65 protein-coding genes and 1 riboswitch (1 of these 66 running past the window's edge) are annotated in these 57,671 nt (G+C 36.8%); of the genes, 11 read left to right on the forward strand and 54 right to left on the reverse strand.

All coding sequences use genetic code 11. The annotated features are described in order from the left end of the window. Window positions 1-199: 199 nt before the first annotated feature. The 6 genes from FS486_RS09155 to FS486_RS09180 all read right to left on the reverse strand — a co-directional run bounded on the left by FS486_RS09155 (window position 200) and on the right by FS486_RS09180 (window position 8,395). A complete protein-coding gene (locus FS486_RS09155; RefSeq protein ID WP_144511036.1) occupies window positions 200-1,507 on the reverse strand; it encodes a dihydrolipoamide acetyltransferase family protein in 1,308 nt (435 codons plus the stop codon). A 141-nt stretch (window positions 1,508-1,648) separates the two neighbouring features. Further along, entirely contained in the window at window positions 1,649-2,632 is a 984-nt protein-coding gene (locus tag FS486_RS09160) for an alpha-ketoacid dehydrogenase subunit beta (protein ID WP_144511037.1), read from the reverse strand. Further along, the gene (locus FS486_RS09165; protein ID WP_144511038.1) at window positions 2,632-3,642 is read right to left on the reverse strand and encodes a thiamine pyrophosphate-dependent dehydrogenase E1 component subunit alpha; all 1,011 of its coding nucleotides are present in this window, start codon (window positions 3,640-3,642) and stop codon (window positions 2,632-2,634) included. The genes FS486_RS09160 and FS486_RS09165 overlap by 1 nt, the downstream gene beginning before the upstream one ends. A 16-nt stretch (window positions 3,643-3,658) precedes the next feature. Then, window positions 3,659-5,089 carry a dihydrolipoyl dehydrogenase gene (gene lpdA, locus FS486_RS09170; protein WP_144511039.1) on the reverse strand — a complete coding sequence of 477 codons (1,431 nt, stop codon included), beginning with the start codon at window positions 5,087-5,089 and terminating at the stop codon, window positions 3,659-3,661. Between the two features lie 103 nt (window positions 5,090-5,192). Beyond that, window positions 5,193-6,287 (reverse strand): branched-chain amino acid dehydrogenase, encoded by a 1,095-nt coding sequence (bcd, locus tag FS486_RS09175; protein WP_144511040.1) that lies wholly within the window; start codon window positions 6,285-6,287, stop codon window positions 5,193-5,195. An 86-nt stretch (window positions 6,288-6,373) separates the two neighbouring features. Further along, a complete protein-coding gene (locus FS486_RS09180) occupies window positions 6,374-8,395 on the reverse strand; it encodes a sigma 54-interacting transcriptional regulator (RefSeq protein WP_144511041.1) in 2,022 nt (673 codons plus the stop codon). 129 nt (window positions 8,396-8,524) lie between these two features. Here FS486_RS09180 and FS486_RS09185 point away from each other — a divergent pair, with 129 nt between their 5' ends. Next, entirely contained in the window at window positions 8,525-8,770 is a 246-nt protein-coding gene (locus tag FS486_RS09185; protein ID WP_144511042.1) for a DUF2627 domain-containing protein, read from the forward strand. 4 nt (window positions 8,771-8,774) lie between these two features. Here the strand turns inward: FS486_RS09185 and FS486_RS09190 are convergent, their stop codons facing one another. The 27 genes from FS486_RS09190 to FS486_RS09320 form a co-directional block, all read right to left on the reverse strand. Beyond that, window positions 8,775-9,500 carry a glycerophosphodiester phosphodiesterase gene (locus FS486_RS09190; RefSeq protein ID WP_144511043.1) on the reverse strand — a complete coding sequence of 242 codons (726 nt, stop codon included), beginning with the start codon at window positions 9,498-9,500 and terminating at the stop codon, window positions 8,775-8,777. Continuing rightward, complete coding sequence (locus FS486_RS09195) at window positions 9,493-11,064, reverse strand: flagellar assembly protein A (protein ID WP_144511044.1); 1,572 nt, start codon at window positions 11,062-11,064, stop codon at window positions 9,493-9,495. Before FS486_RS09195 ends, FS486_RS09190 begins: the two co-directional genes overlap by 8 nt. 268 nt (window positions 11,065-11,332) lie before the next feature. Continuing rightward, window positions 11,333-12,124, reverse strand: a complete 792-nt coding sequence (spo0A, locus tag FS486_RS09200) for a sporulation transcription factor Spo0A (RefSeq protein ID WP_144511045.1) — start codon at window positions 12,122-12,124, stop codon at window positions 11,333-11,335. Between the two features lie 224 nt (window positions 12,125-12,348). After that, window positions 12,349-13,305, reverse strand: coding sequence for a SpoIVB peptidase S55 domain-containing protein (locus tag FS486_RS09205; protein WP_144511046.1), 957 nt, complete (start codon window positions 13,303-13,305; stop codon window positions 12,349-12,351). Window positions 13,306-13,430: 125 nt separating this feature from the next. Further along, window positions 13,431-15,134, reverse strand: a complete 1,704-nt coding sequence (gene recN / locus FS486_RS09210; RefSeq protein WP_144511047.1) for a DNA repair protein RecN — start codon at window positions 15,132-15,134, stop codon at window positions 13,431-13,433. A 38-nt stretch (window positions 15,135-15,172) separates the two neighbouring features. Then, on the reverse strand, window positions 15,173-15,622 hold the full coding sequence (gene ahrC, locus FS486_RS09215) for a transcriptional regulator AhrC/ArgR (protein WP_144511048.1): 450 nt from the start codon (window positions 15,620-15,622) through the stop codon (window positions 15,173-15,175). Between the two features lie 123 nt (window positions 15,623-15,745). Beyond that, window positions 15,746-16,564, reverse strand: coding sequence for a TlyA family RNA methyltransferase (locus FS486_RS09220; RefSeq protein ID WP_144511049.1), 819 nt, complete (start codon window positions 16,562-16,564; stop codon window positions 15,746-15,748). Beyond that, complete coding sequence (gene dxs / locus FS486_RS09225) at window positions 16,561-18,456, reverse strand: 1-deoxy-D-xylulose-5-phosphate synthase (RefSeq protein ID WP_144511208.1); 1,896 nt, start codon at window positions 18,454-18,456, stop codon at window positions 16,561-16,563. The genes FS486_RS09220 and dxs overlap by 4 nt, the downstream gene beginning before the upstream one ends. A gap of 89 nt (window positions 18,457-18,545) precedes the next feature. After that, window positions 18,546-19,430, reverse strand: a complete 885-nt coding sequence (locus tag FS486_RS09230) for a polyprenyl synthetase family protein (RefSeq protein WP_144511209.1) — start codon at window positions 19,428-19,430, stop codon at window positions 18,546-18,548. Continuing rightward, entirely contained in the window at window positions 19,423-19,644 is a 222-nt protein-coding gene (locus FS486_RS09235) for an exodeoxyribonuclease VII small subunit (protein ID WP_144511050.1), read from the reverse strand. The genes FS486_RS09230 and FS486_RS09235 overlap by 8 nt, the downstream gene beginning before the upstream one ends. Then, a complete protein-coding gene (gene xseA / locus FS486_RS09240; protein ID WP_144511051.1) occupies window positions 19,637-21,001 on the reverse strand; it encodes an exodeoxyribonuclease VII large subunit in 1,365 nt (454 codons plus the stop codon). Before xseA ends, FS486_RS09235 begins: the two co-directional genes overlap by 8 nt. Window positions 21,002-21,188: 187 nt before the next feature. Then, window positions 21,189-22,046, reverse strand: coding sequence for a bifunctional methylenetetrahydrofolate dehydrogenase/methenyltetrahydrofolate cyclohydrolase FolD (gene folD / locus FS486_RS09245; protein ID WP_144511052.1), 858 nt, complete (start codon window positions 22,044-22,046; stop codon window positions 21,189-21,191). Between the two features lie 27 nt (window positions 22,047-22,073). Beyond that, entirely contained in the window at window positions 22,074-22,451 is a 378-nt protein-coding gene (gene nusB / locus FS486_RS09250; RefSeq protein ID WP_144511053.1) for a transcription antitermination factor NusB, read from the reverse strand. A gap of 131 nt (window positions 22,452-22,582) precedes the next feature. Continuing rightward, window positions 22,583-22,948 (reverse strand): VOC family protein, encoded by a 366-nt coding sequence (locus tag FS486_RS09255; protein WP_186321407.1) that lies wholly within the window; start codon window positions 22,946-22,948, stop codon window positions 22,583-22,585. A 341-nt stretch (window positions 22,949-23,289) separates the two neighbouring features. Continuing rightward, window positions 23,290-23,682: an Asp23/Gls24 family envelope stress response protein gene (locus tag FS486_RS09260; RefSeq protein WP_144511055.1), complete on the reverse strand. Its 393-nt coding sequence runs from the start codon at window positions 23,680-23,682 to the stop codon at window positions 23,290-23,292. Between the two features lie 14 nt (window positions 23,683-23,696). Beyond that, complete coding sequence (gene accC, locus FS486_RS09265) at window positions 23,697-25,046, reverse strand: acetyl-CoA carboxylase biotin carboxylase subunit (protein WP_144511056.1); 1,350 nt, start codon at window positions 25,044-25,046, stop codon at window positions 23,697-23,699. A gap of 39 nt (window positions 25,047-25,085) precedes the next feature. Beyond that, window positions 25,086-25,583: an acetyl-CoA carboxylase biotin carboxyl carrier protein gene (gene accB / locus FS486_RS09270; RefSeq protein WP_144511057.1), complete on the reverse strand. Its 498-nt coding sequence runs from the start codon at window positions 25,581-25,583 to the stop codon at window positions 25,086-25,088. Window positions 25,584-25,719: 136 nt separating this feature from the next. Next, entirely contained in the window at window positions 25,720-26,253 is a 534-nt protein-coding gene (locus tag FS486_RS09275; RefSeq protein WP_144511058.1) for a SpoIIIAH-like family protein, read from the reverse strand. 2 nt (window positions 26,254-26,255) lie between these two features. Further along, window positions 26,256-26,600, reverse strand: coding sequence for a hypothetical protein (locus FS486_RS09280; protein WP_144511059.1), 345 nt, complete (start codon window positions 26,598-26,600; stop codon window positions 26,256-26,258). Between the two features lie 291 nt (window positions 26,601-26,891). Then, window positions 26,892-27,806 (reverse strand): stage III sporulation protein AE, encoded by a 915-nt coding sequence (locus tag FS486_RS09285; protein ID WP_144511060.1) that lies wholly within the window; start codon window positions 27,804-27,806, stop codon window positions 26,892-26,894. Between the two features lie 15 nt (window positions 27,807-27,821). Further along, entirely contained in the window at window positions 27,822-28,205 is a 384-nt protein-coding gene (locus FS486_RS09290; RefSeq protein ID WP_144511061.1) for a hypothetical protein, read from the reverse strand. A gap of 3 nt (window positions 28,206-28,208) precedes the next feature. Further along, window positions 28,209-28,415, reverse strand: coding sequence for a SpoIIIAC/SpoIIIAD family protein (locus tag FS486_RS09295; protein ID WP_144511062.1), 207 nt, complete (start codon window positions 28,413-28,415; stop codon window positions 28,209-28,211). Between the two features lie 1,152 nt (window positions 28,416-29,567). Then, window positions 29,568-30,125, reverse strand: a complete 558-nt coding sequence (efp, locus tag FS486_RS09300; protein WP_144511063.1) for an elongation factor P — start codon at window positions 30,123-30,125, stop codon at window positions 29,568-29,570. Window positions 30,126-30,143: 18 nt separating this feature from the next. Further along, window positions 30,144-31,205 (reverse strand): M24 family metallopeptidase, encoded by a 1,062-nt coding sequence (locus FS486_RS09305; RefSeq protein WP_144511064.1) that lies wholly within the window; start codon window positions 31,203-31,205, stop codon window positions 30,144-30,146. Between the two features lie 73 nt (window positions 31,206-31,278). Then, window positions 31,279-31,701 carry a hypothetical protein gene (locus FS486_RS09310; RefSeq protein WP_144511065.1) on the reverse strand — a complete coding sequence of 141 codons (423 nt, stop codon included), beginning with the start codon at window positions 31,699-31,701 and terminating at the stop codon, window positions 31,279-31,281. A 120-nt stretch (window positions 31,702-31,821) separates the two neighbouring features. After that, complete coding sequence (locus FS486_RS09315; protein WP_144511210.1) at window positions 31,822-34,386, reverse strand: vitamin B12-dependent ribonucleotide reductase; 2,565 nt, start codon at window positions 34,384-34,386, stop codon at window positions 31,822-31,824. Window positions 34,387-34,545: 159 nt separating this feature from the next. Next, complete coding sequence (locus FS486_RS09320; RefSeq protein ID WP_144511066.1) at window positions 34,546-35,382, reverse strand: lipoate--protein ligase family protein; 837 nt, start codon at window positions 35,380-35,382, stop codon at window positions 34,546-34,548. A gap of 139 nt (window positions 35,383-35,521) precedes the next feature. On the opposite strand from FS486_RS09320, the gene FS486_RS09325 reads away from it, so the two are divergent. Further along, complete coding sequence (locus tag FS486_RS09325) at window positions 35,522-35,869, forward strand: rhodanese-like domain-containing protein (RefSeq protein WP_395940846.1); 348 nt, start codon at window positions 35,522-35,524, stop codon at window positions 35,867-35,869. A 101-nt stretch (window positions 35,870-35,970) separates the two neighbouring features. Beyond that, window positions 35,971-37,239: an AAA family ATPase gene (locus FS486_RS09330; protein ID WP_144511068.1), complete on the forward strand. Its 1,269-nt coding sequence runs from the start codon at window positions 35,971-35,973 to the stop codon at window positions 37,237-37,239. A 388-nt stretch (window positions 37,240-37,627) separates the two neighbouring features. Here the strand turns inward: FS486_RS09330 and gcvPB are convergent, their stop codons facing one another. The 11 genes from gcvPB to comGA all read right to left on the reverse strand — a co-directional run bounded on the left by gcvPB (window position 37,628) and on the right by comGA (window position 46,302). Then, window positions 37,628-39,088, reverse strand: a complete 1,461-nt coding sequence (gene gcvPB / locus FS486_RS09335; protein ID WP_144511069.1) for an aminomethyl-transferring glycine dehydrogenase subunit GcvPB — start codon at window positions 39,086-39,088, stop codon at window positions 37,628-37,630. Next, on the reverse strand, window positions 39,081-40,427 hold the full coding sequence (gene gcvPA / locus FS486_RS09340; RefSeq protein ID WP_144511211.1) for an aminomethyl-transferring glycine dehydrogenase subunit GcvPA: 1,347 nt from the start codon (window positions 40,425-40,427) through the stop codon (window positions 39,081-39,083). Before gcvPA ends, gcvPB begins: the two co-directional genes overlap by 8 nt. 24 nt (window positions 40,428-40,451) lie before the next feature. Further along, window positions 40,452-41,555: a glycine cleavage system aminomethyltransferase GcvT gene (gcvT, locus tag FS486_RS09345; protein WP_144511070.1), complete on the reverse strand. Its 1,104-nt coding sequence runs from the start codon at window positions 41,553-41,555 to the stop codon at window positions 40,452-40,454. A 156-nt stretch (window positions 41,556-41,711) separates the two neighbouring features. Then, window positions 41,712-41,807, reverse strand: a riboswitch (glycine riboswitch). A gap of 113 nt (window positions 41,808-41,920) precedes the next feature. After that, on the reverse strand, window positions 41,921-42,433 hold the full coding sequence (locus FS486_RS09350) for a shikimate kinase (protein WP_144511212.1): 513 nt from the start codon (window positions 42,431-42,433) through the stop codon (window positions 41,921-41,923). Window positions 42,434-42,490: 57 nt separating this feature from the next. Next, window positions 42,491-42,760 carry a hypothetical protein gene (locus FS486_RS09355; protein ID WP_144511071.1) on the reverse strand — a complete coding sequence of 90 codons (270 nt, stop codon included), beginning with the start codon at window positions 42,758-42,760 and terminating at the stop codon, window positions 42,491-42,493. Continuing rightward, a complete protein-coding gene (gene comGF / locus FS486_RS09360) occupies window positions 42,738-43,193 on the reverse strand; it encodes a competence type IV pilus minor pilin ComGF (protein WP_144511072.1) in 456 nt (151 codons plus the stop codon). Before comGF ends, FS486_RS09355 begins: the two co-directional genes overlap by 23 nt. Then, window positions 43,142-43,480, reverse strand: a complete 339-nt coding sequence (locus FS486_RS09365) for a hypothetical protein (protein ID WP_144511073.1) — start codon at window positions 43,478-43,480, stop codon at window positions 43,142-43,144. Before FS486_RS09365 ends, comGF begins: the two co-directional genes overlap by 52 nt. Continuing rightward, window positions 43,470-43,910: a competence type IV pilus minor pilin ComGD gene (comGD, locus tag FS486_RS09370; protein ID WP_144511074.1), complete on the reverse strand. Its 441-nt coding sequence runs from the start codon at window positions 43,908-43,910 to the stop codon at window positions 43,470-43,472. The genes FS486_RS09365 and comGD overlap by 11 nt, the downstream gene beginning before the upstream one ends. Beyond that, on the reverse strand, window positions 43,897-44,229 hold the full coding sequence (gene comGC / locus FS486_RS09375) for a competence type IV pilus major pilin ComGC (RefSeq protein WP_144511075.1): 333 nt from the start codon (window positions 44,227-44,229) through the stop codon (window positions 43,897-43,899). Before comGC ends, comGD begins: the two co-directional genes overlap by 14 nt. Before the next feature lie 11 nt (window positions 44,230-44,240). Then, window positions 44,241-45,305, reverse strand: a complete 1,065-nt coding sequence (gene comGB, locus FS486_RS09380) for a competence type IV pilus assembly protein ComGB (protein ID WP_144511076.1) — start codon at window positions 45,303-45,305, stop codon at window positions 44,241-44,243. Further along, window positions 45,286-46,302 carry a competence type IV pilus ATPase ComGA gene (gene comGA / locus FS486_RS09385; RefSeq protein ID WP_144511077.1) on the reverse strand — a complete coding sequence of 339 codons (1,017 nt, stop codon included), beginning with the start codon at window positions 46,300-46,302 and terminating at the stop codon, window positions 45,286-45,288. The genes comGB and comGA overlap by 20 nt, the downstream gene beginning before the upstream one ends. A 185-nt stretch (window positions 46,303-46,487) precedes the next feature. Here comGA and FS486_RS09390 point away from each other — a divergent pair, with 185 nt between their 5' ends. Together FS486_RS09390 and FS486_RS09395 are read left to right on the forward strand one after the other, a co-directional pair. After that, a complete protein-coding gene (locus FS486_RS09390) occupies window positions 46,488-47,168 on the forward strand; it encodes a helix-turn-helix transcriptional regulator (RefSeq protein ID WP_144511078.1) in 681 nt (226 codons plus the stop codon). 140 nt (window positions 47,169-47,308) lie between these two features. Next, on the forward strand, window positions 47,309-47,551 hold the full coding sequence (locus FS486_RS09395; protein ID WP_144511079.1) for a DUF2626 family protein: 243 nt from the start codon (window positions 47,309-47,311) through the stop codon (window positions 47,549-47,551). 77 nt (window positions 47,552-47,628) lie between these two features. Here the strand turns inward: FS486_RS09395 and FS486_RS09400 are convergent, their stop codons facing one another. Further along, window positions 47,629-48,273, reverse strand: coding sequence for an MBL fold metallo-hydrolase (locus FS486_RS09400; protein ID WP_144511080.1), 645 nt, complete (start codon window positions 48,271-48,273; stop codon window positions 47,629-47,631). Between the two features lie 106 nt (window positions 48,274-48,379). Here FS486_RS09400 and FS486_RS20425 point away from each other — a divergent pair, with 106 nt between their 5' ends. The 4 genes from FS486_RS20425 (at window position 48,380) to FS486_RS09415 (ending at window position 50,420) form a co-directional block, all read left to right on the forward strand. Continuing rightward, complete coding sequence (locus FS486_RS20425; RefSeq protein WP_260858068.1) at window positions 48,380-48,514, forward strand: hypothetical protein; 135 nt, start codon at window positions 48,380-48,382, stop codon at window positions 48,512-48,514. A gap of 430 nt (window positions 48,515-48,944) precedes the next feature. After that, entirely contained in the window at window positions 48,945-49,370 is a 426-nt protein-coding gene (locus tag FS486_RS09405) for a hypothetical protein (protein WP_144511081.1), read from the forward strand. Window positions 49,371-49,379: 9 nt separating this feature from the next. Further along, window positions 49,380-49,907, forward strand: coding sequence for a hypothetical protein (locus FS486_RS09410; protein WP_144511082.1), 528 nt, complete (start codon window positions 49,380-49,382; stop codon window positions 49,905-49,907). A gap of 333 nt (window positions 49,908-50,240) precedes the next feature. Beyond that, a complete protein-coding gene (locus FS486_RS09415; RefSeq protein ID WP_093265849.1) occupies window positions 50,241-50,420 on the forward strand; it encodes a DUF2759 domain-containing protein in 180 nt (59 codons plus the stop codon). 45 nt (window positions 50,421-50,465) lie between these two features. Here FS486_RS09415 and FS486_RS09420 read toward each other — a convergent pair whose 3' ends face one another. From FS486_RS09420 to rpmG, 5 genes are all read right to left on the reverse strand, one after another. Beyond that, the gene (locus FS486_RS09420) at window positions 50,466-51,578 is read right to left on the reverse strand and encodes a YqgU-like beta propeller domain-containing protein (RefSeq protein WP_144511083.1); all 1,113 of its coding nucleotides are present in this window, start codon (window positions 51,576-51,578) and stop codon (window positions 50,466-50,468) included. Window positions 51,579-51,690: 112 nt separating this feature from the next. Continuing rightward, on the reverse strand, window positions 51,691-53,595 hold the full coding sequence (locus tag FS486_RS09425; protein ID WP_144511084.1) for an LTA synthase family protein: 1,905 nt from the start codon (window positions 53,593-53,595) through the stop codon (window positions 51,691-51,693). A 222-nt stretch (window positions 53,596-53,817) separates the two neighbouring features. Next, window positions 53,818-54,012, reverse strand: coding sequence for a YqgQ family protein (locus tag FS486_RS09430; protein ID WP_144511085.1), 195 nt, complete (start codon window positions 54,010-54,012; stop codon window positions 53,818-53,820). 1 nt (window position 54,013) lies between these two features. Continuing rightward, window positions 54,014-54,598, reverse strand: coding sequence for a 5-formyltetrahydrofolate cyclo-ligase (locus tag FS486_RS09435; protein ID WP_144511086.1), 585 nt, complete (start codon window positions 54,596-54,598; stop codon window positions 54,014-54,016). Between the two features lie 58 nt (window positions 54,599-54,656). Next, the gene (gene rpmG, locus FS486_RS09440) at window positions 54,657-54,806 is read right to left on the reverse strand and encodes a 50S ribosomal protein L33 (RefSeq protein ID WP_093265860.1); all 150 of its coding nucleotides are present in this window, start codon (window positions 54,804-54,806) and stop codon (window positions 54,657-54,659) included. 175 nt (window positions 54,807-54,981) lie between these two features. On the opposite strand from rpmG, the gene FS486_RS09445 reads away from it, so the two are divergent. Both FS486_RS09445 and FS486_RS09450 read left to right on the forward strand, forming a co-directional pair. After that, window positions 54,982-55,335 (forward strand): hypothetical protein, encoded by a 354-nt coding sequence (locus tag FS486_RS09445; RefSeq protein WP_144511087.1) that lies wholly within the window; start codon window positions 54,982-54,984, stop codon window positions 55,333-55,335. Beyond that, window positions 55,332-55,817, forward strand: coding sequence for an endolytic transglycosylase MltG (locus tag FS486_RS09450; protein WP_144511088.1), 486 nt, complete (start codon window positions 55,332-55,334; stop codon window positions 55,815-55,817). The genes FS486_RS09445 and FS486_RS09450 overlap by 4 nt, the downstream gene beginning before the upstream one ends. Before the next feature lie 479 nt (window positions 55,818-56,296). On the opposite strand, the gene FS486_RS09455 is transcribed toward FS486_RS09450, so the two are convergent. The 4 genes from FS486_RS09455 to FS486_RS09460 form a co-directional block, all read right to left on the reverse strand. Beyond that, the gene (locus FS486_RS09455) at window positions 56,297-56,785 is read right to left on the reverse strand and encodes a DUF2247 family protein (protein WP_144511089.1); all 489 of its coding nucleotides are present in this window, start codon (window positions 56,783-56,785) and stop codon (window positions 56,297-56,299) included. A 10-nt stretch (window positions 56,786-56,795) separates the two neighbouring features. Further along, a complete protein-coding gene (locus FS486_RS20120) occupies window positions 56,796-56,945 on the reverse strand; it encodes a hypothetical protein (protein ID WP_186321408.1) in 150 nt (49 codons plus the stop codon). 202 nt (window positions 56,946-57,147) lie between these two features. Further along, window positions 57,148-57,648, reverse strand: coding sequence for an RHS repeat-associated core domain-containing protein (locus FS486_RS20430; protein WP_260858069.1), 501 nt, complete (start codon window positions 57,646-57,648; stop codon window positions 57,148-57,150). Next, window positions 57,645-57,671: the end of an RHS repeat domain-containing protein gene (locus FS486_RS09460; protein WP_260858070.1), read on the reverse strand. The gene runs 1,032 nt beyond the window's last position; only the last 27 of its 1,059 coding nucleotides appear in the window; the start codon falls outside the window, past its right edge; the stop codon is at window positions 57,645-57,647. The genes FS486_RS20430 and FS486_RS09460 overlap by 4 nt, the downstream gene beginning before the upstream one ends.

The following is a 57,671-nucleotide window of genomic DNA, read 5'->3' on the forward strand; positions in this document are numbered from 1 at the left end:
TATGGTTAAATGTAGATAGAACCATTGTTTTCAGCTCCTTTTGGTGTGAGTGGGTATTTTGGATGTTCTGTGATTGGTACTTCTTATTTACCCTGAAAACAATGGTTTTTAACTTTGTTGTCTATCTATTTAACATAGTAGGGACGTTACAAATAAAAAACTCAAAACCGTTTCGAAAACGATTTTGAGTCTCTCTTGTTTAGTATACGGATGTATTCTCTTTTGTAATATTTTCTAATATTTCTTTTACACGTGCTAGGAAGCGGCCCGCAACTAAACCATCTAGTACACGATGGTCAAGTGATAGACATAGGTTTACCATATCACGAGCTGCAATCATTCCACCGTCCATAATAACTGGACGCTTCACGATGGATTCAACTTGTAAAATCGCAGCTTGTGGGTAGTTGATAATTCCCATAGACTGAACAGAACCGAATGATCCTGTGTTATTTACGGTGAAAGTGCCACCTTGCATTTCGTCTGATTTTAATTTACCAGAACGAACTTTTCCTGCAAGTTCGTTTACCTCACGTGCGATGCCTTTAATTGTTTTATCATCCGCATTTTTGATAACTGGAACGAAAAGCGCATCTTCCGTTGCTACAGCGATGGAAATATTGATGTCTTTTTTCTGTACGATTTTGTCTCCAGCCCACATCGAATTCATCATAGGGAATTCTTTTAGTGCTTGGGAAACAGCTTTTACGAAGAAAGCAAAGTATGTAACATTGAAGCCTTCTTTTTGTTTGAACTCATTTTTAATGGAGTCGCGATATTGTACTAAACTTGTTACATCCACTTCAATCATTGTCCACGCATGAGGTGCTTCGTGTTTGCTGCGAAGCATATTCGCTGCGATCGCTTTACGAATACCTGTTACTGGAATTTCTATATCTCCAACTGCCACCGGAACATTCACTAGCGCTGTTTTTGGAGCAGCAGAAGGTTGTGCTTGCGGTGTAGCTTGAGTTTGCTCCACTTTCGGCTCTTCTTGTTTAGCTACTGGGATTTCTCCGCTTTCAATAATCTTCAGTAGATCTTTACGTGTAATTCGTCCTTCATTACCAGTACCATCAACTAATGTAAGGTCGATCCCATGTTCTTGAGAAAGTTTTAATACAGCAGGTGAATACCGAGCTTTTGCACCTTTTTCACGGTTTATTGGAGCAGCATTTTTTTGCACTTCAGCAGGTTTCACTGTTTCTGCTGTTGGTTGTTCTGGTGCCGCTTCTACAACTTCTACAATCTCTTCTGTCGACCCACCTTCTGTTTCAATCGTACAAACGATTTCTCCAACGGCAAGTGTGTCTCCTTCATTTGCAATCAGTTCTTTGATCACACCAGTGAAAGAAGAAGGAACTTCAGCTGTTACTTTGTCTGTGTTTACTTCTGCTAATGCATCATATTTATTGACATGATCGCCTGGTTTCACTAACCATTTTTCAATTGTGCCTTCTGTAACACTCTCCCCGAGTTGGGGCATTTTGATTTGTTCTAGTGTCATTTGAATTCCTCCTTATCAAATTCGCCTTGGCGTATTTGCGTCCAGATTTTATCGAGCTTGCTCGATAAATTCCTTTAAAAATCTGTGACATCCGCCGGAGGCTTTAACTTCATACAGCAAAATCTTTTTTGCTGTATGAGGTTAATATGCCGCTAGCTCGCGCATTGCTTTTTCGACTTTGTCGGGATTAATCATAAAGAACTTTTCCATTGTTGGTGCATACGGCATAGCAGGAACGTCGGGTCCAGCAAGACGCATAATTGGCGCATCCAGATCAAATAGACAGTTCTCTGCAATGATTGCTGCTACTTCACCGATGATGCTGCCTTCCTTGTTGTCTTCTGTAACAAGTAATACTTTTCCTGTTTTGGACGCAGCTTCAATGATTCCTTCTTTATCTAATGGATAGATTGTTCGCAAATCAAGGACATGTGCAGAAATTCCGTCTTTTTCAAGGCGTTCTGCTGCTTGTAATGCAAAGTGGACAGCCAATCCGTACGTTATAACGGTAATGTCTTCCCCTTCACGTTTTACGTCAGCTTTTCCGATTTCGATTGTGTAATCGTCTTCTGGAACTTCTCCTTTAATAAGTCGATAAGCACGTTTATGCTCAAAGAACATGACAGGGTCCTCGTCACGGATTGCCGCTTTTAATAATCCTTTTGCGTCGTATGGAGTAGAAGGAATGACAATTTTTAATCCAGGTTGGTTTGCAAAAACTGCTTCTACTGATTGAGAGTGATAAAGTGCACCATGGATACCACCGCCGAATGGAGCACGGATAACAATCGGACAAGTCCAGTCATTGTTTGAACGGTAGCGGATACGTGACGCTTCCGAAATTATTTGGTTGACAGCAGGCATAATGAAATCTGCAAACTGCATTTCTGCAATAGGACGAAGCCCGTACATTGCAGCACCAATTCCTACACCAGCGATTGCAGATTCTGCAAGAGGTGTATCCAAAACGCGATATTCCCCAAATTCATCATATAGACCATTCGTCGCTTTAAATACACCGCCTTTACGGCCCACATCTTCTCCGAGAACGAACACGCGCTCATCACGAGTCATCTCTTCTTTCATTGCAAGCGTAATTGCGTCGATATAAGACATGATTGCCATTATGCGTTCCCCCCATCTTTTTCAGCGTAAACATATTTCAAAGCATCTTCTGGAGCAGCATACGGTGCAGCTTCTGCATAATCTGTTGCCTCGTTTACTTCCTTCATAATACGATCATTTATTTCTTTTTCTAAATCTGTTGGTAAAATATCCAGATCTCGTAAGTATTTTGCGAATGTGATAAGTGGATCCAAAGCTTTTCCTTCCGCGATGTCCTCAGCTGTACGATATTGACGATCGTCATCATCAGATGAGTGGGCCGTTAAACGGTAAGTCACTGCTTCGATTAGACTTGGGCCTTCGCCATTACGTGCACGGTCTGCCGCTTCTTTTACAACTTTGTATACTTCAATCGGGTCTTTCCCATCTACAGTGACACCAGGCATACCGTAACTAGATGCACGATCTGCAACTGTTTTACTCGCTACTTGGCGTTCAAATGGAACTGAGATTGCGTAGTTATTATTTTCAACCATTGTAATACATGGTAATTGGTGAACTCCCGCAAAGTTTAGTCCTTCGTGGAAATCCCCTTGGTTAGAAGAACCTTCTCCTAATGTTACAAACGTAATAAAATCTTTTTTCTCAATTTTTGCAGCTAAAGCTACTCCCACAGCATGTGGCAATTGAGTTGTAACTGGTGAAGAACCAGTCAAAATTCTATTTTTCTTTTGTCCGAAATGACCTGGCATTTGACGGCCTCCAGAGTTTGGATCTTCCGCTTTTGCAAAAGCAGAAAGCATTAAATCTCTTGCGGTCATACCGAAATGTAAAACGACTCCCATATCACGGTAATACGGTGCTATATAATCTTTTGTATTATCTAGTGCAAATGCTGCTCCGACTTGCGCTGCTTCTTGACCTTGACAAGAAATAACGAAAGGAATTTTACCAGCACGGTTTAATAACCACATACGCTCGTCAATTCGACGTGCCATAAGCATTGTTTCGAACATTTTCAACACATCTTCATTTGTTAAACCTAACTCTTCGTGACGATTTGTTGTCATTTAGTATTCCTCCTCTTTACATATGAATAGCTTTACCATCTACAGCGAGTGCAGCTTCACCCATTACTTCGCTAAGCGTTGGATGAGGATGGATCGTATGCGCAATTTCCCAAGGAGTTGCGTCCAGAACCATAGCAAGACCTGCTTCTGAAATCATATCTGTTACATGTGGTCCGATCATATGGACACCTAAAATATCATTAGTTGCTTTGTCTGCAACGATTTTCACAAAACCATCTGATTCACCGTAAACTAGCGCTTTTCCAATTGCTTTAAATGAGAATTTACCAACCTTTACATCAAAGCCTTGCTCTTTTGCTTGTTGTTCCGTAATACCAACGCTTGAGCTTTCTGGATTTGAATAGATGCAACGTGAAACTAATGCATAGTCAATTGGTGATATTTCGTTACCAGCAATATGCTCGATAGCGGTGATTCCTTCATGACTTGCTACATGAGCGAGTTGAAGTCCTCCAATCACATCACCAATAGCATATATATGAGATTCTTTTGTTTGGAATGTTTCTGATACTTGGATAAAACCTTTTTCCACAGCGATATCGGTATTTTCAATGCCAATACCTTCTACATTTGCTTGACGTCCAACAGATACAAGCATTTTTTCAGCAGTGAATGATTTGTTTTCCCCATTTAGTTCTGCAGAGATTGTTACTCGTCCTTCTCCTGTTTCCAACGTTTCAGGAAGAACTTTGGCGCTAGTTACAAATGTAACTCCCTTTTTAGCAAGTAATTTTTGCATTTCTTTTGAGATATCTTTATCCTCTGTAGGGATGATACGATCAGCATATTCAATGACCGTCACTTCAACACCGAAATCATTTAACATGGAAGCCCATTCGATTCCAATAACACCGCCACCAACAATCAGAATCGATTTTGGTAACTCCTTCATTGCTAAGGCATCGTCCGAACTCATAACAAATGTTCCGTCAATAGTTAAGCCAGGCAATGAGCGAGGTCTTGAACCTGTAGCTATCACTACATTTTTAGGGATGAGCATTTCGTTTTCATCCCCATTATTCATCTCAACTGAGATTGTTCCGCCTGGTGAAGGGGAAAAGATAGATGGTCCAAGCATTCTCCCTGTACCTTCAAATATATCAATTTTACCTTTTTTCATAAGCCCCTGTACACCTTGATGCAATTGGCTAACGATCGATTCTTTACGAGCTTGCACACGACTAAAGTCAAGCGTTACTTCAGATGTATTTACCCCGAAGTCTGCAGCATGGTTTTTTGTAGTAGCATATACTTCTGCGCTACGAAGTAAAGCTTTACTAGGAATACATCCTTTATGTAAGCAAGTCCCACCTAGATTTCCTTTTTCAACGATAGCAGTTTTCAAACCAAGTTGAGCAGATCGGATAGCTGCGACGTAACCGCCGGTACCTCCGCCAATTATGACTACATCATATTCTTTTGCCAAAGCGTAATCCCCCTATTCTATAAACAAGTTAAAATTTGAACGAAGAAGGCCGCCTTTTCCAAAGTCGGCCTATCATTCGTTTCTATTATTTGCTTGTGTTGTATTATCGTCCAGTAATAATATGTTTGCCGTTTTGTAAGAATTGGCTACGAGACTTGCTGACGCGAGCGATACGCTCTTCCGCTAAACGATCAGCAGCCACATAAGTTGGAACACCGTCACGCTTAGAGATTTCAAAAATACGTTCGATTTTATCATAAATTCCAGCTACACGTTTCATCGCACGATCATGGTTATAGCCGTACAATTCATCAGCTACATTAATTACTCCACCTGAGTTAATCACGTAATCTGGTGCATAGGCAATACCCATTTCATGGATTAAATCGCCATGTTTCGTGTCTTTTAATTGGTTATTAGCTGAACCTGCAATTACTTTTGCTTTTAATTGTGGAATTGTATTATCGTTTATAATAGCCCCTAATGCACATGGTGCGAAAATGTCTGCATCTTGTGAATAGATTTCATCTACACTTACTTGAACTGCATCGAATGCATTTACAGCACGGTCAACTGAAGCTTGGTTAATATCTGCTACAATCAGTTTTGCACCTTCTTTGTGTAAATACTCGCATAATGTATAGGCTACGTTCCCTACTCCTTGTACTGCTACGGTTTTTCCTTCAAGTGAGTCAGAACCAAATGCTTCTTTTGCTGCAGCTTTCATCCCCACATATACACCGTAAGCTGTTACTGGAGACGGATTTCCCGAAGAACCAAATGCTTCTGAAATACCTGTTACATAGTTTGTTTCTTCATGGATAAGATCCATATCTGCAACTGTCGTACCAACGTCCTCTGCTGTGATATAACGACCATTTAACCCTTGGATGAAACGACCAAACGCACGGAACATTTCTTCGTTTTTATCTTTTAATGGGTCTCCGATAATTACCGTTTTTCCGCCTCCAAGATTAAGACCAGCAGCTGCATTTTTGTATGTCATACCTTTTGCTAAACGTAAAGCGTCTTCGATTGCTTCTTCTTCTGAAGCATAATTCCACATACGTGTTCCACCAAGTGCTGGACCTAGTGTTGTATCATGAATAGCAATGATTGCTTTTAGTCCTGAAGTTTTGTCTTGGCAAAATACCAATTGCTCATAATCGTAAGTCTCCATATATTTGAAAATTTCCATGTGTAGTTCCTCCTAGTAGTCAAATGATTTGATTATATATAATAAATACCCCTTGTTGCTTGAACATAACTCCCATTATTACGTATTTAGATCAAATTATATTTTTCTAATTTGTAGTACAAAGTACGAAGCGAAATTTGTAGCTTTTTTGCCGTTTGTGACTTATTGCCATTATAAACTTTTAGCGTTCGGGCTAACACTTTCTTTTCCATTTCATCCATTTGCTCTGCAAGTGTTCCATCTGCAGTCTCTTCCTTGTCCTCATTTGCTAGGACAAGCATTGATTTGGGAAGATGATGTTCTTCGACAAACCGATCATTCGGCTGCAAGAAAATCATGGAACGGCTTATAATGTTTTCGAGCTCACGAACATTTCCCGGCCAATCATATTGCAGTAAACTGTCGATTGCTTCTTCCGAAAATCCTTCAACATTTCGACCAAACTCTTGGTTTAGCTTCACTAGCAAATGTTCCGCTATTATTGGGATATCTTCTTTTCGCTCTCGCAAAGATGGAATATAAATTGGCATTCGATTTAATTGGAAGTAAAAATCTTCCCTGAATGTTCCTTCTCGCATTGCTTTTTCTAAATTTAAACTACTTGCTGCAATAACTCGAACATCTACAGGAATCGAGGATGTACCCCCCACTCGAATGATAGCGTTTTCACGAAGAAAGCGTAACAATTTTGCTTGCGTCTTTTTCGTAAGTTCCCCAACTTCGTCCAAGAAAATCGTACCACCCGCAGCATCCTCCAACAATCCTGTGTGATTTAATCCGTCTTCTTCAAAGCCGAATAATTCCTTTTCCAATAGATGCTCTTCTAATGAACTACAGTTTACGCGAATAAAAGGATGATTCGATCGATTACTTTCGCTATGAATTGCATGAGCAAATAAATCTTTCCCTGCACCAACCTCTCCCCTTAAGAGTACAGTAACAGGTACGCTTGCCGCTAATCTTGCTTGGTCAATTGCAAAGTCAATCTCCTTGGAATTCCCTGATATATCCTCTAGGGAATACGATGATTCCAATGTACGAATTAGCGTTTTAGCACGGTCTAATTCTTTCATTAGTCCTCGCATCTCCGTCATATCATGGATTACTCCGACGCTTCCTTTTAATTCGTTATTCACAAGAATAGGAGCTACATTAACAATTACATCTTTTTTCTGCTTTCCTACACGAAGATTTACGCCACGAATCGGTTTTTTAGTTTGTAATACTTTTAAATGAATACTTTCCCCTTCAGAAATATCCGCTGTTGCAGGTTGGCCGATTACCTCTTCTTCAGTGAAGCCAGTAATTCTAGTATAGGCAGGATTGATAAGTATTCCTTTTCCTTCCTCATCTACTACTGAAATGGCATCATCACTCGAATAGATGATCGCTTCTAACATTTTTTGGATTTCTGTTAGATTTGTAATTTCCTCTGCAAGGCGAAGAACTTCTGTAATATCCTTAAAAACTGCAAATGCCCCAACTCGTGTTCCCTCTTCATTGATCATTGGATACCTGGACGTCACTATTTTGGTACCGCTTTCAAGAGTGAGTTCTTTGTTCAGTTCGACACGACCAGTCTCGAATATCCTTGGTAATTCACTTAAGCTGATAACTTCATGCACTGGTTTACCAATTGCTTGGTCGATAGAAATTTGCGTCATTTTTGCCGCACTTTTGTTAAAAAAGTTTACGATTCCTTTATCATTGACACCAACCATGCCCTCTTCGATGGAATTAAAAATCAATTCTTGCATCATTTTTTTACGATCAATGATTTGGATATAGTTATTTTTTTCTTCTAATAATGTAACGATTAAGTTGGCAATTTCACCCGGTATAAGCACCGCTGTAGCAGGTCGATTCGCAAGAAGTTCCTGAAATACTTCTTTTTGACCTGTTACATCAATGATGATTTGAATATCTCTACTCAAAAGTGGCTTCCAATCTAAATAGGTTGGAATATGATGCTCTTTTGCGTAGATTACCCCGGGGGCTTTTTTGTTGATGTCGACTATTGCTGCTACTTGTAGATACTCAGCCTGTTCAATCAACTTCAAAAGTGCATATCCACCGTTACCTGCACCTACAATGAGTATGTTTTGCAAAAATATGCACACCCCCGTTTTCACTTTCGCAACTTATTGCACTTCTCATTTATCATAACGCAAGTTTCTTCCGTTGACAATCATATTCTTGCATGTAAAATTAAATTGGTAGGAACAGGAGTGAAGAAATTGGGACGTTTAGCGGCTTTAATCGTGTTATTAATTCCTGGAATTTTAGCAGCGTTTGGAATTAAATTAATAAGAGATACGTTTTTCGGATTACAAATTCTCCCTATCGGAGGCTTGGCTGTACAATTTATAAGTGGGATTATTTTCACTGTTTTAGGACTAGGCTTTTTTGCCGGTTTTTTACTGAATCGGGATCGTAAGAACGGAAAAGTAGCTCCACGATTTCAAAAGAAAAAGGAATCATGACTTTTTAAGTCAGATTCCTTTTCTGTCGTTGTATGATTTTTTCTGGATAATCTGTAATCCATCCAATAACCGATTCATGTGGATTAGTGATAAATTTTTCGTTTCCTTTTACATTATAATAACGAATAGGAAAACCCGCACCCCATATTTTGTACATTAGTTCCGAATTGTAAAATCTTTTGTTCAAATGGATTGCTTCAAACTCCTTAATGGATAAAACATAATCCCAGTCGGAGTTTTTTTTGCCAATAAAAGCTGTTTTTGCTTTCAGTCCCATCGCGTGAATTGTTTGCAATATACTAAATTCAAAAGAAGAAAAATGAACATCCGGTATCCCTTTTGTTTTTTCAACCACTTCTATAATTTTTTCAATTTTACCTAGAAAAGATTCTTTCAGCTCAATATTAAGCTTAATACCAATTGGTACAGCAAATTGTAGAAAATCGTCAAATGTCAAAACTCTACTATAAAAAAATTTACGATTAAATGCCTTACCCAACTTTAATTGTAATATTTCCTCAGCGGTCATATCCGTAATTCGTCGATTTTTTCCAGCCAAACGAAAAAAATCAATATCATGGGTGACAAAAGCAACGCCATCTGCAGAAAGTTGTAAATCTAGCTCAATGCCATCCGCTCCAATTTTGACCGCGCGCTTAAAAGCCTTCAAAGAATTTTCAACTGATCCACTCGGTGCACCACGATGTGCATATACAGGTATATTAGACATTTAACTCCCCGTTTTCTATTTTAAATTTCCCTTTTGTAGGACTGGATATGACAGAGGACTTATGGCCAATTTGTATTATCGTCCCAGCATTCGCTTCTTTTGTAATTGTAATATAATAATCTGCGGTATGTCGAAGCATTTTTAATATTCGTTGGATTTCTGTGTCCAATTCTTTTGCATCATGTTGTAATTTATTATACTTTTGTTTTGTTTGTTCAAATATAGCAATTTGTTGAACAGTCATTTTATTTTTTAGTTGGTTAAATTGACTAATTTGATAGTTCAACTTTGTCATTTGTTCCTGTAAGCCCATCATTTCTTTCGCTTTTATCTTGGCATTCTCCGTTAATATTTTTCGATCGACGCCTTGCACGATAAGTTCCGTTTTTCTTTCTAAGCTATTACCAGAGTATGCTGCTGTAATAGAATTGGTTGCTATCACTTTTCCCCCAATAATTTTTCCTTTCTGTTTATCCAAGAAAAGTTCGTTAGCAACAATAATCGAACCGAGAGCATAATATCCTATATGGATATTCCCTTTCGCTTCTAAGGTACATTCATTGGCATGCTTTACGTAAATATTTTTAAGCGCTTCTACCGTTGTAACATTCCGACCGAAAATGCCACCTTTTATAAATACATCTCCTTCTGTCGATTTAATAAGTTCTGCTGAATTTACACCTTCTTTAGCTTCTATGGAAACATCCCCTGAAGCAATAACCGAGTACCCAGGCATAACAGTCCCTTTTACTTGAATAGATCCATCAAACGTCAGATTCCCTGTTTCTAAACCGACGTCACCTTCTATTATGAGATGCTTTTGTACAGACAGTATTCCATTAACTTCTCCTATCACGCCTTTTGTTTTTGAACGTAAAACCGTTTTACCATCTTCCTCAACCTCATATGCGCTATTCATGTCGTATTTCAACGGCACATCTTCCCCTGGCTCAGCGGGAACAGGTTCACCTAATATATTTTTTCCTTCTATGCCGCTTTGGGGTGGAACTTTTTCACCTAACCAGGATCCTTCTTTAATTTCGACGATGAAATTCATGTCAAAGTAGTCTGCTTTTCCGTCCTCATTCACGACTGGCTTCTTTTCGGCCTGACTTAAATAGGTTACTACCGCATCTTTTCCCTTTTGAGGAGGTAATCCTTTTGCCACTATGTATGTCTTTCCTGTCTTTACTGTCAATAAATCAATTGGCTCCTGACCATAAGTAATATGATGGTCAGCTAGCAAAATTTGAATACTTTTTTGAATGTCGGCTAAATTTTCCTGAATATATGTTTGTGATTCATAAATGGTTAAAAGCGCTTCCATTTTATCTTCACTTATAATTAACTCCATGCTTTCAATCCAACTACCTATTTCTATGGGCTCCTGAGATTTATTTTCTACTGCTTTTTTCAAAGCCATAAAATCAGATACTTTCAATCGTGTGTACTTGCGAGTTATTTCATCGAACTTTTTCAAATTATATCCATTATTACTAATCGCAATGAATACACGACCATTCTCTTCTGATAATGTTATTTCATCATTTTTCTCAATAATCATGCAACGCACACTTCCTCTCAAGCATTATTATACCCTCAATTTAGAATTGCGCGAAAAAAATTGGTCAAATATAGTGAAAATCTGCATTAATACCTAGTATGGTTATTGAAAAAAGAGTACTCCAAATTAAAGATTAGTCTTTTGGTCACACTTATAATCTTTTCTCCACGCAAAAACGACCCGCTCTTTGATGGAGTAGGTCGCAATTTAATAAATTATTTATGAGTGCGATTTACCATGATGATTTTTGGACCTTATACATTCCTACTTAGCTAGCCATATTCTCCATACGAATTTTATCTGCAATCATCGCGATGAACTCTGAATTAGTAGGTTTTGATTTCAGGTGATGTACTGTATAGCCAAACATTTTCGAAATAGTTTCATAGTTTCCTCTGTTCCATGCGACTTCGATGGCATGACGAATCGCTCGTTCTACACGAGACGGTGTCGTTTGAAATTTTTTGGCGATTTCCGGATATAATACTTTCGTGATAGAGCCAAGTAACTCGACATCTGTATAAACCATTTGGATTGCTTCTCTTAAATATGAATATCCTTTAATATGAGCAGGAACACCAATTTCCTTAATGACATTTGTTATTGTGTGATCAATCATTCGCTTACTTTGCGCCGCATCCTTTTCTGGACTAGATTTTACTGGGAAGTCTTGGACAAATTCTTTTTTGCCAGCCACTTGTTTAATTTGTGTTACGAGACGATCAAATTCGAAAGGTTTCAGCATAAAATAGGATGCCCCTAAATCGACAGCTTGTTTCATAACATCCTCTTGGCCAAAAGCAGTTAGCATAATAATTTGAATGTCATTTATCATGTTATTTTTTTGCAAACTATCCAGTACTGCAATTCCATCTAAATGTGGCATAATAATATCGAGTAAAAGGACGTCTGGTTTTTTTGTTTCTAATAGCTCCAAACAAAGCTTCCCATTACCTGCCGTCCCAATGACTTCTATTTCTGGATGCTGTTCAAAGTAAGATCCCATTGTCCGAAGTAAGTCTTTATTGTCATCAACTATCGCTATTTTAATTTTCTCCATATTAATCATCCACCTTTTGTATTTTTTGACTTAGGTACTATTCGCTATTTTTAGACTACTTCCTTTATTTTTGTTAAAAATAAGTCTTTCCTATTACGGTTTCTACCAATTTCGACAGTCAACTAACTATTCCGACAATTTTGTCTATTTTTATTTATCTCCATTGTATCTGTACTTCATGAAAAAGGATAGACCAAATTTCGGTCTATCCTTCATGCTCATTTTCATGGATTTTTTTTCATCATTTCGGTTATTGCAAGCGCAGCACCATTTTTGGGCTTATCTACATACATATGGGTAACTACGCCGATTAGTTTACCTTTTTGGATGACGGGGCTTCCACTCATCCCTTGTAAAATGCCCCCTGTTTTTTGTATAAGCGATTCATCGGTAACAGTGAATTGAAAAAGATGTCCATCGACCGAGGAAATATTTATAGTAAAGTCTTGTACTTTTTCACCATCGATGGATGTTCGCATAATTGCTTCACCTGTCATTATTGCTTCTGTGTCCGCAATTTCTACTTGTTGCATCGGTATATTTTCTAAAGCGTTATCCTCTAACTTACCAAATATACCATATACATTATTCTCGTCCACTCCACCTATTGGAGAGGTATTTGAATCATGTGAAGTGATTTTATATCCAGGTTGGCCTGGCACACTCTTCTTTATTTGTTCAATGGAGGATAAGTAAATAGAGCCTTCCGAAAAGTCAGGCGTAACTCCTGTCGTATGGTCAACAATTTGATGGCCTAATGCTCCGAATTCTTTTGTCACTGGATCAAAATATGTTAATGTCCCAATTCCTTCTGTTGCATCACGTAAAAATGGAAGAAGCTTCAGCGTTTGTTCAGAAGTTATTTCTTTTGTATACATTTTTTTATGATGCTCATACTGAATAGTAATTTGTTCTTTATTTTTTACATGCGTTTTTACATCCTCTAGATTTGTTATCGTCTGGTCGTTTATTTGGTGAATGGAATCACCTGCTCGCAACCAATCTTCATCTGTTAACATTACATCATGGCTGAGGAATACAGCGCCGTATTGAAGATCTATTTGAATTGATTGACCAAGTGGAACAACAGAGGTTTGCTCTGCAAAAGTAGGATTACTCGCAAAGAATAATGTAAAGAAAAGTATTGGCATTAGCGACCATTTACGATAGCGTTTTTTCATATTTCACCTCCTATACAGTTACTATGTCCCCCAAAAAGAACTCTATGTGAGGTAAATAATTGATAATAAAAAAAGTCTGGTTTAGCCAAAAAACTAAAAAAAGAAGACCCTTATGGAGCGGGTCTTCACGCGTTACGTAATATTTTTTTTCGATCGTTCGCTAATTTTAACAGCTCTTTAGAGTGTTGCAAGGTAGTACTTGTAATTTCAGCTCCCGACATCATGCGACTTAGTTCCTCTGCACGTCTATCGTCAATGACTTCTTCCAGAACCGTAAAAGTTCTGTTCCCATTTACTTCTTTTTTAATCATTAAATGCTGGTCCGCCATTGCTGCCACTTGTGGTAAATGGGAAATACAAAGCACTTGTGAATTAGTTGCAATCCCAGCAATTTTTTCTGCAATAGCTTGTGCTACTCTACCACTTACACCGGTATCTACTTCATCGAAAATGATGGATGTGATTCCTTGATGTTTGGAAAAAATACTTTTAAGTGCAAGCATCATACGAGATAATTCTCCACCCGACGCAATTTTCGTTAGCGCTTTTAACGGCTCTCCTACATTGGTAGAAATATAAAAAGATAATTCATCTAGACCATTCTCATTATATACTGCTTTTAATGTCTCATGAAACATGACGGAAAAGGTTGCTTTTTCCATATACAGTTCTTGTAATTGCTCCATTATCGCTTTACTCAATTGTTTAGCAGCAATTTTGCGTTTATCGGTCAAATCATTCGCTTCAAGCTCTAAATCTTTTTCAATTTGGCTTATTTTCCCTGCCATTTTTTGAATTTGTTCATCCCTGTTCACTAATTGTTCCAAACTAAGCGCAATTTTTTCTTTGTATTGTAAAATTTCTTCAATCGACGAACCATATTTTCTTTTCAATGTTTGTATTAAAGCAAGCCTGTCCTCAACAAATTGTAACTGATTACTATCGTACTCCATTTCATCGAGTTCATTTTTTAACTGGTAGGCTGCATCTTGTAGCATATAAAAAGCGGATGAAACATTTTCACTTAAGTCTTGCATATTTTTATCGACATCTGCTATATCTTGTAAATCTGCCATCGCTGTTCCAATATAATCCAATCCTTTAGATTCTGCTAATATAGCTTCGTATGCACTGCTCATCTTATCAAAAACTTTATGAAAGTTTAGTAGTTTCTTTTTTTCTTCTTGAAGCTGTTCCTCTTCTCCAACGACTAAACCTGCTTCTTCAATCTCATCCACTTGAAATGTATACAAATCTATTTTGTGGGCGATTTGTTGTTCATTTTCCGTTAATGTAGCAAGTTCTTTTTTCCATTTTTTATAAAGGGTATACAGTTCCTTATAGGATTCTTTTACGAGTTTTAGATCTTCACCAGCAAATTGATCCAATAGATGGATATGCGCTTTATCATCCATCAACTCTTGGCTTTCGTGTTGGCCATGAATATCAATTAAAGAGGCACCAATTTCTCTTAAGATGCCTATAGTGACAAGTTTGCCATTCACCCGACAAACACTTTTTCCCGAATCATTAATATCTCTTCTTAAAATAATGGCCTCTTCATCTATATCTATTCCAACGTCTGTCATTTTTTTAAATACTCCATGGGTGGGATTAGAAATGATAAATAATCCCTCTAACTCAGCTTTTTTTGCTCCATGGCGTATAAACTCCTGAGAACCTCTTCCACCGCATAATAAATGCACGGCATCAATAATTATAGACTTTCCTGCACCTGTTTCTCCAGTCAATACTGTAAGCCCTTCATCAAAACTAACAGTTAACTCATCAATAATTGCAAAGTTTTTGATCGATAATTCCTTTAACAACAACGCTCACCTCTTTTATCAATTACAACTCGACAAAGTTAAAGCATTTCTAAAAGCCGATTTTTTACGGTTTCACTATCTGCTTCTTCTCTGCATAAGATTAAGCAAGTATCATCACCGCAGATTGTCCCCAGTATCTCGTTCCAATCCAAATAATCTATCAACGAACCAATTGCATGGGCATTACCTGGTAACGTTTTCATAACTAAAAAGTGGCTTGCCCCGTCGATACTTACAAATGCATCTGTTAATGCACGACGTAATTTTTGAGTTGGGTTAAAACGTTGGTCTGCTGGTAGGCTGTATTTATAATTTCCATTTGGCAGTGGTACTTTGACTAAATGCAGTTCTTTAATATCTCTCGAAACTGTTGCCTGTGTTACGTTATACCCTGTATTTTTTAAAAAATCGACTAAATCATCTTGTGTTTCTATTTCATGATTAGCAATAATATCGCGAATGCGTATATGTCTTTGTCCTTTGTTCATATAATCCATCCTTTTATATGTTTATCCGAGTTTTGAGGTTTTATTTTATACTGTTTACTTTATACATTAGCACTTCGTCAAAAAACTCACAAGAAAAAACGCGACTCTACTCAGAGTCGCGAATTATTTTAATGAATTATGCGCTTCGTTGACGAGTTTTGTAAAATCTATTCCATGAGGGGTAACTTGCCCCTCGTCTACGCTTATTAAATGAAAAAGAAACTCGATATTCCCTTCTCCACCGGTAATTGGTGAATAAGATGCGTTTTTCAATTGGAAATGTTGCGTTTCAGCGAAGTTGGCAATCTCATTCAAAACGTCTACATGTACCGCTTGATCTCTTACAATCCCTTTTTTACCAACTCGATCTTTTCCTGCCTCAAACTGTGGTTTCACTAGAGCAATTACATCTCCATTTGGGAACAAAATAGTTTTTAAAGTTGGAAAAATGAGTTTCAGCGATATAAAAGAAACATCTATGGATGCAAAGGTAGGTAATCCCTCACTGAAATCAGCGGGTGTGGAGTATCTGAAATTCGTTTTCTCCATAACAGTTACCCGTGAATCTTGACGAATTTTCCACGCGAGCTGGTTACTCCCAACGTCTAATGCATATGCATGCTTGACACCGTTTTGCAATCCACAGTCGGTGAACCCACCTGTTGAGGAACCGATATCTAGCATAATTTTGTCTTGAACAGTAAGATCGAATTGTTCCAATGCTTTTTCTAGCTTTAGACCGCCTCGACTTACATATTTCAACACTTGGCCTTTAACGGTTAAAATAGAATCGACTTCTATTTTTTCACCAGGTTTGTCAATGCGTTCTTCCTTTTTATATATAAGCCCTGCCATTATAGCACGTTTTGCTTTTTCTCTCGTTTCAAATAACCCTTGTTCCACTAAAAGTATATCTACTCGCTCTTTCGGTATTTTTGTCATGAGGATATATACCTTGATGCTTCACTAACAGTCTTATTTACGAGCTTAACAATGTCTTCCGATGTAATATGAATTTCTTCAAGTAGCTGGTTAACCTCTCCATGCTCGATAAACATATCTGGAATTCCAATTCTTTTTACGTTCGCCTGTAAGTTATGCTCGTTGAAAAATTCTAAAACCGCACTACCAAAACCGCCCTGCAGTGCACTTTCTTCCACCGTAATAATAGGAATATTACGTTCTTGCAAGTTTCGGAGCATCTCTTCATCTAGCGGTTTAATAAATCGCGCATTCACTACTTCAACTGAAATATTAGATTCTGCTAATTGCTCTGCTGCTTTCAATGCCATTGGAATTGTCGTTCCAAACGTTAAGATTACAGCTTGTGTACCTTCTTTTAATACTTCCCAAGAACCAATTGGAATCGATTTTAGTTGATCATCCATTGGAACTCCTAAGCCGTTTCCTCTTGGATATCTTAGTGCAATTGGGCCATCAGCGTAATCGAATGCCGTCTTCACCATATGTTGACCTTCGTTTTCATCTTTTGGCATCATAATGACCATATTAGGCATATGTCGTAAAAATGAAATATCATATACCCCTTGATGTGTTTCTCCGTCCGCCCCTACCAAGCCAGATCGGTCAATACCAATAACCACATTTAAGTTTTGACGACAAATATCGTGAAGCACTTGATCGTATGCACGTTGGAGAAACGTTGAGTAAATTACTAAAAATGGCTTCATGCCATCTGCAGCCATACCTGCAGCCATCGTGGTTGCATGTTGCTCTGCTATTCCGACATCGATCATTCGGTCAGGAAACTCTGAAGCAAACCCTTCTAACTTTGATCCCACAGGCATAGCAGGAGTAATCGCTACAATGCGTTTATCTGTACGGGCAAGTTTTCGAGCTGTTTCCGCAATAAGACCACTCCAAGATGGTGCTTTGGTAGATGATTTAACAAAATCACCTGTCTCCATCTTGTATGGACCCGTACCGTGCCAAGTACCAATTTTGTCTTGCTCAGCTGGTTTGTATCCTTTTCCTTTTTTCGTAATAACGTGAAGAAGGACGGGACCTTTCATCTTCTTTGCATATTGCAAGTTTTCTTCTAGATCTTCTAAACTATGCCCATCAATCGGACCTAAATAGGTAAAACCCATTTCCTCGAAGAAAACACCTGACACAAGTAAATATTTCAAACTATCTTTTACACGTTCCGCAGTACCGGCAAGCTTGCCACCGACTGCAGGGATCTTTTTCAATAAAGACTCTAGCTCGTCTTTTGCTTTATTGTACGTACCATGTGTTCGAAGCTTTCCTAAAACATTATGAAGGGCCCCGACATTTGGAGCAATTGACATTTCGTTATCATTTAAAATAACAATCATATCTGTTTTTTCATGCCCAATGTGATTCAGTGCCTCTAATGCCATTCCACCAGTTAAAGCACCGTCCCCAATAATGGGTACTACATAATTCTTTTTATTTTGTAAATCACGTGCTTTCGCCATTCCCATGGCAGCAGAAAGAGAAGTGGAGCTATGTCCTGCTTCCCACACGTCATGTTCACTTTCGATTCTTTTTGGAAAACCGCAAAGTCCTTTATATTGGCGTAACGTATCAAATTGATCTGCGCGCCCTGTTAAAATTTTATGCACGTATGCCTGATGTCCTACATCCCAAAGAAATTTATCTTCCGGACTATTGAATGATTTATGCAGCGCAATTGTCAATTCGACAACACCAAGATTTGGTCCAATATGGCCACCCGTTACAGATAACTTCTCTATTAAAAATGTTCGAATATCTTCACTTAATTCCTTTAATTGTTCATTATCTAAACTTTTTAAAAAGGATGGGCTAGAAATTGAAGTTAAATCCATTGCCATCACACACCTTCTTTTAAGATTTCCTTATTTACAGCTAGTTAATATAATATCAATAAACTGTATTAAAACAAAGTTTAACGCTATCAGTTCGATCTTTTTGTAATATAATTGGCAAATTCTACAAGAAGGCCTTCATGCATATTGACTTTTTCTAATGCATTTATCGCTGACTCATATTGTATTTGCAACTGCTCTTTTGCTCCGTCCATTGTTAAGATAGAAGGATATGTATTTTTTTCGCTTAATACATCTTTTCCCGCAGTTTTTCCAAGCTGCTCAGAAGTACCTTCGATATCTAAAATATCATCTTGGATTTGAAAAGCTAAACCAATATGGAATGCGTATTTTTGAAGTGCATTCATGATTTCTGGGGAAGCATTACCAATAATACCACCAGCTATTATGCTAAAAGAAAGAAGTGCCCCCGTTTTGTTTATATGAATTTCCTCTAACTGATCAAGTGTCAATGACTGTCCTTCACCCAACATGTCCAATACCTGTCCACCAACCATACCTTCCGCTCCAGCAGCATAGCTAAGTCGGTCTATCAATTGTACTTTTTGATCTGCTGTTAACTTGGAAACACGCGCAAGTATTCCAAATGCGAGTGTAACAAGCGCATCCCCAGCTAAGATAGCAAGTGCTTCACCAAACACTATATGATTTGTTGGTTTTCCTCTTCGAAGATCATCGTCATCCATTGCTGGTAGGTCATCATGGATAAGAGAATATGTATGAATCATTTCCACTGTGCTAGCAACCTCAAAAGCGTCATCATTTTTCGCACCGAGTTCTTCTAATACCGCAAGCGTATATAATGGTCTAATACGTTTACCACCAGCTTGTAATGAGTATGTCATTGCCTCTTTTAACTTTTCTGGAGCACTAATCTGTTGTATTAATGTATTTAATTGTTGTTCAATAATCGGTTGATTTGTTTGTATAAAAGCCTGTAATCCATTACTCATTGGAACTACCAGCTTCTTCACTATTTTCTCCCATAAAAGAGACAAGTTGTTTTTCTGCACTTTGTAGTTTTTCACTGCATACTTTAGAGAGCTCCATTCCTTTTTGGTAAAGCTCTATTGCATTTTCAAGCGGCACATCACCTTGTTCTAATTGACGAACGATATTTTCCAATTGTTGCATTGCTTCATCGAATGGAATTTCTTTTTTAGTCATTACTAGTAGTCCCCTCTCTATTTTCTTCCACTTGCTCAATAATCGCTTCGAGACGACCATCTGCGAGTGTAACAAAGATGGAATCGCCTTTTCCAACATCCTCAACCGATTTTACTAACTTTCCATTTTTATATGTAATGCTATAGCCGCGATCCATTATTTTCAGTGGATTTAATGCTTCTAAAGTACGTATGGAACTAACAAATTGTTGCTGATATTTATCGAAAATCGAAATAGTCACTTGGTTCAGTTGGTTCGTGATCATTTGCACCGTTTTATGATGCTGATCAATCACTTTTTGTGGAGAAAGTTGAATCAATCTAGTTTGTAATTGTGTAAAGTTCCGCCCCTTATCCTGATACAAACGACTTATTTCACGTTGTAATTGTTGCTCGGTCCGTACATATCTCTCAATGAAAGGTCGATATAATTTTTCAGGAGTTGAAAGAACAGGTGACTCCATTGCTCTTTTATATCTATTTTTTTCATCTGCAAGCTTTTTTGATACAAAATGTAGGCTGGCGGATTGGTAAGACAAAATATTTTGCATGAGATTTGCTTTATTTGGAACAGCCATTTCTGCTGCCGCTGTTGGAGTTGGAGCTCGTAAATCGGAAACAAAATCTGCAATTGTAGTATCTGTTTCATGTCCGACAGCACTAATTATTGGGATATGACTTTTTGCAATTGCCCTAGCTACCTGTTCTTCATTGAATGCCCATAAATCTTCAATGGATCCTCCACCTCTACCAACAATTAGGACATCAATGGAACCTATGCTATTCGCCTGTTCAATAGATTTCACGATGGAGGGAGCTGCTTGAGGTCCTTGAACAATACTTGGAAATACCACTACCTCGCTAATCGGATATCTACGTTCCAAAGTCGTTAAAATATCACGGATCGCGGCTCCTGTTTTAGATGTAACAACCCCAATTTTTTTAGGGAACGCAGGAATTGCTTTTTTACGGCTAGGATGAAACAATCCTTCACTTTCTAATTTCTTTTTTAATTGTTCAAAAGCCAAGAAAAGTTCTCCTATACCATCTGGTTGCATACTGGAGGCATAGAGTTGATACTGACCTGCCGCTTCAAAGACATTAATGTCCCCCCGAACAAGCACGTTCATACCGCTTTCTGGCATGAATTTGAGCGTTCTAGCATTCATGGCAAACATGACTGAAGTGACCCTAGCTGTGTCATCCTTTAACGTAAAATAAATATGTCCGCTTGAGTGGACCTTCACATTGGATAGCTCACCTTTAACGTACACATCTCTTAAATGGGTATCCGCATCAAATTTTCTTTTTATGTATTTAGTTAAGGCTTTTACAGTTAAGTATGTATGTGATGACACAAAAACAACTCCTCAGACTGATCGATTACGCCTCGGAGTACTTGCATCAATATGTTAAATCGAAAAGTCTCAATTCAACATGGTGGCATCTGCCAGAGGCTTGGCTTTATACAGTTGGGTCTGTACCTTTTCTGTATAAAGCTGACAATGTAAAAGCTGTCTTTCTGTAGAAAAACAGCTCTTCTTACTAATCGTGTTTTAGCGTATTTTCTGCTGCTAAACAAGTATTTTCCATAAGCATCGCGATAGTCATTGGACCCACTCCGCCTGGAACTGGTGTGATTTTAGAAGCAACCTCTTGAACAGAATCAAAATCGACATCTCCACAAAGCTTGTTATTTTCGTCCCGATTTATACCAACATCAATTACTACGGCATCTGGTTTAATATAACTAGCATCAATCATTTTAGCTCGGCCAGTAGCTACGACTAAAATGTCGGCTTGTTTAGTGAATGCATGCAGATCCTTTGTTTTAGAATGACAATATGTAACTGTTGCATCTTTTTGTAAGAGTAATTGCCCCATCGGTTTTCCCACAATATTGCTTCTACCAATAATAACAGCATGTTTTCCGGCAACATCTATATCACTATATTCTAATAATTTCATGATACCAAAAGGGGTGCATGAAAGAAAAGTTTGCTGACCAATCATCATTTTTCCAACACTTTCCGGATGAAATCCATCTACATCCTTAAGAGGTGAGATCGCAGCAATCACTCGATCTTCGTCAATTTGCTTTGGTAATGGTAATTGAACTAAAATACCATGGATTTTTTCATCGTTATTTAGCAACTCCACATGTCGTAGAAGTTCCTTTTCCGTAATGGTCTCCTCTAACTCAATCATCAAGGAATACATTCCAAGTTTTTCACATGTTTTCGTTTTGTTATTTACGTATGTTTGGGACGCTGGATTATTTCCAACTAATACAACTGCTAAACCTGGAGTAATACCTTGAGTTTTTAAACGTTCTACACGTTCTTTTACTTTTTCTGTTACTTGACTCGCTATATGTTTACCATCAATTTTATTAGTTGTCACTATTAACGCTCCTTTATTCCACAAAGATTATTGCTCTGTATATTTGGATAACACACCATTTACAAACCGACTAGATTTTTCATCGCCGAACACTTTGCATATTTCTAACGCTTCGTTAATAACTACTTTTGCAGGTGTTTCTTCTGTAAACAGCAATTCGTACACAGCTATACGAAGAACTGTCCGCTCTATTTTCGGTAAACGGGCAAGGGACCAATTTTCTAACTTATCTACCAAAGAAGCATCTATTTCTTCTTTATGCTCAATTACACCACTTACTAACTGAGTTAAAAATGAATCTTGGCTTTCAGTAACATGTCCAATTGCTTCTTCTATTGAAATTTCGTGATTGTCTAACTGGAATAGCGCTTGCAATGCAAGCTCTCTTGCTTGTCTTCGTTTCATAAATAAGTTCTCCTTTAAATGTAACTATCTAAAGAACAATAATAGCATATTTCTCATCATTATGCGTATGAGAAGAAAGAAAAAACAAGTTTGATTGCTATTGATTTACCGGAACAAGAGAAAATATCTATTTATCCCTTCCTAAAACCATGAAATCGAATTTGATTATTCTCTAAATCTTGGATATAAAATTCATGATAGTTTAAAATAGGATTTTCTATTTCCTCTACATGAACACCTTTTTCTTTTAAAATGTGATGAGTTTCAAAAATATCATCACTTTGCAAATCTAATGTGACACTTTTTGGAAGTTCATTTTCCGTCTTTGCTTTGAAGAGATTACTAAGAGCCAATTTCGTTTGCGCATTAATCTCAAAAAAATAAGCAACATCAATATTACTCGATGGCTTCATCCCTAAAACTTTAGAATACCATTCAACCGCACTAGGTAAATCCTCTACATAATACCAAATAACTACATTCCCATTAAGATTCACAATCCTCGTTCCCTTCCAAATAAATAATGAATTACACTTCTTTATTCTTTATAGTTGGAATTTTTCCTGCCCTACTTTTTCCCTACTATTTAGAGAAACTGTAATTAAGCACATCATAAAAACTCTGGTACCTAGACGGCATCTATCTTTTTCGAAGTGCTCTGTACTTACTCTATTTTCTAAGTCATTTTATGGCGGTTATCAACCATCATTTAATAACACCAAAAATATATTATTTTCCATACATTAATTTAGAAAAATTTGATCGTTTTTTGGCAAATTGTGCCAGATCTTATCGCTTCATAAAAGAAAGAGCCACCCAAAGGATGGCTCTTTCTACGTTATTCTGCAGTATCGAATTGGACACCAGTAATATGAACATTAACTTCTTTCGGTGTAAGACTAGTCATATTTTCGATCGCCTGGCGGATTTGAGATTGTACTTCTCTTGCAACAGTTGGAACGGAAGCACCGTATTTTACCAAACAATAAACATCGATAAATAATCCATCATTCGTAATCTCTGTCTTAATCCCTTTGCCATGTACTTTTTTTCCAAGGCGCTCTACAACTCCTGCAGCAAAATTACCGCGTGTTCCAGCGATTCCTTCCACTTCATTTGTAGCAATCCCTGCAATTACCGTAATTACTTCAGGAGCAATCTCAATTGTCCCTAAATTTTCTTTTCCTTCAGGAGTCATTTGAACAAATTTTTGTTCGATTGTTTCTGTCATTTAAAACACTCCTTTTATGAATTCATTACATCGTATTTCTCTAGAAACTTCGTATCAAAATCTCCAGATTTAAACACTTCATGGTTCATAAGCTTTTCATGGAAAGCAATAGTTGTTTCTACCCCTTGAATTGCAAATTCTCCAAGTGCACGTTTCATCTTAGCAATTGCTTCTTCTCTAGTCTCACCATACGTTATAAGTTTTGCAACCATGGAGTCATAAAATGGTGGAATGCTATAACCAGGATAAACAGCTGAATCGACACGCACTCCGAGACCACCTGGTGGTAAGTAAAATTCAACTAGACCTGGAGAAGGCATGAAATTTTTTGAAGGATTTTCAGCATTTATACGACATTCAATTGCCCATCCATTAAGTTTAATATCTTTTTGTTTGAATGGCAATTTATCACCTGCAGCAACTAGCAACATTTGCTTTATTAAGTCAATACCCGTAATCATTTCTGTTACTGGATGTTCTACTTGAATACGTGTATTCATTTCCATGAAGTAAAACTTTTGGTTAATATGATCGAAGATGAATTCTACTGTGCCTGCACTTTCATAGCCAACCGCAAGGGCTGCCTTTACAGCCGCCGCTCCCATTTCAGCACGAAGCTCATCCGATAACGCTGGTGATGGAGCTTCTTCTACAAGTTTTTGCATACGACGTTGAATCGAGCAATCCCGCTCGCCAAGGTGAACTGCGTTTCCATGCCCATCAGCTAATACCTGTATTTCCACATGGCGGAATACTTCGATATATTTCTCTAAGTACACACCTGGATTGCCGAATGCCGCCGCTGCTTCTTTTTGTGTAATTTTAATACCTTTAATTAAGTCTTCTTCGTCTTTTGCAACACGAATTCCTTTACCTCCACCGCCAGCTGTCGCTTTAATAATGACAGGGAATCCGATTTCTTTTGCTACTTTTAATGCATCTTCTTCTGTTTCCACGATTCCTTTTGACCCTGGAACTGTTGGGACCCCTGCTTTTTGCATCGTTTCTTTTGCAACGTCTTTGATACCCATACTTTTAATCGCTTGAGAAGTTGGCCCTATAAATTTAATATCACATTCTTCACAAAGCTCGGCAAACTCAGCATTCTCAGCCAAAAAACCATACCCCGGATGAATTCCTTCACATCCAGTTAGTTTGGCTACGCTTATTATGTTAGAAAAGTTTAAGTAAGAATCTTTTGATAATCTTGGCCCGATACAATAAGCTTCATCTGCAATTTGTACGTGCAGTGCCTCACGATCAGCTTCTGAATACACTGCTACCGTTTCAATATCTAATTCTTTACAAGCGCGAATTATACGAACTGCAATCTCCCCACGGTTGGCAATTAATACCTTTTTCATTTGTCTTGCCCCTTTCCTCGCATATCCTTAATCGTTTTCTTAGTTTCCTTTTACGAGGAACAGAGGTTGACCATATTCCACTAATTGTCCGTCTTTAACAAGGATTTCTACAATTTCACCGCTTACTTCCGCTTCAATTTCATTGAACAATTTCATCGCTTCGACGATACAAACGATTGAATCTGAAGACACTTTACTTCCAACTTCCACATAAGATGCGGCTTCTGGAGAAGATGATTGATAGAAAGTACCAACCATCGGAGAAGTAATTTTATGTAGTGAGCTATCTTCCTTAACAGGTGCGGCTTCTACCACCGCTACTTCTTCTTGAACTTCTCTTACAGGCTGGGTTTTTACTTCTACAATTTTCGGTTGTTCTACTACAGAAGAACTTTCGATCGTTTGAGCAACTGTTGAAATTGTGGCTTTCTCTTTCTTTTTTAATTCAATTTTCGTACCTTCTGATTCATATAAAAATTCGTCTAGTGTAGACTGATCAATCAATTTAATAATTTCTCTGATTTCTTGGATTTTCATGTGATCTATCTCCCTTTTATATACATAATTAATACTTACTCTTCCCATTTTAGACGTTTTTACGATAATTTGAAATAGGTAGGCCTGAAATCTTCTGAAAGAATAAAAAAAAAGCGCCTTATAGGCACTTTTTTTATTATAATCCATCGAATTTTACTTGTACATTGTAAGCTTGTGGCCACTCACTTTTTACAGCATAAATAATGTCGGATGCTTTTTTGGTAGATTGCTCATTTGATACAACATCGATTAACACGTCACTGTCTTCAATACGTACAAGTGCGTCATCGTATCCTAGGGATTCAATAATTAGCTCTAGCATTGCTTCAGTAGAATCTATTTTTATTAATTTTTCAATTTCGTTAAAAGCTTCCCCTTTTTCTTCAGCGGTAAAGTCATTAGATCCTACTTTTGTTGTGAGTGTTTCTCGAAGTTGGCTGCGTTTTTCTTGTGCTTCCATACGCATTTCCTCAAAAGCATTGCTGTGGGTAGCAAATGATTTCTCATTGGTTGATGATGTTTCTACTAACTTTACTTCTTCTAATGTGTCATTGGAGAAAAGCGCAATTCCATCAAAAGGGGATGGACGGTCTGATAAGTAAAAAACCGTAACTACCGCTACTAAACTGATTAAAGTTAAAAACCAAACTGATCTCTTTTTTATATTCATAATTATTTATCCTCCATTTCCATTTCTTGTATCACTATTCGATGTGGAGATATTTGCAAAACAGATGAAAGGGTCTTGATCAAATTATTTTGTATACGTTTATCGCTCGCTCCTTCCGCTACTACTAATATACCAATCAGTTTCTCCTTGTCCTTCTTACTGTCACTTGTCCACTGGAAAAAGGATACATCACTTTCCGTTGCTTTTTCAGCGCTCTCTTCATAATGAAAATAAACTTCGACACGCCCAACTCCACTAATTTTCTCCAATATGTAACTTAAATCTTCTGTTGTTTGAGAAGCTGGTTTAGCGTCTTTTACCTCATTTCCATCATTCCAATTAAGCATTTCTGAAAAAAGTAGACTGATGAGAAGAACAGCAATACTAATTACAACAAAACGAAAAGTGGGTTTTTGTTTAAATGAAATAATGTTTCACCCTTCTTTTCATGATGGATACATTACTTTATGCAAGACAAACTATTTATATGAAGAGAAAGGACAGGATCCAAAAGATAATCGCAATTTTTACGAGAAAATCTATGCGTCCACTCCCCGAATTTTCCAACAATATTGATAGAATTTCTCCAACGACTGCAATGAGCAACAAACCAAATAAAAGAGTTGAGACGATTAGTTTTATCCTTTCACACTGATGAGTAGCTTTGCAAAAAGCATCGTTAAAATAATAGTAAAAAAGAAAGCAAACGCGATTAATACAGAAATTATGGATAAAACGAATAATGTCTTTCCAATATCATCTAGTAAACCACTAATATCACCATCGATGAAGGGATCTAAAATTGCCCCTAATAATCTGTACAAAAAAGCAATTAGTATTGTTTGAATCGTTGGTATAGACACTAGCGCTAATACAGAGAAAAGAACTGCGTTACCTGTAACGACCGAAGCTGATGAGGAATAACTTTTCATCGTACTGATACTCTCCGTTAAAAGTGAACCAACAAACGGTATATTGTTGGCAATCAGACGTTTTGCTGATTCACTAACAGCACCACTTACCGACCAGGTAAACACACCGTTAACGGTCATAAAAAAACTATATAAAACTAAAATAATAGAGGTAGTCCCAACTAACGTCAGGCGAATTAGATCCGACATTTTTGAAAACGATGTAGCTGGATGTATTCGACTAATCACATCAAAAATGAATGCTGCCATAATCGAAGGTATTAACACTTTTTCAGCTATAATCGTCGTAAACGAAGCAAATAGCATAACAATGGGATTCCACAAAGTGATTAATAATGCTCCACCAGAGATGGCAATCCCGGCTGTTAGCAATGGATACATCCCCAAAAAGAGTGTAACAAGTTGACCCGCAAGTGCTTGAATCATATTTAATGTTCGAATGGCCGGTTCTAAACAATAAAAACAAATAATCATAATAAATAAGAATTTAAACAATCGTTTACTGTTCGGAATAAGCCATTCTAAACAAACAAACACTAATCCAAACACTAAAATATACGTAAATGTTTGGATAACTTCTTTTACTGGCTGCAATAAAGTTGGTAGTATTTCTTCGATCATTCATTGTTCATTCCTTCAAGAAAGTAATCCTAGTACAGAAAAAAATTTCTCATAAAATTGTTTCATATGCTGGAGCCAAGCAAGAAGTATGATTGCTTTTGTAGTAAATGTAAATATGGTAGCGAGGCTTGTATATTCATAGTCCAAAAGAAGTTCTTCTACAATTTGTGAGATAAATAGTAATAACACGGAAAAAAGGAGTAATTTAAATACGGGTAGTAGGGCAACCGGAACGATGGAGAAATATTGCGTTACGACAGGTATAACGATGGATGTTACTATATACGATAAAAATAGAAAGATATAAATCGTGTAGATAATCGAATGTATACGTGGATACGTTTCTTTTACTAGCTGCAGCAAGCAAAACGCAAGAATAATCGTGACATATACAATCATCGCTTAACTCATAAGAAGCCATTCTAAAAATGTTGATATTTCATAAAAAAATACTTTCAGTAAACGTAATAATTCGATTGTCATGTATATATATCCAACAAAAAATAAGAAAAAAGCGAATTCTTTTTTACCAGTTGATTCAAAAAACAAGTGAAGAATAGCTATTAATAAGCCTATACCCGCAACTCGAAGTACATCGTGAAGTTCCACAATGCCTCCCCCTTCCATACGAATAACATATGAATGAACATCGAATAATATGAAAAGAGTTTAGCAAAATATGAGACTACCTCCATCCATCTTATAAAGAAAATTTATAAGATGTGTTGATTATCCATCCTATCCTATTAAGTAAGTAAAAATGAAGAGGGCTTACTATTTTACGTTTGTGTTTGTTTATTAGGGATAATGCGTCTTAATAAGCCGACTAGGCGTCGTTGGGGTGGCTCATTTACCCACAGCGGAACAAAGGCTAAGATCGTCACATCGTGTGGCAACGCCTTCGTGACCAACATCTTGTTGGCCTCGGCAGGAGTCGCCGCCAGCATAGAAAATCAAAGAAAATTGCTTATCTCCCAGTATCGACTTGCTAAAAAAATTATCCCTTTTTTTGTAGAGGTAAATCCAATAAATGGACTAAGGTAACCAATCGGTTATCGAAAGTTACTCATGAAAGCAACTAATTCATAACATAGCAAGTATATTGGGAGAAAACCGATTAAGATTTCCGAGCATAAAAGTTCCATCCGTTCAAAATGTTGCGAGTAAGTAGGGAAATGTTGCGCATTCGGTCTATAAAGTTGCGAGTAACGTCTGATATGTTGCGCAAATTTAATGTACGATTTAATCCATGTAAATTAAGCGTAGACTTCAAGTAAAGTGCATGGTTATGAATCTCCGCAAGCCTTTACTTGAAGAATTGGTTGCGCTCGTTGTCAATTTGGTTGCTTTCAAGCTCAAACTGGTTGCGTTACCTATTAAGTTGGTTGCTTTCAAGTGCCAATTGGTCTCGCTAAGCCATTTCCTCACTTTTAATGGCTAATAAATACAGATAAAAACGTCTATTTGGACGGATTGGAGCTGAAGGGCGGCGACTCCAGTGGGATCAAGTGAGTAAGATGAGACTTCACAACGAACGCCAAAGCGGGCGGTGAAGGCTCATCACTCACCCCACGGAAAGCGTCCGTCCTACAGCGGAAATCCTAGCGGAAATTCCCTTACGACACATTATCCCTATAGTAGGGCGTTGCATATTAGGTGAAATGGGTCTTCTAAAAAAGCGGAGGAAAGCAAAAAAAACTAGCGAGCCTTTCCTCGACAAAATCGAGGAAAGGCTCGCTAGGAAGCATTTATGCTTTTATCTTATGCTCTTGAAACGTATGAACCTTCATCCGTATTGATGATCAATTTATCTCCAACGTTGATAAATAGTGGAACAGTTACAACTAAGCCAGTTTCAAGTGTAGCTGTTTTAGATCCGCCACCAGAAGTGTCCCCTTTAATACCAGGTTCTGTTTCTGTCACTTCTAATTCAACTGATTTAGGTAATTCTACTCCAAGTGTTTCTCCTTGGTATTGAATGATATGAATTTCCATATTTTCACGTAAATATTTTAATTCGTATTCAATTTGGTTTTCATTTAACTCTAATTGCTCATAAGAATCAGTATCCATGAATACGTGTTGGTCACCACTTGCATACAAGTATTGCATTTTTTTATTGTCAATTTGTGCTTTTTCTACTTTTTCTCCAGCACGAAATGTTTTTTCATTTACAGAGCCGTTACGTAGATTTCTTAGTTTTGAACGTACAAACGCAGCACCTTTTCCTGGTTTTACATGTTGGAAATCTAGTACGCGGTAAAGTACCCCATCTACTACAATCGTTAAGCCTGTTTTAAAATCATTTACTGAAATCATTTATTTCCCTCCAAAAAGTTAAGATAGTATCAATAGTTCTTTTGTTGAATGCGTCAGCTTTTCTAAACCATTTTCTGTTACAAGGGCATCATCTTCGATTCGAACACCGCCAATGTTTGGCAAGTAAATGCCCGGCTCGATAGTGATCACCATACCTGGCTCCAACACAATATCCGAACGATAGGATAACCCAGGGCCTTCATGTACTTCCAAACCAATTCCATGGCCTAATGAATGTCCAAATGCTTCTCCATATCCTTTAGAAGCAATATAATCACGTGCAATTGCATCTGCTTCTTTACCAGTCATACCCGGTTTCACTTTTTCTAATGCAAGTAATTGAGAATCCAATACCACTTGGTAAATTTCTTTTAATTGTTCACTTGGCTGTCCAACTGCGACTGTGCGAGTTGTATCAGAAATGTAGCCATTGTATACAGCTCCAAAATCCAATGTCACAAAGTCACCATCTTCAATCACTTTATCCGAAGCAACTCCGTGTGGAAGTGCTGAACGAATCCCCGAAGCAACGATTGTATCAAAAGAAGAGGAAGTTGCACCGCGTTTACGCATGAAAAATTCCAACTCGTTGGACACTTCAAGCTCTGTCATTCCTGGTTTTATGTATGTAACAATATGTTCATAAGCTTCGTCCGCAATACGACAAGCTGCCTTTATTATACTAATCTCTTCGTCCGTCTTTATCAAGCGAATTTTTTCAACTAGTCCTGATAATGGTACTAATTCTGCTTTTACCGCTTGTTTATATAACTCAAAGCTACTGTAAGTCAGGTCATCTTTTTCGAATCCAAGTGATTGGATGCCCATTTGACTGACTTGAGCTGCCACTTCCTCGATTAATGTTTTTTCGTGCTTAACAATACGGAAATCTTTAATTTGACTTGCAGCCTGTTCTGTATAACGGAAATCGGTGATGAATACTGCATCGTTTTTGGAGACAATAGCAACACCTGCTGTTCCGGTAAAGCCAGTCATATAATGTCTATTATACCCATTTGTAATTAATAAAGCGTCAACCCCTTGCTCTTCTAAAGCAACACGTAATTTCTCAAGTTTCATCCTTGCCCCTCATTTCATTTTCAAAATAATTACTATCTATTATTTTATCATACGAAATGATGCTGGTAAATTTTCATTTACTTAATGGCTTATCCTGCGCATTAAAAATAGAAGATTCCATTAAAAAACGAGTAGAAATGATAATAATACATATAAACGGGATAGACATTTTCTTAATCGTTTTTTCCATTGTATCTGCATCTAGAATGATCCATTCAAGAGCAAAAGCAATCAATAATCCCACAGCAATGCTTGTTATAGAGACTGGAATTTTCATAAATAACATACTGATATAATATAAAACAGTGCAAATAGCCCATACAATGATGAATAATATTCCCCATTTAACAAAAACATTGCTTTTGTTAAAAATGTGGAATGTATTGGAAAATCCAATGGGATTCCACTTGATAAAATGAAAGAAATCTAACACTTTCAACATGATTATTAAGAATAGTGTTGCGGCAAAACTAGTGCTTATCGCGATACTTTTCATACGAATCTCCTTGTCGTTTTCCCATAGTTTGGGCTAAGTAAACGCATATTAAACAGTATAAAAAATAAAAACACAACCTGATGGCTTCCAATACCTCAGGTTGTGCTTCTATTTACTTAATTATAGACCACATTTTAACTGCGCATTACAGTTTGTACATGTGTTACAGCCACCCATTTCTTCTACTGTTCCTTTTCTGCAAACAGGACAAGTGTTTCCGACTTCAGATCCAATAGTTACATTCGTAGAACGTAGATCTTGAATGGTATCAATCAAAACGATCGGACGTTTTTCTACTACTTTTACTTCATGTGATGAATCATCCAAAATATTTTCTTCTGCTTTTAGCGTTAAGACTTGAGAATCACGACTTCCATCAACATATACGGTACCGCCCTTAGCACCACCATTGTATAATCGTTCGTAAACAGCTTCCACTTGCTCTACGGTATAACCACGGGGAGCGTTTACCGTTTTAGAAATGGAACTATCAATCCAGCGCTGGATAATACATTGTACATCTGCATGTGCTTCCGGCGGCAATTCCATAGCAGTCACAAACCAGTTTGGAAGATTGTCTTCTTCTGCAGCTTCGTTTCTAGTTAAATATTCTTGAACAATATCTGCTTTGACTTCGATAAATTTCCCTAGTCGTCCGCTTCTGTAATACGTAAACGAATAATAAGGTTCCAGACCAGTAGATACACCAACCATTGTTCCAGTAGAACCTGTAGGAGCAACTGTTAATAGATGCGAATTTCGAATACCGTTTTCTAAAATAGTATTTCTAATATCTTCAGGCATCGATTGCATAAATCCTGTTTCTGTAAATGCCTTACGTAAACGGTTCGTTTCTTCTTCTGTATCACCTGTTAAGAATGGGAAACTTCCACGTTCTTTTGCAAGTTCCGCTGATGTTTCATAAGCAGCGATTGCAATTGTTTTGAAAATCTCATCCACTAGTTTATTTCCTTCAACTGAACCGTATTCTTTTTCACAATAAATGAGAAGGTCCGCTAATCCCATTACTCCTAGTCCCACACGTCTTTCTCCAAGGGCTTGTACTTTATTTTCTTCTAAGAAGTATGGTGTTGCGTCAATTACATTATCTTGCATACGTACACCGACGCGAACAGTCTCTTTTAATGCTTCATAATTTACTGTTTTTGTTTCTTTGTTTGCAAATTCTGCTAAGTTAACTGCAGCTAGATTACATACGGAATATGGGGCTAATGGCTGCTCACCACATGGATTTGTTGCAACCACTTTTTGTCCATAAGCCTTCGCATTTGTTTTTTCATTTGCATTATCGATGAAGAAAACTCCTGGCTCTGCTGAGTAAGTTGCACAAATATTAATCAGATTCCATAGCTCTTTTGCTTTTACAGTGCGATAAGCTCGTACTTTATACCCCATCTGTTCCCACTCACGAACATCACCAATTTTGTGCCAATTCTCGTTGTAGAAATTCATTTCTTCTTCTGTATAAGATTCTGTAGCTGGGAAACGAAGTTCAAAGTCTCCATTTTCCTCCACTGCTCTCATGAAATCATCTGTAAGTGTGACGGAAATATTTGCACCAGTTAAAAACTCTGAGTTATGAACCGTGTAAGTTCCACCGTCACGAAGCTTTGTTTCTGCATCTCGGATAATTTCTTCACTGAAACCACCTAGACCAGGAATAGCTTTATAGTTCACAATCCCTTGGTACATTGCTTCTTCTTGTAATGTTAGCGGCTTAAATTTAAGCTTGTCCTTCGCTAATTGTTTAATCATTTCATCATTTGTATTCTCGATTAAGAAACGAAGAATACGAGGATTTTGCATTTTTGAAATGATAAATTCTGCTATATCAGGATGCCAGTCGGCTAGCATTATCATTTGTGCTCCACGTCTTGATCCACCTTGTTCGACAAGATGAGTCAATTTAGCTATATCATCTAGCCAAGATACAGAACCAGAAGATTTTCCATTTACTCCGCGTGCGAGTGTGTTACGTGGACGTAAAGTTGAACCATTTGTGCCAACACCACCACCGCGGCTCATGATTTCCATCACTTGCTTACGATGATCGCTTATTCCTTCTCGGGAATCTGCGACAAATGGCATTACGTAACAGTTAAAGTATGTTACGTCCGTCCCCGTACCTGCTCCATATAAAACTCGTCCAGCAGGAATGAATTTTAACGATACTAATTGCTGATAGAATTTTTCAAACCATTCCGCTCTTTTTTCTTCTGTTTTTTCCACAGAAGCAAGGCCCGTAGCGTTTCGTTTTGCAATTTGCTCATAATAGATTTCTAATGGTTTTTCAATTACGCTCAGCGGTCGGCTTACGATGCCTGCGTCTACCTGATCATTATCGTCTATTGCACTGCGGTAATCTTCCTCGATCAATACATCTGCTGTTTTAGCTTCGTGATTAATCGAAACGATATGTCCCAATCCACGTGCTGGAAACTTCGGATCATCTTTTACCGTTAATACGACAAAATCTCCTGTTTTTAGCGTTTTTTTCTCTGTGTCTTTAAAAGAGTAACGGTCAATCATAACTAGTCGGGATACACCTTTATGTGTCAATGTCATGTTGTTTGTAATTGGGTGTACTTGTGGAAATTGTTCAATATCTTTGTTTAACTGTTCAATGTTAATGGTTGCATTTTTATTCTGAGATGCTAATACCATCATATTGCCTCCCTTTTATTCAAAAATAAAACACACCATATATAGTGTATCATTATTTATAAACGATACTATATGTTGTGTTATTTTGCAAATGAATGAATTTTATTCAAACGCAATCGTATCAGTAGTCAATAGACTAAATGACTAAAAAAAAATAAATTATTTTCTAAAATTCCATTCTTCGCTCGCATATCGATTTGCTTCTAGCTCTTTTACATATCTTTTTTGCTCTTCCGTCAAATTATATTCAACCAATTCTATTTGCAAAGCTTCTTCAAATCCTTTTTTAAACGCAATCTTGCATTCGTCGATCGTTACCGGTTTTTGACTGATTTTGTTAATAGAAACCGCTTTTTTCGACAAACTCCCTTTCACCTTTTCCCTTACTTCAACCGAAGGAAACTTAAAAGTTTGAATTAATTTATCTTCATCTAAGTCTAGTAAAATAGCCCCGTGTTGTAATATGACACCTTTTTGTCTCGTTTGTGCGCTTCCAGCTACTTTTCTGCCTTCTACAACGAGCTCATACCAACTTGGAGTATCAAAACAAACAGCAGACTTCGGCTTTTTTAAGTCTTCTCTTTTTTCTTCTGTGTCAGGAACAGAGAAATAAGCGTCTAATCCAAGATTTTGAAATCCTATTAACAACCCTTCACTTATAACCCGGTATGCTTCTGTTACTGTGGCTGGCATATTCGGGTAACTTTCTGTAACAATAACACTGTATGTAAGCTCATGTTCATGAAGCACGCCTCTACCCCCAGTAGGTCTACGGACAAAGCCAAGGCCCAGACGTTTAACAGCATCCATATCTATTTCTTTTTCTACCGACTGAAAATAGCCGATCGACAATGTAGCAGGATTCCATTCATAGAACCGTACAATGGGAGGAATCAGTCCCTCACTATGCCAATCTAACAACGCTTCATCAAGCGCCATATTATAAGATGGACTACAAGGTCCAGAATTTACGAAATACCATTTTGTCTTTTCCAATCGAATTCTCCCCCCTACAACGTTACTCATTTTATCAAATAGATTGAATTGTATCTAGTAATTCTTTTATAATGAAGAAGGAAACATAGAAAGGGGAAAGACCGTGACTACTACTTTATACATTTTAATCGCAGTAATCATCGTATTATTAGCGTATGCTGTTGTTCAAGCACTCCGACTAAAAAAAGCAGTTACAAATCTTACGCAAGAACAATTTGTTACAGGCTATCGCAAGGCACAATTGATTGATGTGAGAGAACCAAAAGAATTTGATGCTGGGCATATTCTAGGAGCAAGAAATATCCCATCGTCACAACTTCGACAACGCTATAAAGAAATCCGTCCAGATAAGCCTGTTTATCTATATTGTCAAAGCAGTGCGAGAAGCGCTCGAGCAGCAATGTTTTTAAAGAAAAAAGGATATTCTGAGTTAAACCAGTTACAAGGCGGCTTCAAGACTTGGACAGGTAAGATTAAATCAAAATAACCATGTAGATCAGCAGGGATTAGGTTATCTAGACATACATAAAGGTTCTTCTATTTTCAGGAGAACCTTTTTTCTATCATCTTAATATTCGGAGGTATTTGATGCAAAAACATGTTTTATTTTCTCACAATGAAGATTTCAGACAAACACATCCTAATTACGAGGATTTTGCTATCGTATCCAAACGAATTACTCATGTGTTAAAAGAAAGAAAGTATGCAGATTGGCAATCCATTGATATTGGTGACTCCATTATTCAATTAGATGGAAATCTATTAGAAATGATGGACAATAATCTCGTTAAATATGAAGTGTTAGCTACTATTTTCGAAACAAAAGCGCAAGACAAAATCACCAGCAAATCACAAGTGTCTTTGGAAAATAAACTAGAAATCGTAGAAACGTTCGAAAACAAATTAATCTTTTTCCCTGAATACGAAGTGGCATTGACACTTGCGTTTAACTTTTCAGGCGGAAACACATGGCCAGAATACCATTTCTTTTCAACATCTGCAGATACCGCTCTCGCGTTTTTACAAGAAATCAATGAAAAGATGCGCCAATTACTCATGCAATCTGTCACCTATTTGGTCGATACAGAACATGGCGTACAGCGAAGAAAGTATGGAGAGCAAGCTGCAGTAAATCGGGAAGATGTATTATTAGCTGAAAATATTAAACAGGATATTTTTAGATCAATCGATGAATTTTTTAAAGAAGATGGTCACTTTTTCAAAGACTATGGTCTTCCATACAAACGAGGAATATTATTATATGGATCTCCTGGTAATGGGAAAACGACTTTAGTAAAGTCTATTACAGGTTCCACAAAAGCCCCAGTCGTCTATTGGCAAATTACAGAATTCACAGGCAGTCATTCTGTTCAAGAAGTTTTTGGAATTGTAACTCGGTTAGCTCCAGCGATTTTAGTTATTGAAGATATCGACTCTATGCCTGAATACACTCGTTCCGTCTTTTTAAACACGCTTGACGGTACCCAATCTAGAGAAGGACTATTTATCATTGGGACAACGAATTACCCGCAAAAAATCGATCCTGCGCTTATTAACCGTGCTGGTCGATTTGATCGAGCTTACGAAATTCCTTCTCCTCCCACAAAGGTACGGGAAGATTATTTACGCAAACTTGATATCAAGCATATTTTCACAGACGAACAATTCGCAGACATGGCCAAGCGTTCGAAAGGACTATCCATGTCGCAACTGAACGAGCTTTATATGTCCGTTGCCTTAAACTGGCATTATGACGGAGAGCTCGCTTATGAAAAACGAATTGAAGAATTGATCAAGCAAAATAAGCGATCGTTAAAAAACGACTGGGAAAAAGACGAATCCTCGATTGGATTTTAACTCGGCTATTGTTCAATATAATTGTCGTTACAAAGGCATGCGTAATATTTCCCTTCATTGAATTTTAATGCTTAATAAGGGCTATCTCATCTAGAGATGGCTCTTTACTATGAGAATTGGTTGCGTCCGTTGCCAACTTGGTTGCTTTGGAGTGCAATTTGGTTGCGCTGCCATTCAACATGATTGCTTTCACGACACAATTGGTCGCCTTTAGCCATTTCCTAACTTTTAATGGCTAATAAATACAGATAACCGATTGTATGTTTGAAAAATTGGAGTTGATGGGCAGTGAAAGTTCCTCGCGCCAGCACTCGGGCAGCGAAATATAAAATAATAAGTCTTTAGCTCATAAAAAAAGTGCGATCCATTTGAGGACCGCACTTTTTTATTATGCTTTTGTATAGCGTAACACCGGTTGACGGGCAGCTTTCGTTTCATCTAAACGATTGATAACTGTCGTGTGTGGTGCATTTTGAACGATTTCTGGGTTTTCTTGTGCTTCTTTAGCAATCTGGATTAATGCATCACAGAATGCGTCTAATGTTTCTTTTGACTCTGTTTCTGTTGGCTCGATCATCATACCTTCTTCTACATTTAATGGGAAGTAGATTGTTGGTGGATGATATCCGAAATCAAGCAAACGTTTTGCCATATCAAGAGTACGAACGCCGAGTTTCTTTTGACGACGACCACTTAATACGAATTCATGCTTACAATGACGATTATATGGAAGATCGAAATGCTCTTCCAAACGTCTCATCATATAGTTCGCGTTTAATACAGCATACTCCGTAACCGCTTTTAGACCATCTGGGCCCATTGAACGGATATATGTGTATGCACGGACATTAATACCAAAGTTTCCGTAGAAAGGTTTCACGCGACCAATCGTTTGTGGACGATTGTAGTCGAATGTATATTTGTCGTCTTCTTTCACAAGTACTGGACTTGGTAAGTATGGGATAAGATCAGCTTTCACTCCTACTGGACCTGAACCTGGACCGCCCCCACCGTGAGGACCTGTAAAAGTTTTATGCAAGTTTAAGTGAACACAGTCAAAGCCCATGTCCCCTGGACGTGCTTTTGACATAACTGCATTTAAGTTAGCTCCATCATAGTATAACTTACCACCTACACCGTGGATGATTTCAGCCAAATCTAAAATACTTTCTTCAAATAAACCTAATGTGTTCGGATTAGTTAACATAAGAGCTGCCGTATCTGGTCCAGCTACACGACGTAAATCTTCTAAATCTACTAAACCATTTTCATCTGATTTTACAGTAATAGTTTCAAATCCAGCTACAGTCGCAGAAGCAGGGTTTGTTCCATGAGCAGAGTCAGGAACGATCACTTTTGTACGTTGTGTATCTCCATTTGCCTCATGGAATGCACGAATCATCATTAGAGCAGTCCACTCACCGTGCGCTCCAGCAGCAGGTTGAAGCGTTACTTCGTCCATACCAGTGATTTCAATTAGATGTTCTTGCAGATCATACATTAACTCCATCGCACCTTGAACAGAAGATTCATCTTGTAACGGATGAATGTTAGCGAAACCTGGGAAACGAGCAACCGATTCATTAATTTTCGGATTGTATTTCATTGTACAAGATCCAAGTGGATAGAATCCTGTATCCACTCCATGGTTACGGTTTGATAGTGCAGTGTAGTGACGCATAATATCTAGCTCACTTACTTCTGGCAACTCTGCTTCATCAACGCGTTGCATTCCTTGTGGTAATAATGAGGCTACATCTATCTCTGGCACATCTAATTCAGGTAGGCTATAACCTACGCGGCCTTCTTTCGTAATTTCAAAAATTAGTGGTTGATTATCTTTATGCATGAAGAGCCCCCATTTCTTGCACGAGTGCATCTATTTCTTCTTTAGTACGTTGCTCAGTAACAGCGATCAATACATGATTTTTAAGATCAGAGTTTACTCGACCTAGGTCAAATCCTCCGATAATTCCTTTTTCCAGAAGTACCTTATTTGTCGCTTCAACAGAACCATTTACTTTTACAACGATTTCATTGAAATGTGCTCCTTGGAAAGGCACCTCAAAGCCAGCCTGTTCAAATGCTTGTTTTGCATAATGTGTTTTCGTGATATTTTGGATTGCCATTTCTTTTACGCCTTGTTTGCCAAGTGCAGTCATTGCAACTGAAGCAGCAAGTGCATTAAGCGCTTGGTTTGAACAGATATTCGATGTAGCTTTATCACGGCGAATATGTTGCTCACGAGCTTGTAAAGTTAAAACGAATCCACGGCGTCCATCTTCATCTGTTGTTTCCCCGACCAAACGCCCCGGAACTTTACGCATCAATTTAGAATTTACTGCAAAGAATCCACAGTGTGGTCCACCGAATGCTTCAGAGATTCCGAAAACTTGCGCATCCCCAACTGTAATATCCGCTCCGAATTTACCAGGAGGAGTCAACAAACCTAGTGCCAGTGGATTTGTAGAAACAACGAATAATGCTTTCTGAGCATGTGTTAGTTGTTCCACTTTTGCTAGATCTTCAATTTGACCGAAGAAATTTGGGTACTGAACTAAAACTGCCGCTGTTTCTTCATCCACTAATTCTTCTAGTTTGTCTAAATCTGTTACTCCGTCTTTTGTCGGTACTGTTACTACTTGAACGTTTTGACCTTTTGCATACATTTTCACAACATCCACATATTCGGGATGAACCGCTTCGGAAACGACCAATTTTTTACGACGAGTGTGACCTGCAGCTAAGTTACCAGCTTCAGCAAGTGCTGTACCACCGTCATACATAGAAGAGTTTGCTATATCCATACCAGTTAGCTCACAGATCATCGTTTGGAATTCAAAAATAGCTTGCAATTCCCCTTGTGAAATTTCTGGCTGATAAGGAGTATAAGCTGTATAAAATTCAGATCGAGAAATAACATGATCTACAATAATTGGCTTGAAATGATCATACACACCAGCACCTAGAAAAGAAGCATACTTTTTGCTATCCGCGTTTTTGTCAGCAAGGATTGCTAATTCTTTTAATAAAGCAGATTCAGCTTTCGCAGCTTTAATATTATACTCACCTTTAAAACGTACTTTCTCGGGAATGTCTGCAAACAATTCATCAATAGAAGAAATGCCAATTACGTCTAGCATTTCTTTTTGATCTTGTTCAGTCATTGGTAAATAACGATGCTTCATCAATGGACAACCTCTTTCTTCCTCTTATTTTTCTCTTTTATAGAATGGCGTAGCGACAGTAATTGCTTTTAAACGCTTGTTTCTGATTTCAACTTCTAACTCTTTACCAACTTCAGCATACTCTGTATCAATAAGAGCAAGCCCAATATTCTTTTTAAGTGTTGGTGATTGTGTACCTGTAGTGACAAATCCAATTTGTTTATCCCCTACAAATACTGGATATCCAGTACGTGGTATTCCTTTATCGATCATTTCAATACCAATACTCTTTCTTCGAGTACCATTTTCTTTTTGATCAGCCAAAACAGATTTACCATTGAAATCTTGTTCTTTTTTAAGCTTCACAACAAAACCTAAACCAGCTTCCAGCGGTGAAATATCTTTTGATAGTTCTTGACCGTATAAAGGTAGGCATGCCTCGAAGCGTAGTGTATCTCGAGCACCTAAACCACATGGCAGAAGTCCATCTTCCTTACCCCCCTCTAAAATACTACTCCATAAGTCTTTGACATCATTGCTAGCTGCATAAATTTCAAATCCATCTTCTCCAGTATAACCAGTGCGAGAAATAAGAACGTTTTTACCCGCAACTTCGACATTATCCGCGAAACGGAAAAAACCGATTTCCCCAAGATTTTTGGAAGTTAGCTTTTGTAATATTTCCTGCGCAAGAGGACCTTGTAGTGCAAGTAACCCATATTCATCTGATTTATTTGACAATTCAACATCCGAAGTTACGAATTTCTTTAACCACTCAAAATCTTTTTCAATATTTCCCGCATTTACTACTAATAAATAATGATTATCTTGTACTTTATAAACTAATAAATCATCTACAATGCCACCATCCTCATAGCACATTGCAGTATATTGCGCTTGCCCATTTACTAGTTTGGAAACATCATTTGTCATCGTTTTTTGTAAAAACGCTTCACTCCCTGAACCTGTAACGACAAATTCTCCCATATGAGAAACATCAAATAATCCTGCTTTCGTTCTTACTGCTAAGTGTTCTTCTTTAATACTAGAAAATTGTACAGGTAATTCCCAGCCACCAAAATCAATTGTTTTTCCTCCATAAGCTGCATAATCATCGAATAGAGGCGTTCGCTTCAACTGCTCTGACAAAAAAATCTCCTCCTTAACTATTTAACACACAAAAAAGGACAGAGAACCCCCTTTTACTAAGTAGGTTCTCTGTCCTGGCACCTGAAAGTTTACCAAATATGGCTTTCCTCTTTGGTGGCTTTGCGTGATGGTAAACGAAAGCACTCTCCAGAGTTGCGTCCTATACGAGTTCTTTTGCCTGAGAGATTCATAATATCCATTACTTGCTCCTTCGGCGACGCTACTTTCTGCGTTCTCTCCCCGTATGCTCATCCGCTCTGTATTAATCTCTTGCTTTGTCTATATCCTAACATTGAAGTGTTAGGGACGCAATACCTTTTCTAAATTAACTCGAAAGACGAACATTTATAATTATAAAATCTATTTCATTCGCCTTTTAATCGATTTACCTGATAACCAGCATATTCTGTCACTTGTCGCAATGGTCGATTTTCTGTAAGAATTGTAATATGAGTAGCTTTCTTATAAGTTTTTCTTCTTTTGTTATACAGCTGCTCTAACTCTTCTTTTGTGCTTTTTTGTACAATCGGGCGATTCTTATCATTTTTTATACGCATCCAAATATCATTAAACGTGGCGTCTAAATATAATACTAATCCTGTTTTACGCATTATTCGAATGTTTTCCTCATTCATCGCCACCCCGCCGCCGGTAGAGATGATACAAGATTCGTCACGAAAGTTTTGAAGAAAATCAGTTTCTAACTTCCGAAAGTAAGCTTCTCCTTCTTGTTCAAATATTTCAGGAATCGTTCTTTTCTGCTGATTTACTATTTCTTTATCCATATCGTAATAGGGCATCTTCAAAAGATAACTTAGCCTTCTTCCGACAGCACTTTTACCGCTTCCCATAAAACCAACCAAATATACTTTGTACATCATTCACCAACTCGCTACATATCAATATTATTTTCTCGCCGGAAATTATAACCTTATTCAGTAGTCATTCGGATGCTCTACAATAGGAAGAGATTCTCCTACACCTACCTCATCCCTTATAGAAGTAAAAGACTTTTGCTGAACAAGATTAAAACTATTCATTTTTTTCATAGTAGCACTAATATTGCTCAATTCCAACGAATCATACGTTCGATATTTTGATTGATAGGCTGCGGTTGTTGCAAATAGCGAAAAACATACAATTAATAGGAGTAGCATTGCGGCTGGTAATAACACCCCTTTTTCATTCTGAACGAAATGTAACATAAAAATCATGCTCCTTTTCCATTCCATTTGCAAAAGTGACAAAAAAACGTAAAGTTTGTCCTTCTACAGACATCGACAACGATTTTACATGCAATAACATCTGTTCGTGGCCTAATCGCTCCTTTTGCTTTCTTATTAAATCTTGATACAATTCGATATCATACTCTTCTCCATCTTTTCGGAAGCGTATTCCAGGCTGATCTTTTTGAATAGTAAGTGAGTCTATATTGTTTAAGTACTGCTCTACGTTTTGGATAAAAAACAGCCATTCTAAGTCCGTTGGGTCCGTGATTGTTTCTTCCATTTTACCTGTCCATCCTATTGTAACCGCAAACACTTGCGCAAAAATCATCAATATGGAGAGTTGTATAATCCCTTCAACTAAGGTATATCCTTTCTCATTAGTAACTCTTCGTATGAAATAGTTACGCAATTCTCTCTCTCCTCTCGCATTCCTTCGTAATGGACACAGATTTTTTCGTTATCAACTTGAAATGTATAAGTAATCATTTCAATCTGTCTGGAACCACTTTGCGTGTTTTCCGATATATACATTTTTGCCGCTTCATGCATGACGAGAGAAGAATAATATTTTCGTTTCTTCTCTTCTAACTTAACATTCATATTGTTTAATAATGGCAATAAAGTGGATGCTATGATAAACGTAATACTAAGTGCCAATATAGTCTCTGGCCATGAAAATCCATCGCTATTCCTCATAATTTAACCTGCCATTACCGATATGAATAGTAACATTTTTAAGTCCTGTTTTTGTCTCAAACACAAGTGTCCCAAACTGTCTTACCATGCCATTTGGATGAAAGATGATTTCTTTCAATTTGCTATCCGAGGACAATCGAATACGATCGGGAAGTTCATGTTCAAATAAAATAGCGGTTTCGGATTGTCCTCTATATTTCGTTCCATTTTCCGCAAATTTAATAGATGTATATTTGGTTTCTCCAATCGCAATAGCCTGCATTTTTTGCATATCTAGATGGAACTGTCTGAAAAACCGTCTTTCTTCTTTTTCCTCCATTTTGCCTGAGAAAACAAAAATAATGGATGATGTAATTACCATTACAATAGACAAAACAAGAATTGTTTCAATAAGCGTGAAACCCTCTTCGCACCGCCTAACCCTCACCATTCTTTACTTTTCCTTTTATCCCAACACTACCATCTGCACCTATTTCTATTTCATCCCCATTTGGACAAGTATCCGCCCCTTTTAGAAAGTCTGCATCGCTCAGTTCACTTATCGTGGGAATTTTTTTAAATTCAATTTTATAAGCTTCCACTTGACCCTCTACCATTTTGACAAAAGCTTCGCATCCTTTTTTATCAATATTAGCGGAATGCTTCGTCACATTCGGAATAGAGATAAGTATTAAAACCGAAATGATCAGAAGTACAATCATCATTTCTACCAAGGTAAAACCTTTCTGATTCAACCATAATTTCCTCATAAAAAGCTCCTTTACACAATATTTATCATTTCATAGATTGGCAACAAAATAGCTAAGTAAGCCCCGATTATAAAAACTGCTAATAGTAAGAACAAGATTGGTTGGATAACACTTAAATAGCGCGAAAGCTTTGTTTCGATGCTATCCGATAAAAATTCACTATATAATGTCAATTCTCTTCCAAGATACCCGCTGTTTTCACCGTGGATGACAAAATGATGAAAATCTCCATTAAAATAATCTAGAAGTAAAACAGCTTTAGAGAAAGATTCACCGTGCACAATCTTGTCTTTCATCTGTTCCGCCATAAATTGAAGTGATTTATGTTCCTCTTGGGTTATTAATGCATCAAAGGATTGTTGTAGAGACATTCCACTTTCAATCAGCCCTCCCATTTCTCTTGAAAAAACCCTGGTTAGCAAGAGACGGTGCCAACTATTGATGAAGGGAATTTTCCGATAAAAGTTAAGCTGTGTTTCCACCGGCGTTTTATTTAATATAAAAAGAAAGACAAAAAGAAGAACTGCCACTACAAGTGCTACTACTAAAAAAGTATTTGGTAAATGTAATAACACAGTAGTCCATGCTATCGAGCTTTCCGATTCAAGCGATGCCCTTGTTCCAAGCAAAGATTCCATATTAGGCAGAAAGTATATACGAAAAATCGTAAACAATAGGAAAATAACGATAAATAGAAATAATGGATACATCAATAAATTATTTAACCGTTTTTTTGCCCGCTCATACAAGTCCGCGTTTACCCCAAGAACTGCTACAGTTTCTTGTAATTGTCCATGAATCATCGCTAAATTGATTGGAAGCAAGAGACGATTTGGAAATCCCAGCACCCTAAACACATCAGTTACATTCAATCCATTTTTTTGAATTTCTTTTATACGTTGGATAACTAGTTCCGCTTCTTTTACATGAAAAGGAATTAACATAGAAACAGCTTCATGAAATGTATAGCCCTCTTTCAGTAAATCACTTAATCTACTCAAAAAGGACGACTGCATACTTGAAGGGATTGTTTCATTTTTTCTAGCAAAATACACTTTAATTTTTTGAAATAACACCTTCTCTGACTCCCCTCTCTATTTGATAAGAAAGGGTAAGTCCATATGGGATATGAAACTCCCTGCCAGTATAAAGGGAGTTTAAAGCTTCTGTTAAAAATTCATCAGAAATAATTTCAAATATAGCGGACAGATCTTGCTGTTTCTCATTTGTTACTGTTACAAGTTTTTGTGTTACGATCCCAATAATCGTTTGTTTTAATTCCTCCGCGGAAACACCTAAATCCATTAAACGATATAGAGCTCCTACTCCGTCCTTTGCATGAATTGTCGAGACCACTAAATGCCCTGTAAGAGATGCCTGGATCGCAGCCTTAGCCGTGGCTTCGTCCCTGATTTCACCAATCATAATTACATCTGGAGAATGTCTTAAAATTGCTTTTAATCCAGCAGAATATGTTACGCCAGATCGCTCATTTACTTGAATCTGCAGTAAATGCGATTGACTATTTTCTACCGGGTCCTCCAATGAAATTACATATCTATTCAAATTTTCGGAACAATATTTAGTGAGCGAGTACATGGTCGTTGATTTTCCAGATCCAGTAGGGCCTACAAAAAGAATCAAACCTTGTCGATTGTTCGCTAGTTCCACTATTTTTTCAGAGGCATCACGAAATAAAGACAGAGCATGGATTATTTTCGCATTATCATGTTGCTGCAAACGAATTACGAGACTTTCTTTTCCGTAAACAGAGGGTAATGTTGAAACACGAAATGAATACTTTTGAGAGTTGAATGTTTGTTGAAATGAACCACTTTGTGGCTTACGTTTTTCGCTGATATCAAGAGAGGATAAAAATTTGAAGAATGATATAATACGTTCACCCAAATTTAGGGGAAGCTTCCCTGCTTCAAACATTTGAGCGTTTTTCTTAAAATAATAATAGTAGCTTTGTTCATTTGGAATCATATGCAAATCCGAAGCACCAAATCGTTGCGCTTTCTTAAGTAATTGAAAACATTTTTGTTCGACCGTATTTTCTATTTGTTGCATGCATCGTTCCTTTCCCCAGGTACAAGTCGTGACCGCAAACAACTTGTACAAAATTAGTATACTTCCAATCACAAAATAAATAAAGTAATTTCATTTAATTTTCAAATTATTTAACCAGATAATCTATTTGTCATTTTCCTATTCTTATTTATAATAAAAGAGAGTATGAGAAATGAGGGAATTATATGGCCGATACTTTAAAGCTTACAAATACGTTAGCTGATGAAACTAGGTACTCCATTTATCAGTATGTAGTAAAAGAGAAAAAACAAGTAAATGTTCAAGAAATAGCCGAGCAATTTGGTATACACCCAAATGTTGCAAGACTTCATTTAACAAAACTAAATGAATCTAAATTCATCTCTTCGGAGTTGGTGAAAAATGGAAAAGGTGGACGTCCTGCAAGAGTTTATTTTCTTGCTGAAGATCCAATCTATTTAAGCTTTCCAAAACAAGAGAACCATTTAATATTACAGTGGTTATTAGAAACGGTCGATTCAATGGGAGAAATAGCGATAACTAAAGCAAAAGAAATTAGTTACCGTCAAGGTCAAACAATCGTTCACTCACCTCTTTCTTCTATACAAACTTTTGAAACAAAAATGGAACTATTGACAAAAGCAGCAGACTCTATTGGCTACATTCCTCATGTTACTGAAAAAGAAGGAAAAAAAGTGATTACATTTTCTATTTATAATTGTCCTTATAAAGACCATCTTAATAAATATCCTACGCTTGTTTGCACACTTCATGAATCTTTTTTAAAAGGACAATTTGATGCATTATTTCCAATAAATGAATTTGTTCAAGTGGAAAGTATGCAAAATCACTGTAGCAATTGCGTATATCAAATAGAAGTTCTATAATGGGACTATAGATGAATCGTAATTGTGACAATCATATGTATATTCATTAGCGAAGTGCAATAATCAGTTTACAGTTATCCACACAATCATCTATAATGAATAAGAGAATATTTGTGTCGTTGCAAAAGGAGGGACTACAAATGGGCAATATGTATAAAGTGATGGCTTTCTGGACAGGGATTTTCGCAGTTATGTTTTATTTAGGTGGTATGTCAGAAGCTTCTCTACTATTTTTAGCAAATACGGGATTATTCCTTCTTTTAGGGTTCTTAAACCTTTCTGAACGCATGTATATGTACATCTTCGGGGCTTACTTAATGTTCTTCTTCGCAGGATTTACATACTACACTACGTTTATTCACGTACCAGGCGCTGGACATTAATCAACTTTTATATTCAGCAAAAAAGCAGCTCATTGATTGAGCTGCTTTTTTATTGTGTATAGTTACCCTTAGTGTTATTAAAACCCGTTCAAAAATGGATTAGATTCCATTTCATCTGCTATTGTTGTTGCTGCTCCATGTCCCGGATAAACGATTGTGGACTCCGGCCATGTTAAAATCTTTGTGTGAATGGATTTCATCAACTCTGCCTCGTTACCGTTTGGTAAATCAGTCCGACCAATACTGTTTTGAAATAGTGTATCTCCTACTATTGCAAATCCCTCTGCTTCAAAAAAGTAAGTTATACTTCCCGGGGAATGACCAGGTGTATGTAGTAACCTCATGGAAAAGTCACCGATTTCTAAATTTGTTTCATTTGTTATAATAACATCTGCTTCCTTGCAAACAAGATTTGGAATTTCCGCATACTTTGCAGAACCATTTTTAGTAGGATCTAGCAACCATTTCTTTTCTGCAGTATGAATGTATACAGGTAGATGAAATGCATCTCTGACACCATCTACAGCTCCAATATGATCGAAATGAGCATGTGTCAATAAAATAGCAAGTGGTTTCAAATTCATACGATGAATTTCATTTATTATCCTTTCTTCCTCACCACCTGGGTCAAAGATTAAACACTGCTTTGCCGCATTGGAAACAATATAGCAATTTGTTTGAATAAACCCTAATGGGTATGTTCTGATATTACTAGTAGCCATTTAATCACTCTTTTCTATATAAGGTTACATTGTACAGTATATTACTAGAACTCATAAAGGAGCAAACAAATATGCTAAATCTAAGGACAAAACTAGAGAATCTACAATGAATGAACATGAAAAAGAAAAACACTTACTGGAGAACATCAAGAAAGTCGTTGTGGACCATAAAGAAAAGTGTATGAAGGTTTGTTATAAACATGACTGGTATCATTATTGTCCGAATGGTACTTGGTATTAACTTATAACAAAAGACCGCCATTTGTCGGCGGTCTTTAATATTTTTTCGTTAAAATGATCCAGTCATGATTTTATAAATGACCATCCCAATCAAACTGATCAAAACGATATTTGCACCAGTCTGGACGCGACCGTTTTCAGCTCTTTTTCTATCTCTTCCTGGTTTCTTCTTTTCTTCAAACGTTCCTTTGCTAATCAGATTAACTCTTCGCTTTCTTGTATTTCCTGTTCATCTAAATTTAATTGATCTCGATAAGTCTTCAATTCTCCATCCTTTCTAACGAAAAAATCATTATTGCAACAAGAATATATTTCGTTATGACTGGAATTTCATTAGGTAATCTAAATATATTGAGTAATCTAAAATTTCTTTTTCCTTTTTTGTAGTATATTTGGTATAATCAACATAATAAAATAAAGGAGGAATTACTATGAAAATCAAGCAATTTTTGTTTAAAAGTTTTATTGCCTCGGTTTTATTAATTACTAGTTCTGTTTTATTTATGGTTAGTGCCTCGGCATCAGTACCTGGTTGTGAATTGTATAGAATGGGAGAGACTATCTCCTTAAACAATCAACTACAAACAAACCTATCGGACAAAGAGTTGCAATTAAACGAATCTCAGTCTGATGGAGAAATTACTGTACAAGGCTGTAGTGGTATTAGTATTAAGAGAATGACATCATATGATATTTCAAGAACAGGTAGCACCGCTCATTCAATTAAGGGAGAATATGGTTATGGAAGTGACTCAAAGTTCGATCTTTATAGAACAGTTCCAGATAATCAAGTTGTAATAGTGAGAATTCAAACAAAGGAAATCGTAGATTTTACTCATTATTATGTTGTATATTAGGAGGGTTTTATGGAAATTCCATATTTTACCATAAACTTTTGTTTCTACTCGGACCCTAAGTCATACTTAGATCCTGTGCCCGATAGCGAAGTTAAAGTCTTTACAAATGATGACATAAATCAGCTTTTAGAAGTTGAAAGCACTTTTTATTTTAATCGAGGCGATCATAACTTCTTCAGTCAGCATGGTAAAGCACATTACTCTTTTTGGACACATACATTTTTTTTAGATAAGTTAGATATAAAAAAGGCGAGAGATAACAATGACCATGCTGTTTATTTGCTATTGGAAAAGGTTAAAGAATTCTTCAATAAATATTCTATTACCAATGACAAAATTCTAACGGTTTTGAGCTCTTTTAACTGTCGTTGTAAGATAATGCTTGTTGTTCCTGAAAGTAAGAATGGTATCATCTTTGATATTAGTACCGAACATCTAAAATTTATGTCGGGTTATGATTTTAAATTTAGTTATTATGTGTTAAATAGTGATCGAATTAATACTTTAATTAATGCAGCTAAATCCTACGGTAAATAGTAAAATAAACAGAACTGTTTTAAAGCGAATTCTTACCTTTTTAGAATTCGTTTTTTTTACGTTCTATATAAATTTTCTATTTCAGATTTAAAAAGTATTGTAAGAATATAAATCTACCTTATATACTAATGGTCTTGTGTTATATAGAACGTGAATGGATATGTACGTACATTTAACATAAAAATCACCTCTATCTCATTTTTAAATTATAGTCATTCAGTTGTTCAATGTTTCGCCACTTTTTTCACTCGACAAAATAGGCGATTACAATTACAATAGAAGAGGAATATGCAATGCGACATTCATTTTCTGATGTCGAAAGGAGTGTCTTTCATGAACTTATTAATGGTTATTTTCGGACTAGTTACAGTTTTAGCTGTAATCGGCACTTTCCAAGCTTTCAAAGAAAAGAATGTGCTAGGAGTTCTATTTAACTTTGGTACTTTTGCTGTTTTTGGCTTTTTTACAGTCATGACTATCTTGAACCAAGGCTATCCACCAAGCTTACACTAAGATGTAATAGAAAAAAGCTGTTGTACATATGTACAGCAGCTTTTTCTATTCTTTCAATTCTATCCATGTCTGTTCTTTGAAAGGAACCAATTGAATCCAATTTTCCTTTTCGTACCCTCCTAAACAAACTTCTCCGTTTGGCGAACAATCTAACGGTTGTTCCATTATTTCTCCTAGTCGTTTTTCACCGTTTAATGAAATCTTTGACAAAATGCTCTTCATATTCAAATCATCGACATTTCCAGCCACACTAGATTGTATGGCAATTATTTGCCCTTCTTGAGTAGAGGATAGAGTTGGAATTACCCATTCTGAATAATTACTAACAGCAGGCGAGTACCATTCAAATTTGACATTCGTTTTTTTATCTTCTAAACGATACTCGAATTGTTTTTGCGTTTCGTTTATTGTCACATAGAGCATGCTTTCTCCAAAGTTCTGAACATCTAATACATGCTTCATACCTGTGCTTTTTTCCGAACCATCTTTCCATGAATATAAGAGCAGCTCACTTCCATCCAGACTACTTTCTGCCCAGTTAAAAACCATTAAACGACGGTCATCATACCATTTAACAAATGGATTGTCTACGTCTATTGCCTTCAAATCTTGGGTTGTTCCATCATAGACAAATGTATTATAAGTCCAATCTTCATAAAACGTGGAAAATAATAGCAAGTTAGAATTTGTTGGATTCCAATTCATATATATTTCTGCAGATTCAAAAAATAAACTTTCCAATACAGTTCCATTCTTATTTAGTAAAACAACTTCTGCGGATGAGGAATTATTTGATGTATGTAATAGAATCATTTCTTTATCCGGATGAATTTCACCTTGTATAATGGGGGTCGTCGTTTTATAAATAGTTTTCCAAGTTTCCGTCGACAATGTATAGGATTGAACAGTCCATTCACCTTTTTCCATTAATATGAATAGGACCTCATCATCAGATAACCAACCAATAACACTATTAAATACTGAGCGGTTTAACTCTAAAGAAGGAATCTTTTTAGAAGGGCTAGTTGCAACATCGCTCGGAACAGTGGGCGGTACTTCTGTCGTAATGCTCGTCCCTACATCATCCACTTTGGTACTATTTTCACTACATGCCTGTAGGAAAAATAGACATAAAATAAGTATAATAACCTTTTTCAATCGACTCCCCCCTTCTTATTTCAGTATAGTAAGTGGACCCTAATACAATAAGACGTATTACTCGCCTATTTGTTTCATAAAAAAGCACAGACAATTAACGTCTGTGCTTTTTTTATGGGTTCTTTTTCGCTGCTTCATCTATTAACAGATTTCCCGTTTTTAAATCATAGAATCGAAGCAAATCACCGTTTATAATTTGATCGGAGTAGCCAAGTTCTTGTGTAGCTCGATCAATATACGGTTGACAGTTTTCTATATCTATTTCTTCTCCAGTGTCATTGTTGTAACATGCGTTATTAGCAAATACTAATTTATCTGTAACAAATCCACCATTTCGGAAAACAGTAAAATCTTCGTGCTCATTAGAGAATACGTCTGCACCCAATTGCATATCTTTAGCAGTTTGCACGCCAAGTAAATGCAAAATAGTAGGCCGTATATCTATTTGTCCAGCAGTTTCTGTAACCTCTTCACCCTTTCCGCTATTAGGAATATGGATAAAGAATGGAACACGTTGTAATTTAGCAGTTTCATATGGAGTAATTTCTTTCTCTAAATACTGGGACATTGCCTTATTATGATTTTCGGAAATACCATAATGATCACCATACATCACAATAATGGAATTATCATATAAACCTGACTCTTTCAATTCATCAAAGAATGTTTTCAAAGCTTCATCCATATATCGGACAGTTTGAAAATATTTATTTAATGTGCGCGAATTGGAATCGTATGGTGGGATGAACTGATCTTCTTCATCCAAGTCAAATGGATAGTGATTCGTTAAAGTGATCAAACGCGAATAAAATGGCTGCGGCATATCCTTCATCAATGAAACTGATTGCTCAAAGAACGGAATGTCTTTCATACCCCAGTTTACTGCGTCTTCATCTTTTACTACATAACTATTTACATCATAAAATTTTTGAATGGAAAGCGCTTGATACATCATATCACGATTCCAAAAACTTTTATTGTTCGGATGCATGACATTCGTAAAATATCCTTGCTCATTTAAGCTCTGTGACATTGAGTTGAACTTGTTTCCACTATGGGTAAAAAATACTGCTCCTCCCCCTAATGGATAAAGGGAATTTTCTACTAAAAACTCAGAATCGGATGTTTTTCCTAGTCCCGTTTGATGGTAGAAGTTTGAAAAATAAAATGTGTCTTTGTCTTTCGTTAAGGAATTTAAAAATGGGGTAATTTCATGACCGTTCATATCATTATTAATAACAAAGTTTTGTAATGACTCCATAGAAATAACGATTAAATTACGATTTTTTGCAAGTCCAAACATTTCTTCATTTGGCTCTGCTTGGTTTGAACTAACATAGTTATTTACTTCCACTAACTCACTTCCATCAGCAAGCGCCCGCTGTGCATGGGATTTAGATTGAATATACAAATCATATAAATGATAGTTGTATGATCCAATGTTTTTTACCAACATTTCACGGTCAAAACTTCTTGTTAATAGTTGTGGTCTTTCAATTTCAGATAATCCTAAATTTAAAAATAAAATAGCTGCAGTTAAAACAAAATAGGCTCTCCTAACAGCAGGCTTAATAAGCGTTACTGTTTTTCCAATCTTCATCCATTTAATTGCAATTAAAATGAGTGCGACATCTGTGAAATAGAAAATATCCGTCAAATAAACGCTCTCTGCTGCTGATGTTCCAAGATCCCCAAAATTGCTTGTCTGAAACAATACAGGTAGTGTAATAAAATCTGTAAAAAATCGATAGAACACAGCATTGGCATACAACACCGCAGAAAGAATAAAACTAACAATGGCAATATATCTATTTCTGACTTTAGGATTTTTAAAAAATAGTGAAAGTCCATAAATAAACAAAAGAAAACTAAGCGGATTAATAAATAATATTACTTGTTGCATTATATTCTCGATTTTCATATCAAAGCTTGTGTGGTAAACAATATAGGTTTTTATCCAAGTGGCCACAATAGCTAAAACAAGAATAGAATGTGTTGGCCAGTTTTTCTTCCTCACGCCTACATCCTCCCCTTTTTCACTCTTTATAGTATGAATAAAAGTCACAGAGTATATCTTAATCCTTTCCTCATGATAAATCAATAACAATGAAAAGGATTGAGAATAAAACTTATCACTCTTACAAACTCATACCCCTTATTAGACGGTTGTACACCTAAAAAGTTTCTTTTTTTTAACAATAATAAAAAAACGACAGATTTTCATCCAATCTGTCGCTTCCTATCGCTTGTATTTACCCTGTTCTTGTCTCAACAATAATAACGCTATTTGAAAATCTGTTGCTTCAATTATTTGCATACGGTAGAGCTCTTTTATCTCCTCTTCCATCATTTCTAGATCAGCTAGCCGATCTTTCGTATATACATATATACCAAAACGTTTCAATAACTGCATAACGTCATATACTGAGTTCATCTTATACTTCCTTTTCGCGATTCCTTTTACATGGAATAATTTCTTTGTTTGTAATAATAGTATCCACAGGTAAATCAAATGGCTCTCGCATTACTTTCTCAACTATTTGAAAGTCAAATGCCAGCGACATTGTTTGCCCAGCATAATTCATCAAAAAACGGTCATAATAACCGCCACCATACCCAATTCGGCAACCTTTTTTACTATACACAATACCAGGTACTACAAGCAAATCGATTTCTTCTCTTGCAACTTTTGTCGTTAAAAGAGGATTAGGCTCTAGTAGCTGCATATAAACAGTTTCTAATTGGTCGTAGCTCTCTATTTTATAAAATGTCATGGAGCGATCCTTAGAAGTACATTTTGGTACGACGACAGTTTTCCCCATTTTCCATAGCTGTTGGATGATTCCCTTTGTATCCACTTCAGGAAAAGAAGAAATAGTCATACCGATAACCGATGCATTTTGTACATTCTCTTCTATTAAAAAGTGATTTTCAATTTCTTTAGAGTAGGCCGAATATAAATCCATTTTCAATTCAGCTAATCGGTCTTTCATATTCTTTCTTTGGTCTAATTTCGACAAAACATTCCCTCCAGACAATAGAAAAAACCAAAACCTTATGTGGTTTTGGTTTAAGTTATTATTTAGTTTCTCTATGAAGAGTTGATTTCTTTTCACGTGAGCAATATTTTTTAAGTTCAAGACGTTCTGGATTGTTACGCTTGTTTTTCTTAGAAATATAGTTGCGCTCTCCGCAATCTGTACAAGCTAATGTAATATTAACGCGCATGGTTGTCCCTCCCACTCTTTGCCAGGATTAAATATAAAACTTGAGCATGATTTATACGACTAACCAATTATAGCATACAATCAGAGAAAATCTACAATTTACACAAGAAATTCTTCAAAGTTTTTTTGGATATGGTAGTATGAGTAGAAGAACTTACTAAATAGAGGTGAATGCAATGGATTTTTCTGTCATCATTATGATTATCGGTATATTATTAATCCTCCTTTCCTTTTTCTTGAAGGATTCGAGTAAAAAAGTGGAAGCCGAAGTGGAGGAACTTTCTTTCACATTATATCAAGAAAACAGTGCTATAAAACGAAGATTAAAAGTAATAGAGGAAGAACTATTAATCGAAACAGCAAAAACAACTATTCCTAAAAAGGTACAAGCAAAGCAAGGTATTCATGAAATTATTAAGAGTCAAGTATTAGAGTTACATAAGCAAGGGTATTCGTTAAAAGAAATTAGTAAACGCTCCTCCCTTTCTGTAGAAGAAGTCAAGTCAGTGATAGGTGGTGGCAGAGGGTGAATAAAGCCGCAATCAGATTTTTCGGAGCAGGGTTGTTTTTAGCAGGTACTGCATTTCAAGTACAGCATATAATAGACGACGGTGAAACCACTTCTTCAAACAGAGTTTCACATCAATCGTATGAACAAGCACAACAAGAGCTTACAAATGTGAAAAGCCAGTTAGCACAACTTCAAATCGATTTGGAAAATGCCCAAAAACAAGCGCCTCAAGAAACCGAGTCGACAAAACGGGCTGAGGTTGATGAAAAACCTACTGACGTATCTGCTCCTGAAAAAAGCACTGTTTTAATCATTCAATCTGGGATGACTTCGAAGGATATTAGCACGACATTGGAAAGCGCGGGAATTATTCGCAATAAGCTGGATTTCGAGGATTATTTAACTGCTCAAAACTTATCTGGAAAAATTCAAATTGGGGAATACGATTTAAATTCGACTATGACCATTAAACAGATTGCTGAAAAAATTACTAGACAATAGGAAGAAACAAGCAACGCAAAAAACGCTTAAGTGCAAAATTTGTTTCTATCGTTTTCTAAGCGTTCTGGACAGACCTAGACTATATGATAACCGATTATTTTAGAGAAATGTGGGTCATGACTGTCGTCATGGGTAAGGGACCTTGTAAGTAAATCCTAATATACAGTAAAATACAGGTTACATAAGAATAAAAAAACGTCAAATAATCCTCATCTAAATGGTTTGGATTATTTGACACTTATTGTTCTTCAAAGATCTTAAAGAACCTACAATTGTTTAGAAAGTCCTATTCTTCGCTCTAATAATGGATTAAAGAATCAAAGAAAGCAGTTGTATCCGCCAATAATTCTCCTTATACTTATACCCTAGAAGAGCATTAAATTAAGTTAATTAATCCATATAAAATACTAATCCCAGCCTAGTTTCTAAAGAATCAACTAAAAATTGTTTTTGGTCCTTTAATTCTGCATCATGCAAAGCTAAATATTGGAAAAGTATCGGTTTTTAGCAACAAGGTATTTCTCCCATTGGTTTAATAAATAGGCATTTCCACCTGATTCACCATCTTGTAATGGCATATAGTAAACGAACTTAGAAATTTCCTCTGGATAATCAAAGTCAGCATAGATTTCTGCAACTGCTTTAAATGGTTCTGGAATAAGTTCTTTATTTTCAAACAACCATTTCAACAAAATAAACAGAAGTTTTTCTTTTGACGATTCTTCGTCAAGATTATTATTCCCTAGTTTTCCAATATATGGATGTATTGATTCTCCTTGAAAAAGGTAGGCTAATTCTATCACCTCGTTAGGCTGCTTTTCATTTTTTTCTATTTCTGCAACTGCATGTTTTATGGCAACTTCGTCTGAGAAAATATTATTATTTATGCCATATAAAATATCACCCCAAGTTAATTTAACGAATTTCGAAATATATTCATATCTAAGTTCAATTTGCAGTGTACTCATAATATTCCCCTCATTTCGGAACTTTTTGATTTGGAGTACCGGTGTACTTACCACCTTGTATAAAGCGTTGATGTGATACTTTATTTCCAGGAGTCAAAATGTATTTGTAAATTCCCTTTTTACCACTTAATTCTCCCTCAACTTGAAGCAAAGTGTTCATTTTTTTATCCCCACCTTTAAGAGCGTACGTTTTCCCTTTTGCTGTCTAGTTAACATACTTGCCGCACTATGCGATGGGTCAGTCTTGGTTAACGCTGTACCTTCTCGTTCAGCATTATAAATTTTTTTAGAAGCTTCAGTTGGTGTCATCAACTTAAAAGCCTTACCAGTTTTTTTCTTATTATCTTTTTTCTTTCCTATACCTAGAATAGCTTTAATCTGACTCCAGCTGCTATTCGCGCATTTCCATCTAGGTCTTTGAACATTACTGGATTACTATTTACATAAGTAAATCCATTTTGAGAAAGCATGTCATCTCTATCCCCTGGGTCTTGGTCAAAAGATAAGAAAACACCCTGTTCAGGTTGGTAATATCGCGCAATCAAATAATTCAACCTGGTTTCATGATCATACTGGTATCCGGCATATCTATAAGGATTGTCCTTGACTTGTTCCGCTTCATCTACTTCCAATACATTGCCCCATGCATCGTATGCATAAGTCGAAACCTTCTCGTCATTCTGATCTGTTAAGGCAATAATATCTCCATGTGCATTATAATGATAGAAGAAGGTTTGTGTCCCTTTCTTCATCGCAAGTAATTGCCCACTTACCGAATACGTGTAAGAACGAACAACGTTATTTTGACCGTCTGTTTCATACAAGACGTTTATGCTGTCCCCATCATAATGGTAGTTAGTCACAACCCCATTGACATTTTTCTGGA

This window comes from Bacillus sp. FJAT-22090 (assembly GCF_007676755.1).
GTDB lineage: Bacteria > Bacillota > Bacilli > Bacillales_A > Planococcaceae > Psychrobacillus.

What these genes read in the sequence shown, in the direction of transcription:
- FS486_RS09155 (WP_144511036.1), bottom strand. Translation starts at nt 1,507, where the DNA reads ATGACACTAGAACAAATCAAAATGCCCCAACTCGGGGAGAGTGTTACA.
- FS486_RS09160 (WP_144511037.1), bottom strand. Translation starts at nt 2,632, where the DNA reads ATGGCAATCATGTCTTATATCGACGCAATTACGCTTGCAATGAAAGAA.
- FS486_RS09165 (WP_144511038.1), bottom strand. Translation starts at nt 3,642, where the DNA reads ATGACAACAAATCGTCACGAAGAGTTAGGTTTAACAAATGAAGATGTG.
- bcd (WP_144511040.1), bottom strand. Translation starts at nt 6,287, where the DNA reads ATGGAAATTTTCAAATATATGGAGACTTACGATTATGAGCAATTGGTA.
- FS486_RS09190 (WP_144511043.1), bottom strand. Translation starts at nt 9,500, where the DNA reads ATGTCTAATATACCTGTATATGCACATCGTGGTGCACCGAGTGGATCA.
- FS486_RS09195 (WP_144511044.1), bottom strand. Translation starts at nt 11,064, where the DNA reads ATGATTATTGAGAAAAATGATGAAATAACATTATCAGAAGAGAATGGT.
- spo0A (WP_144511045.1), bottom strand. Translation starts at nt 12,124, where the DNA reads ATGGAGAAAATTAAAATAGCGATAGTTGATGACAATAAAGACTTACTT.
- FS486_RS09205 (WP_144511046.1), bottom strand. Translation starts at nt 13,305, where the DNA reads ATGAAAAAACGCTATCGTAAATGGTCGCTAATGCCAATACTTTTCTTT.
- ahrC (WP_144511048.1), bottom strand. Translation starts at nt 15,622, where the DNA reads ATGAACAAAGGACAAAGACATATACGCATTCGCGATATTATTGCTAAT.
- FS486_RS09220 (WP_144511049.1), bottom strand. Translation starts at nt 16,564, where the DNA reads ATGACAAAAATACCGAAAGAGCGAGTAGATATACTTTTAGTGGAACAA.
- dxs (WP_144511208.1), bottom strand. Translation starts at nt 18,456, where the DNA reads ATGGATTTAACTTCAATTTCTAGCCCATCCTTTTTAAAAAGTTTAGAT.
- FS486_RS09230 (WP_144511209.1), bottom strand. Translation starts at nt 19,430, where the DNA reads ATGAGTAATGGATTACAGGCTTTTATACAAACAAATCAACCGATTATT.
- FS486_RS09235 (WP_144511050.1), bottom strand. Translation starts at nt 19,644, where the DNA reads ATGACTAAAAAAGAAATTCCATTCGATGAAGCAATGCAACAATTGGAA.
- nusB (WP_144511053.1), bottom strand. Translation starts at nt 22,451, where the DNA reads ATGAAACGAAGACAAGCAAGAGAGCTTGCATTGCAAGCGCTATTCCAG.
- FS486_RS09260 (WP_144511055.1), bottom strand. Translation starts at nt 23,682, where the DNA reads ATGACAGAAACAATCGAACAAAAATTTGTTCAAATGACTCCTGAAGGA.
- accC (WP_144511056.1), bottom strand. Translation starts at nt 25,046, where the DNA reads ATGAAAAAGGTATTAATTGCCAACCGTGGGGAGATTGCAGTTCGTATA.
- accB (WP_144511057.1), bottom strand. Translation starts at nt 25,583, where the DNA reads ATGAAAATCCAAGAAATCAGAGAAATTATTAAATTGATTGATCAGTCT.
- FS486_RS09275 (WP_144511058.1), bottom strand. Translation starts at nt 26,253, where the DNA reads ATGAATATAAAAAAGAGATCAGTTTGGTTTTTAACTTTAATCAGTTTA.
- FS486_RS09280 (WP_144511059.1), bottom strand. Translation starts at nt 26,600, where the DNA reads ATGCTTAATTGGAATGATGGAAATGAGGTAAAAGACGCTAAACCAGCT.
- FS486_RS09285 (WP_144511060.1), bottom strand. Translation starts at nt 27,806, where the DNA reads ATGATCGAAGAAATACTACCAACTTTATTGCAGCCAGTAAAAGAAGTT.
- FS486_RS09290 (WP_144511061.1), bottom strand. Translation starts at nt 28,205, where the DNA reads ATGATTGTATATGTCACGATTATTCTTGCGTTTTGCTTGCTGCAGCTA.
- efp (WP_144511063.1), bottom strand. Translation starts at nt 30,125, where the DNA reads ATGATTTCAGTAAATGATTTTAAAACAGGCTTAACGATTGTAGTAGAT.
- FS486_RS09305 (WP_144511064.1), bottom strand. Translation starts at nt 31,205, where the DNA reads ATGAAACTTGAGAAATTACGTGTTGCTTTAGAAGAGCAAGGGGTTGAC.
- FS486_RS09310 (WP_144511065.1), bottom strand. Translation starts at nt 31,701, where the DNA reads ATGAAAAGTATCGCGATAAGCACTAGTTTTGCCGCAACACTATTCTTA.
- FS486_RS09315 (WP_144511210.1), bottom strand. Translation starts at nt 34,386, where the DNA reads ATGGTATTAGCATCTCAGAATAAAAATGCAACCATTAACATTGAACAG.
- FS486_RS09330 (WP_144511068.1), top strand. Translation starts at nt 35,971, where the DNA reads ATGCAAAAACATGTTTTATTTTCTCACAATGAAGATTTCAGACAAACA.
- gcvPB (WP_144511069.1), bottom strand. Translation starts at nt 39,088, where the DNA reads ATGCATAAAGATAATCAACCACTAATTTTTGAAATTACGAAAGAAGGC.
- gcvPA (WP_144511211.1), bottom strand. Translation starts at nt 40,427, where the DNA reads ATGAAGCATCGTTATTTACCAATGACTGAACAAGATCAAAAAGAAATG.
- FS486_RS09350 (WP_144511212.1), bottom strand. Translation starts at nt 42,433, where the DNA reads ATGTACAAAGTATATTTGGTTGGTTTTATGGGAAGCGGTAAAAGTGCT.
- FS486_RS09355 (WP_144511071.1), bottom strand. Translation starts at nt 42,760, where the DNA reads ATGTTACATTTCGTTCAGAATGAAAAAGGGGTGTTATTACCAGCCGCA.
- FS486_RS09365 (WP_144511073.1), bottom strand. Translation starts at nt 43,480, where the DNA reads ATGAGGAATAGCGATGGATTTTCATGGCCAGAGACTATATTGGCACTT.
- comGD (WP_144511074.1), bottom strand. Translation starts at nt 43,910, where the DNA reads ATGGTGAGGGTTAGGCGGTGCGAAGAGGGTTTCACGCTTATTGAAACA.
- comGC (WP_144511075.1), bottom strand. Translation starts at nt 44,229, where the DNA reads ATGAGGAAATTATGGTTGAATCAGAAAGGTTTTACCTTGGTAGAAATG.
- comGA (WP_144511077.1), bottom strand. Translation starts at nt 46,302, where the DNA reads ATGCAACAAATAGAAAATACGGTCGAACAAAAATGTTTTCAATTACTT.
- FS486_RS09390 (WP_144511078.1), top strand. Translation starts at nt 46,488, where the DNA reads ATGGCCGATACTTTAAAGCTTACAAATACGTTAGCTGATGAAACTAGG.
- FS486_RS09395 (WP_144511079.1), top strand. Translation starts at nt 47,309, where the DNA reads ATGGGCAATATGTATAAAGTGATGGCTTTCTGGACAGGGATTTTCGCA.
- FS486_RS09400 (WP_144511080.1), bottom strand. Translation starts at nt 48,273, where the DNA reads ATGGCTACTAGTAATATCAGAACATACCCATTAGGGTTTATTCAAACA.
- FS486_RS20425 (WP_260858068.1), top strand. Translation starts at nt 48,380, where the DNA reads ATGAATGAACATGAAAAAGAAAAACACTTACTGGAGAACATCAAGAAA.
- FS486_RS09405 (WP_144511081.1), top strand. Translation starts at nt 48,945, where the DNA reads ATGAAAATCAAGCAATTTTTGTTTAAAAGTTTTATTGCCTCGGTTTTA.
- FS486_RS09410 (WP_144511082.1), top strand. Translation starts at nt 49,380, where the DNA reads ATGGAAATTCCATATTTTACCATAAACTTTTGTTTCTACTCGGACCCT.
- FS486_RS09415 (WP_093265849.1), top strand. Translation starts at nt 50,241, where the DNA reads ATGAACTTATTAATGGTTATTTTCGGACTAGTTACAGTTTTAGCTGTA.
- FS486_RS09430 (WP_144511085.1), bottom strand. Translation starts at nt 54,012, where the DNA reads ATGAACTCAGTATATGACGTTATGCAGTTATTGAAACGTTTTGGTATA.
- rpmG (WP_093265860.1), bottom strand. Translation starts at nt 54,806, where the DNA reads ATGCGCGTTAATATTACATTAGCTTGTACAGATTGCGGAGAGCGCAAC.
- FS486_RS09445 (WP_144511087.1), top strand. Translation starts at nt 54,982, where the DNA reads ATGGATTTTTCTGTCATCATTATGATTATCGGTATATTATTAATCCTC.
- FS486_RS09455 (WP_144511089.1), bottom strand. Translation starts at nt 56,785, where the DNA reads ATGAGTACACTGCAAATTGAACTTAGATATGAATATATTTCGAAATTC.
- FS486_RS20120 (WP_186321408.1), bottom strand. Translation starts at nt 56,945, where the DNA reads ATGAACACTTTGCTTCAAGTTGAGGGAGAATTAAGTGGTAAAAAGGGA.